The following is a 55,719-nucleotide window of genomic DNA, read 5'->3' as shown; positions in this document are numbered from 1 at the left end:
AGGCGTCCGCCGCCGCGCTGTGAAGATGAATTTTTTTCAACACCCGTGAAATTTTCTCGTTTGCCGGCGCCAGTGAGGTATGACATTGTTTTTGGACATTTAGACATCCAGAAGTCTAAAGCTTAAAATGATGAATTATCACTGCTGGCAATTATCGCCGGCAGACTGAGGAGATTTTCATGCAACGACACCATGCCCCGTACCGCGCCGATGTAGTCGGCAGTTTCTTACGCCCGGATGCCATCAAACAGGCTCGCCTGAAGTTCGCCAGCGGCGAAATTGACGCCGGACAGCTTCGCGCGGTAGAGGATGATGCCATCCGCCACGTTGTTGAGCAGCAGTGTGCGTGCGGCCTGCATGTGGTCACCGACGGTGAATTTCGTCGTGCCTGGTGGCACTTCGACTTCTTCGACGGTTTGCAGGGTGTTGAGCGTTACGATTCGCAGCAGGGCATTCAGTTCAACGGGGTACAAACCAAAGCCCACGGCGTGCGCGTGACCGGCAAGCTGGGCTTTGGCGACCATCCGATGCTTGAAGATTTCCGCTACCTGAAAAGCATCAGCGGCAATGCTCAGCCGAAGATGACCATTCCCAGCCCAAGCGTGCTCCATTTCCGCGGCGGGCGCAAAGACATCGATGCGACGGTGTACCCGGATCTAAATGACTATTTCGACGATCTGGCGACCACCTGGCGCGACGCCATCCGCGCATTTTACGACGCGGGCTGCCGTTACCTGCAGCTGGACGACACCGTCTGGGCCTATCTGTGTTCGGACGACCAGCGCCGTCAGATCCGCGAGCGCGGCGATGATGCCAATGAGCTGGCACGCATCTATGCCCGCGTCCTGAACAAGGCGCTGGAAGGCAAGCCGGAAGATCTGACCATCGGCCTGCACGTATGCCGCGGTAACTTCCGTTCAACCTGGATTTCCGAAGGCGGCTATGAGCCCGTGGCGGAAGTGCTGTTCGGGACGGTCAACGTTGACGCGTTCTTCCTTGAATACGATAACGACCGCAGCGGGGATTTCGCGCCATTGCGCTTCATTCGCCCGGGCAAGCAGCAGGTGGTGCTCGGCCTTATCACCACGAAAAACGGTGAGCTGGAGAACCCGGAGGGGATTAAAGCCCGTCTGGAAGAGGCGGCGAAATACGTGGCAAAAGAGCAAATATGCCTCAGCCCGCAGTGCGGCTTTGCCTCTACCGAAGAGGGCAACAGCCTGAGTGAATCCCAGCAGTGGGACAAAGTCCGTCTGGTCACGCAGATCGCCAGCGAAGTCTGGTAAAGCCTCTTCCACAGCGCTGCATTATAAAAGTGCAGCGCTGTGCCATTCTGAGTCGTTCTCTTTACATCCTGCGTTCCCCCTCCTGAAATAGCGCTTCCTTCATTCTGGCATCCTTTTTGCTCCTGCTTCGCTGACACATTTTTTTCCGCGTCCACGCCGTAACGGACGTTTTCGCACAGCGTTCTTTTTCAGGAGTGAAAATATGCAGCGTCGTACCTTATTAAAAGCCTTTGCGTTATCCGCGTCCGTCGTGGCGATGGGAATGAGTTTTGGCGTGCAGGCGGCCGAGACCATCAAAGTGGGGATCATGCATTCTCTTTCCGGCACCATGGCCATCTCCGAAACGCCGCTGAAAGACGTCGCGCTGATGACCATCGACGAGATCAACGCGAAAGGCGGCGTGCTGGGTAAAAAACTGGAGCCTGTGGTGGTGGATCCCGCCTCAAACTGGCCGCTGTTTGCCGAGAAGGCGCGCCAGCTGTTAAGTCAGGATAAAGTGGCGGTGGTATTCGGCTGCTGGACGTCGGTATCGCGCAAATCCGTGCTGCCGGTCTTCGAGGAGCTGAACGGTCTGCTGTTCTATCCGGTGCAGTATGAAGGCGAAGAGATGTCGCCAAACGTCTTCTATACCGGCGCGGCGCCGAACCAGCAGGCCATCCCGGCGGTGGAATACCTGATGAGTGAAGACGGCGGCGCGGCGAAGCGCTTCTTCCTGCTGGGCACGGACTATGTTTACCCGCGCACCACCAACAAGATCCTGCGCGCGTTCCTGCATTCGAAAGGGGTGGAGGATAAGGACATCGAGGAGGTTTACACCCCATTTGGTCACAGCGACTACCAGACCATCGTCGCCAACATCAAGAAATTCTCTGCGGGGGGTAAAACCGCCGTGGTGTCGACCATCAACGGCGATTCCAACGTTCCGTTCTACAAAGAGCTGGCTAACCAGGGTCTGAAGGCGACCGACGTGCCGGTGGTGGCGTTCTCCGTGGGAGAAGAAGAGCTGCGCGGGATCGACACCAAACCGCTGGTTGGCAACCTCGCGGCGTGGAACTACTTTGAATCCGTGGATAACCCGACCAACCAGGCCTTCGTGGCGGATTACAAAGCCTATGCCAAAGCGCACAAGCTACCGAATGCCGATACCGTGGTGACCAACGACCCGATGGAAGCGACTTACGTGGGGATTCATATGTGGGCGCAGGCGGTGGAAAAAGCGGGTACTACCGACGTGGATAAAGTGCGTGCGGCGATGGCCGGCCAGTCCTTTAAGGCGCCGTCAGGCTTCACGCTCACCATGGATGCCACCAACCACCATCTGCATAAGCCGGTCATGATCGGCGAAATCGAAGGCAACGGTCAGTTCAACGTGGTGTGGCAGACGGAACAGCCGGTGCGCGCCCAGCCGTGGAGCCCGTTCATCGCCGGAAACGATAAAAAGCCCGACCAGCCGATGAAAACCGCCAGCAACTAAGCCATCACCAGGGAGAAACGTCATGAACGCCATGCGCATGTTCATCGCTCTTGTATGGCTTTCCGGACTGCTGCCAGGGATGGCGCAGGCATCGGATGCCGATCGTTTTGTTGCCGCCAGCCGCAGCCAGCAGGCGGAGTTGCTGACGCAGTGGGCCGAAGCACCGGACGCCGCGAGGCTGCCGCTGCTGCAGGCACTGCAAAAAGAAAATCTCTTTACCGACAGCCAAAAGCACGCCTTTGCGCAGCGCAGCGGTCAAATGGTGTCGCTCGGTGACGCTAAGTCGATCGAAGGGGCAGCCAAAGCCGTTCGTTTGACCAACCGGCTGCGCGTGCTGGCCGCCACGGCCATCGCTACGCATCAGCTTGTGAGTGACAGTGTCACCGAAAGGCGGGCGGCAGCTCGTCAGCTTCAGCGGGATGCCCAGCCCGGAATGCTCGCTTTTCTGGAAAAGCGGGTAAACGATGAAACGGACGCGGTGGCACGTCAGGCGCTATTACTGGCGGTGGCGAATCTCCAGCTCTCCAGCCCGCAGGCAGAGGTGCGCCGCAAGGCCGTCGAATTATTAGGGCAGTCCGACGATCCGGACGTTGAGTCCAGACTTACCCCGTTTACCCAGGCACAGACAGAGCCGGATGCCGGGGTGCGCGCCGCCGCACAGGAGAGTATTAGCCAGATCCAGCATCGACTGATGTGGGGCGAGCTGCTGGGCCAGGCGTTTATGGGGCTCTCCCTGGGGTCGGTGCTGCTGCTGGCGGCGCTGGGGCTTGCTATCACCTACGGCCTGCTGGGCGTCATCAATATGGCGCACGGCGAGATGCTGATGCTGGGGGCGTATGCCACCTGGATGGTGCAGCAGGCGATGGCCGGGCTTGCGCCGCAGTGGCTGGCGCTCTATCCCGTTATCGCGCTTCCGGTCGCGTTCTGCCTGACGGCGGGCATCGGAATGGTGCTGGAGCGCACCGTGATCCGCCATTTGTACGGTCGCCCGCTGGAAACGCTGCTGGCAACGTGGGGGATCAGCCTGATGCTCATCCAGCTGGTGCGCATGACGTTTGGCGCCCAGAACCTGGAGGTGGCCAACCCGGCATGGCTGTCCGGCGGGGTGCAGGTTTTTGCCAACCTGACGCTGCCGTGGAACCGCATCGTGGTGCTGGGCTTCGTGCTGCTGGTGCTGTTCTTTACCTGGCTCATTCTGAATAAAACCCGTCTGGGGCTGAACGTGCGCGCGGTGACGCAGAACCGCAGCATGGCCGCCTGCTGCGGGGTACCGACAGGTCGCGTCGATATGCTGGCGTTTGGGCTTGGATCAGGGATTGCCGGGTTAGGCGGCGTGGCGCTATCGCAGCTCGGTAACGTCGGGCCGGAGCTGGGCCAGGGCTACATTATTGATTCCTTCCTCGTGGTCGTTCTCGGTGGCGTAGGGCAGCTGGCAGGCAGCGTGGCCGCGGCGTTTGGTCTGGGTATTTTCAATAAAATTCTTGAACCGCAGATGGGGGCGGTCCTGGGCAAGATCGTGATTCTGGTGGCGATCGTGCTGTTTATTCAGAAACGCCCTCAGGGGCTGTTTGCGCTGAAAGGGAGGGTGATTGACTGATGAGCCAGCCGCTGACCTTAACGCTGGCGCGCAAAGCGCCGCGCACAACGCAACTTGCAGGCAGCCTGCTGGTGGTGTGTCTGATGATATTACCGTTTTTCGCCTTACTGCCTGCGACGCATCCGCTGGCGCTGTCGACCTGGATGCTGACGCTGATTGGCAAGATCCTCTGCTATGCCATCGTTGCGGTGGCGCTGGATCTGGTGTGGGGCTACGCCGGGATGCTCTCTCTTGGGCACGGTATCTTCTTCGCCCTGGGCGGCTACGCGATGGGCATGTACCTGATGCGCCAGGCCGCGGGTGAAGGTCTTCCCGCGTTTATGTCGTTTCTCTCCTGGAGCGAACTGCCGTGGTTCTGGTGGGGAACCCAGCATTTTGCCTGGGCGCTGGTGCTGATTGTGATGGTACCGGGCCTGCTGGCGCTGGTGTTCGGCTGGTTCGCCTTCCGCTCAAAGATCAAAGGGGTCTATTTCTCGATTATGACCCAGGCGCTGACCTATGCCGGCATGCTGCTGTTCTTTCGCAACGAAACCGGTTTTGGCGGCAATAACGGCTTTACCGGCTTCACCACGCTGCTCGGGTTTTCGGTGACGGAAACGACCACCCGTATCGCGCTGTTTCTGGCGACCGTGCTGTTGCTGATTCTGGCGTTGGGCACCGGATTTGCCCTGGCGAAGAGCAAGTTTGGGCGCATCCTGACCGCCGTTCGCGACGCCGAAAACCGCCTGACGTTTTGCGGCTACGATCCGCGCGGGTTCAAGCTGCTGGTATGGACGCTTTCTGCCGTGCTGTGCGGCCTGGCGGGGGCGCTGTACGTCCCGCAGGTGGGCATTATCAACCCTGGCGAAATGTCGCCGACCAACTCGATTGAAGCCGCGATCTGGGTGGCGCTGGGCGGGCGCGGCACGCTGGTCGGGCCGGTGATTGGCGCGGCGCTGGTAAACGGCGCCAAGAGCTTCTTCACCGTCGCGATGCCGGAATACTGGCAGCTGTTCCTGGGGCTGATTTTCATCGCCGTCACGCTGTTTTTACCGCGCGGCGTCTACGGTCTGTTTCGAAAGGGAGAGAAATAATGCAGCCAGCCGAAGGGTTATTTACCCGCCAGTTGCCGGGCGATCGTTACCGTGAACAGACCGACCCGGTGCTGCAGCTTGAGGCCATTAACGTCAATTTTGACGGGTTTCAGGCCCTGACCGATCTCTCGCTGAATATCGGCGTGGGCGAGCTGCGCTGCGTGATTGGCCCTAACGGCGCCGGTAAAACCACGCTGATGGACGTCATCACCGGCAAAACGCGGCCAAAGAGCGGCAGGGCGATTTACGATCAGTCGATCGACCTGACCGCGCTGGAGCCTGCGGCCATTGCCCGCCAGGGGATCGGGCGTAAATTCCAGAAGCCCACCGTTTTTGAAGCGCTGACGGTGTGGGAAAACCTGGAGATCGCCATGAAAACCGATAAATCCGTCTGGGCGAGCCTGCGGGCAAAACTCAACGGTGAACAGCGCGACCGAATCGATGAGATGCTGGTTTTGCTGCGCCTTAGCAGCGAGCGCGACCGCCGCGCCGGGCTACTTTCGCACGGACAAAAACAGTTTCTGGAGATCGGTATGCTGCTGGTTCAGGACCCGCACCTGCTGCTGCTGGATGAACCGGCCGCCGGGATGACCGACGCGGAAACCGAATACACCGCCGAGCTGTTCAAAACGCTGGCGGGTAAACATTCCCTGATGGTGGTGGAGCACGATATGGGCTTTGTTGAGACCATCGCCGACCACGTCACGGTGCTGCATCAGGGACGCGTGCTGGCGGAAGGTTCGCTTCGTGAGGTGCAGGCCAACGAGCAGGTGATTGAGGTCTATCTGGGGCGCTAAGGAGCGATGATGTTACAGGTTAACGAACTGAATCAGTACTACGGCGGCAGCCATATCCTGCGCGGCGTGAGTTTTGAGGCCGTCACCGGAGAAGTCACCTGCCTGCTGGGGCGCAACGGCGTCGGGAAAACCACGCTGCTGAAGTGTCTGATGGGGCTGATCCCGGCGAAAACCGGGGAGGTCATCTGGCAGGGTAAAAAGATCACCCACAGCAGGCCGCACCAGCGGGTGCAGTCTGGCGTGGCTTACGTCCCGCAGGGCCGCGAGATTTTCCCGCGCCTGACCGTGGAGGAGAACCTTCTGCTGGGGATGTCGCGATTTTCCGCCCGCGAGGCGAAGCAGGTCCCGGATGAGATCTGGCAGCTGTTCCCGGTGCTTAAAGAGATGAAGCATCGCCGCGGGGGCGATCTCTCCGGTGGACAGCAGCAGCAGCTGGCGATTGGCCGCGCCCTGGCGAGCCGTCCGCAGCTGCTGATTCTGGACGAACCGACCGAAGGCATACAGCCGTCGGTGATTAAAGAGATTGGACAGGTGATCCGCACCCTTGCAAGCCGAGGCGACATGGCGATCCTGCTTGTCGAACAGTTTTACGACTTTGCCGCCGAGCTGGCCGACAGCTACCTGCTGATGTCCCGCGGCACCATTATCCAGCGCGGGCGAGGCGAAAACATGGAGCAGGAGGGCGTGCGCGGCCTGGTTGCGATTTGAAATGTTATATTATAGCATTCTCATTCTTATAAAACGGAATGAGGGCGTTACTTTGGCTGCACATATTGGAAAATTTGCCATGACTCTGGGGGCGCTGCTGGTCAGCGGCCAGCTGTTTGCTCACTCGCACGGCCATCAGATGACCGAAGCGGAACAGCGGGCGGCAAACGGCGTGTTTGAGGATAAGGACGTCAAGGACAGAGCGCTGTCAGACTGGGACGGGACCTGGCAGTCGGTCTATCCATTCCTGCTGGACGGTTCGCTGGATCCGGTGTTTAAACAGAAAGCGCAGAAAGACAAAAGCAAAACCTTTGACGACGTAAAAGCGTACTACCGCACGGGCTATGCGACGGACGTGGATGCTATCGGCATCGAAAACAACGTGATGGAATTTCATAAGGGCAAAGCGGTCAGCCGCTGTCAGTATGATTACAGCGGCTACAAAATACTGACCTACGCATCGGGAAAAAAAGGCGTTCGCTATCTGTTTGAGTGTAAGGACGCCGGCAGCAAGGCACCGAAGTTTGTTCAGTTCAGCGACCACACCATCGCCCCGAAGTCCTCTTCGCATTTCCACATTTTCATGGGCAACACCTCCCACGAGGCGCTGCTGAAAGAGATGGATAACTGGCCGACCTATTATCCGAATGAGATGTACAAAGAGCAGGTGGTAGAAGAAATGCTGCACCACTGATGCGTTATTGCCGGGTGGCGGCTACGCCTCACCCGGCCTGGAAGCGCTACGCCACGTTGGGCGTTTCACACCACGCCTTCACGCTCATCCCACGCAAAATCATCAGCCACGCAATGACGATGGCTACCATCATGATGACAAATAACGACCAGTGCGGCAGGTTGGTCAGAATAATACCGGTGATCATCGGGTTTGCCGCCGCGCCGAGCCAGCCCAGCGCCTGAGCGGAGAAATAGCTCGCCTTCATCCCCGGCGGGGCAATGTTGTCGATCAGCATATATTCGCCCGGTGCATAGATAATCTCACCCAGGGTAAATATGGCGGCAGCGATGCCCCAGTAAACCAGGTTTTCTCCAGAGACCATAAATCCCCCCAGCCCCACGATAAAAAACAGGGTGGCGAAGGTCATCAGCGGGCGAATATTGCTGGCAGAGATCTTGCGGCCCAGCGCGTACTGCAGCGTCACCACCACGGCGGCGTTGACGGGCAGTACCACGGCAACGACCTTCTGCGCAAAATCGCTATCGGCATGGGCGGCCAGAACATACTGCGAAATGCAGCTGGCGAACGATCCGCCCACGTATGACGCGAGCAGGCCAGAGAGCGTATACCAGAACAGCGCGCGGTCTTTAAGCAGCACCGACGGCTGCCAGGGCATCTTCTCCTCTGCGGTATCCAGCGCAACGCTTTTCTGCACGAAGAAATGGATGAATCCGAGCGGCAGCGCGGCGCAGAAGGCCGCCAGCCAGAACGGCAGCTGCAGGCTGTACATCACCAGCAGGGTGCCAATCGGCGGCCCGATCGTCCAGCCAATGTTCAGGAAGCTGTAGTTAAGCGAGAAGACGCGCGCTTTCTGGCTCGTGGTGAGCACGTCGGAGAACCAGGCCTTCAGCACCGTCGAAAAGACGGAATAGGCGCAGTTGATCAGCGCAAAGAACAGTACCACCAGCGTGACGTTATCGACCAGCGGGATCGCGACAAATCCGGCGATGAAGGCCACGATCGCGATCAGCATGTAGCGCTTTTTATCAAACTTATCGGCAAGAATGCCAAATCCCAGGCTGAACACTACGCCGATGGTCAGCGCAATCGTCAGGGCATAACCAATATTCTCAACGCTCATGCTGTAGACGCGCGTGAGATAAATGGTCATAAACGGCAGCGTTGCCCCCCGACCAATGGTTAATAACAATGACGATGCCAGCAGCGCTGCGGTTGAGCGCCTGAGAGATGGTTTCATATTCCTGCCCGACAGTTGCTTATGCTTTTTATGTTGTGTCCTAAAAGGAGTATCACGACATAAGGGGCTTGTATAGCACCTGATTTATCCCTAAGTGCTTCAGCTGCCTGCCAGAATTAATGATCTTCTCGCCGCCCGCTTTTTTCTGTTACCTTGAACTGTTAACAAATAATTAATAATTCAGGGGCAGGGTATGACGCGTAAAGACGGACTGCTGGCGTTGCTGGTGGTCGTAGTATGGGGGCTGAATTTTGTGGTCATCAAGCTGGGGTTACACAACATGCCGCCGCTGATGCTGGCCGGTTTGCGTTTTCTGCTGGTCGCATTCCCGGCCATCTTCTTTGTGGCGCGTCCAAAGATCCCCTTTAAACTGCTGCTGGGCTACGGTCTGACCATCAGCTTCGGCCAGTTCGCGTTTCTCTTCTGCGCCATCAAGTTCGGTATGCCGGCCGGTCTGGCCTCGCTGGTGTTGCAGGCGCAGGCGTTCTTTACCATTATTCTCGGCGCCTTCGTATTTAGTGAACGTCTGCAGGGCAAACAGCTGGCGGGCATTACGCTGGCGGTGTTTGGCGTTCTGGTGCTCATTGAAGCCAGCCTGAATGGTCAGCATGTGGCACTGCTCGGCTTTATGCTGACGCTGGCGGCGGGGCTGAGCTGGGCCTGCGGGAATATCTTCAACAAGCTGATTATGCAGCACGAGGCGCGTCCGGCGGTGATGTCTCTGGTGGTCTGGAGCGCGCTGATCCCGATAATCCCGTTTCTGGCGGCGTCGTTTATTCTGGATGGTCCGGATGTGATGCTGAACAGTCTGGTCGAAATCGATCTGACCACAATCCTTTCTCTTGTCTATCTGGCCTTTGTCGCCACCATTGTGGGCTACGGGATCTGGGGATCGCTGCTGGGGCGCTATGAAACCTGGCGTGTTGCACCGTTATCCCTGCTGGTGCCGGTGGTGGGACTGGCCAGCGCAGCGATTTTGCTGGGTGAAACGCTAAGCGCGCTGCAGCTGTTTGGCGCCGTGCTGATCATGGCCGGGCTGTACATTAACGTGTTTGGTCTGCGGGTTCGTCGGGCGACGCGGGTAAGAAAGGCATAAAAAAAGCCCCGCGTCTGCGGGGCAAAAACGAATCAGAGGCCGTGCTGATTATAATAAGGCACGCCTAATTCGTCGGATTTGTCGCTACCAGCACCCATATGATTGAAATCATAAGGCGACTGGTCATGTGCGGACGGCAAAATTATCGTATCAGGATTATTTTGCTGCGTTGCACGAGGGGTTTGCTCCGCGAAGGTCTGGCTGGAGAACAGCACCAGCAAGGCGAGGGCGGCGGAGGCGGTAACTTTCATGATTTCCTCGGTTACGTCTTTACAGGCGATGATTAACTACAGTGTTTTAACGGATACAGGTAGCGGGATTCGCCCGGCACGCTGGTGATTCGGTACTTATGAGGCGGCACGTCAAAATAGTTCTTGAACGTACGCGTCAGGGTTTGCTGCGATTCAAATCCGTAACGTTCCGCCAGATAAAGGATCGGCTCATTGCTTTCTTTCAGTTTCTGGGCAATTTCCGTCAGCTTGCGGCTGCGAATGTATTGACCTAATGAATGACCGGTCTCTTTTTTGAACATCCGTTGCAGGTGCCATTTGGAGTAACCTGAACGCTCTGACACTTTTTCAAGGGAGAGCGGCGATTCCAGGTTATCTTCGATCCAGTCCAAAATGCTATGAATGGTGATAGCGTCAGTATTGCGTCTGGACATCGTCATACCTCTTTTTCTGTTTACGGCAGTATTTTTTTGAGCAAAAGCTCAAGGGTTGCCACTTCATCTGCCGTTAAGTTTTTTGTTAGTTCCTGATGCAGTGTTTGTCCTACTAATTGATGACATTGCTCGCACATGGCCGCGCCATCGCTGGTTAGCTTCACCAGTACGCCGCGTTTGTCATTCGGGTTAGGGCTTCGTTCTATCCATCCTTTGCAGACGAGACGATCGAGCATGCGGGTTAACGCGCCCAGATCGACAGAGAGCACCTTTTTCAGCTCAACCGGTGTAATACACACTTCGCAGCGAATGGAACACAGCACTTTGAACTGTGTTGCGGTGATATCCAGCGGTGACAGATAGTCATTGAGCAGGCGATCTTTTTTCTGATTTACCATATGAATAAGACGACCCAGCGGAACAACGTCGTTAAAGATATCACTGGTGCTTTTCACAATGGTTGCCCTGGCAAGTAGTTAGTCACGGCAGATATTATTGCTCAGGCAAGTATAAGTCAACTGAATGAGTCAGCCGATGCCACGAATTGCTAAAACGTTTCATGAACTTTTTTTGAGGTCTTTCAAATCATATAGATAACTGTGAGTTATCTTTCCAGGACGGAAATAATCGTTGCGTTGCGCCCATGGCTCAATGTCACACTTTCACCCTATAATTGCTGTGTTAAATATGGATAAGGACGACAACGCACTATGTTGGATTTAATAAAAGCAATCAGCCTTGGGCTGGTGGTCTTGCTGCCGTTGGCTAACCCGTTAACGACGGTGGCGCTGTTCCTCGGGCTGGCAGGGAATATGAACAGCGCCGAGCGCAACCATCAGTCGATGATGGCCTCGGTGTATGTGTTTGCCATCATGATGGTGGCTTACTATGCCGGACAGGTGGTGATGAACACCTTCGGGATTTCCATCCCCGGCCTGCGTATCGCCGGGGGGCTGATTGTGGCCTTTATCGGTTTCCGCATGCTGTTCCCGGCGCAAAAAGCGCATGAGTCGCCGGAAGCGGCCAGCAAATCGGAAGAGCTGGAAACCGAACCGAGTGCGAATATCGCCTTTGTGCCGATTGCCATGCCGAGCACGGCGGGGCCGGGCACCATCGCGATGATCATCAGCTCCGCATCAACGGTGCGTGACAGCGCAACCTTCCCGGACTGGGTGCTGACGGTTGCGCCACCGCTGATTTTTGCGATTATCGGGGTTATCGTGTGGGCGTCGCTGCGCAGTTCTGGCGCCATTATGCGCTGGGTAGGCAAGGGCGGTATCGAGGCGATTTCCCGGCTGATGGGCTTCTTACTGGTCTGTATGGGCGTGCAGTTTATTATTAACGGCGTGCTGGAAATTATTAAGACCTATCATTGATGTGATTGCCGGGTAAGGCGAAGCCGCCACCCGGCAAGAAGGCTCACCCGTGCTGACCCTGCTCCTCCAGCGCCACCGGCCATTTACGGAAGATGAGCACCGACCAGATCAGCGCCACCAGGGCCGGAATAGCCCCCAGGTAGCCAATGGCCGACATCGACACGTGCAGGATGACCTGATTTCCCACCAGCGCCCCCGCGCCAATGCCCAGATTGAAAATCCCCGAGAACAGCGACATGGCGACGTCCGTCGCATCCGGCGCCAGGGCCAGCACTTTCACCTGCATACCCAGGCCAATAATAATGATCGCCACGCCCCAGAACAGGCTGAGGATCGCCAGATGGCTTTCACTGCCTGCGGCAGGCATCAGCAGCAGCAGACAGCCCAGCAGCAGGCCGATGGCGCTGCTCACCAGCAAGGAGGCGTGCCGGTTACCCAGCTTGCCAAACAGCACACTGCCGATAATGCCCGCGCCGCCGAGGATCAGCAGTAAGACGGTGGCAAAGCTGGCGCTAAAGCCCGCCACCACCTGAACAAAGGGTTCAATGTAGCTGTACGCCGTGTAATGGGCCGTCACCACAATAACGGTAAGCAGGTAGATACCCAGCAGCGCCGGGCGACGCATCAGCAGCGGCAGGCTTTTCAGCGAGCCGGAATGTTCGCTCGGGAGCGCGGGGAGCAGCTTAATCAGGCATACCAGCGTAACCAGCGCGCCCATACCAATGGCGAAGAACGTCGTACGCCAGCCGAAGTATTGCCCTACGATGCGGCCAATCGGCAGACCCAGCACCATCGCCAGTGCGGTACCGGTGGCAATCAGGCTCAGCGCCTGCGCGCGTTTACCCGCTGGCGCGAGTCGAATCGCCAGCGACGCGGTGATCGACCAGAACACCGCATGGGCAAAGGCAATGCCGATTCGGCTAATGACCAGCACCGTAAAATTCCATGCCATAAACGACAGCACGTGGCTCGCGATGAACAAGACAAACAGACCGATCAGCAGCCTGCGCCGCTCCATCTGGCTGGTCAAAAGCATAAACGGCAAGGACATCAGCGCCACTACCCAGGCGTAGATGGTCAACATAATGCCCACCTGCGCCGTTTCCATCTGGAAACTTTCAGCGATGTCAGACAACAGCCCAACCGGAACAAATTCTGTGGTGTTAAAAATAAACGCGGCAATGGCCAGCGTGACCACGCGTAGCCACGCAACCCTGCGGGAAACTGTGTTCGTTGTCATAGGGATGTCGGAGATTCGTTGCTGAAAAGAAGAGGAGACGATCTTAAAACGTTGAACGGCGAAAACTCAACCATTATGTGATGCAGATCTCAATATTTACCTTATGAAAGCGGTAGCCGGGAACGCCGTTTTCATTGAATATAAAAGAACAACACAATAAAAACAGGCGGTAAGACAATGCAGGAGATTGATTTTTATCTGGTCGATGCGTTCAGCGATACCACGTTTGGCGGTAATCCGGCCGCCGTGTGCCCGCTCAAGGAATGGTTACCCGATGAGACCTTGCTGAAAATGGCGCAGCAGCATAATCAGTCGGAGACGGCTTTTTTCGTCTGCAGTAGAGGGGGCATTGAGCTACGCTGGTTTACCACGCTTACCGAAGTCAATCTCTGCGGCCACGCTACGCTTGCGGCCGCGCACGTGCTGTTTACCGAGCTGGATTACCCGGATTCGCGGATCCACTTTGATACCGCCTCTGGCCGCCTGACGGTCAGCCGGGAGGGGGAGTGGATGACGCTGGATTTCCCGGCATGTCCAACCCATGAAGAGACACCCCCGCCGGAGATGCTCTCGGCGCTGGGTATCAGCCGCTACGTTGAAGCCCGTAAAGGGCGCGCCTGGCTGATCGTTCTGGAGAATCGCCAGCAGGTTGAAGCGCTTGCGCCACGCTTCTCGGCGATGACGCCAGGCGAGCATAAGGTGAGCGTTACGGCGCGCGGTGAGGGGGAATATGATTTTGTCAGCCGCTTTTTCTCACCGGGCGTTTCCGTCCCGGAAGACCCGGTTACCGGCTCCGCGCACACCATGCTGATCCCTTACTGGAGCGAAAAGCTGGGCAAAACCACGATGTTTGCCCGTCAGGTTTCAGCGCGCGGCGGCGATGTACGCTGCGAGCTGAAAGGTTCGCGCGTGCTGATGAGCGGGCAGGCCACGCTTTATCTGAAAGGCACAGTTTTTCTGCGCTAAAAACCCATAACAAGAGAGGAAGAGACAATGCAGGAAATTGATTTTTATCTGGTGGATGCCTTCAGCGACAAAACCTTTGGCGGCAACGCGGCAGCGGTCTGTCCTCTGGAAGAGTGGCTGCCGGACGAGACGCTGCTCAAAATGGCGCAGCAGCATAACCAGTCTGAGACCGCCTTTTTCGTGCGCACCGACGGTGGGTTTGAGCTGCGCTGGTTTACCACGCTGGATGAAATTAACCTCTGCGGTCACGCTACGCTTGCCGCATCGCACGTCATTTTCGAATACCTTGATTACCCGCATACCGAAATCACCTTCACCACGCGCTTTGTCGGCGAGCTGACCGTCAAACGCAGCGGCGACTGGCTGACGCTGAACTTCCCCGCGTGGTCGACGGAGGTTGTGGAAAATCCTCCCGAGGTGCTGTTTAGCGCGCTCGGCATCACGGCGGCAAAAGATGTGCGCGTCGGACGCGATTACATGGTGGTGCTGGAGAGCCAGCAGCAGGTTGAAGCGTTAACGCCGGATATTGGGGCCATGCTTCCGCTGGATAAAATGGTCTGCGTGACGGCCCCGGGAGAAGAGTATGACTTCGTCAGCCGCTTCTTCTGTCCGGGCGAAGGGGTGCCGGAAGATCCGGTCACCGGATCCGCCCACAGCATGTTGATCCCTTACTGGAGCGAAAAGCTGGGCAAAACGTCACTCAATGCCCGCCAGGTGTCATACCGTGGCGGGGATCTGCGCTGCGAGCTGAAGGGCGACCGCGTGCTGATCGGCGGTCAGGCCACCCTGTATCTGAAAGGGCGTGTTTTCCTGCGCTAGCCGAGTGAGGCGCCGCCGCATATCACCATCTCCTGACCGGTGATAGCGGCGGCTTCATTGCTAAGTAAGAAATTCACCAGTCCCGCCACCTCCTCTGGGGCGATCAGACGTCCGATTGGCGGACACTTCGGCGGCGAGGTTTCTCTCCCCGGTGCGCTGAGCATCGGCGTTTGGGTAGCCCCTGGCGCGACCACGTTAGCGGTGATCCCGCGCGGGGCCAGCTCCGCCGCCCAGCTTCTGACCATCCCTACCATTGCTGCTTTGGTGGAAACGTACTGCGATCGTCCTGCTGCACCGCGAGAGGTTCTGCTGCCAATCGCCACAAACCGTCCACCTGCGGCCATTGTGGGCGCAAAATGGTTAAACAACGCCTCACAGGCCCGGACGTGGAGTTGCCACAGTGAGGTGCTCACATCGCTTTCGAGCTGGCCCAGGGGCGCAGCGGCCATCATCCCTGCAGCATGGATCACTGCCTGGGGCGTCGCGATGGTTTGCAGGGCGCTGCACAGCGCAGCAGGATCGCTGATATCCACGCGCAGGCCCGTGAAGCCAGGGGCATTCAGCATCACTGCCCGGCGGCTGAGCCCGGTGACCTGCCAGCCTTCCGCCAGTAAACGCTTGACGATGGCTTCACCAATTCCGGAGCTGGCCCCGGTGACGACGGCGTGACGCATGTCAGACCTCCAGCATCGCTCGGGGAATTTTAAATACCGCTTTGCGAACGGTCAGCGGCGCCTCTGCGGCGCACAGCGCCTGGTGGGGTTCTCCCGGACAAAAGACCGCAAAGTCTCCTGCGGCAAGACGGATCCTCACGCTGTGTTCAGCAGGTGAAGTAATAAAGAGATCCGGTTTACGCTCTTCGTCCTCCGGCTTGCCAGTGGGGCGTGCGCCAGCATAAATATGTTCTTCTCCTGCCAGTACAACCTGAATATCGGCCCACTGGCGATGGTACTCCGTATGCCGATCTGCACGTGGCTGCGTCTGCGCCGGACCAATCTGGCAAAACCAGGTTGCATTTTCCGGCTGCCAGCACCCGTCATCGCGTTCGCTGAGCGCCTGCAGCGTGCAGTCCGGACGGGATAGCAGGGCGTACAACGTCGACGGAAGCCCTGCCAGCGGCAGGGCGTTGAGATGACCGATAATCATATGGACTCCTTAACCCATTCCGGGGTCACCCGCACATATTTGATGGCCTGGCGGAAGTAGGTGTACGCGATATGAAGGGCGCCATCGGGCCCCTGTTTGATGCTGGGATAGGAGAATTCGCGGTTCAGCTTTTCCAGAGAGTTGTTGGTCATGCAGTAACCATCCCCCTCGTCCAGATGACGCTGCCACGGCCAGCTTTTTCCGCCGTCAGGCGAAATGGCGACGGTCATCGGCGCCCGCGGTGCGCCCCAGAAGGCCGCCCGACCGTGGGTAACAACCGGCTCCTTGCGGTCATCACCATCGTCAATTTCATCGTATAACGAGGCGCGACGTTCCCGCGCCCCGTCGGCGCTCATGGGGTTAAAGACCAGCGCGAGTTCACCGCCCGCAAGCGTGGTCACCTGGATAGAGGAGTTATTATTAGGGAGCTCCGTGGGCTCCGGTACGGACCAGCTTTCGCCATTATCCGTTGACTGGCTGTAATAGATATTGTCTGCCCAGCGGCTGCGGAACAGGGCGACCAGTGTGCCGTTGAGCAGGCGGGTAATATTCATATGTACGCAGCCGAGGCTTTCCGGTACTTCAACATCGCGCCACGTTTTGCCGCCGTCTCCGGATATTTTTACCGCGCTGATATCGTCGTTTCCGACCCATTTCTCACCTGGTTGGGTACGGCAATAAAACACCGGGAGCAGCCAGTTACCGTTATCCACCACGACAATCGGCTGGCGGATAAACGTGCCCGGTTTATCGAGCAGGGTAGCGATCTCCCCCCAGGTTTTCCCCAGATCCCGGGACTGGCGATAGCGAACGATAGCCGTATCCTGATTACCTGAGATCTGCGCGGTCCACAGCAGCCACAGGACGTTGTCCGGGGCCAGGAACAGAACCGGGTTCTGTTCGGAACGTGTGGCATCGTCCGACAGTTTTACCGCATCACTCCACTGCTGGCTGCCCGGTGCCAGGCGTGACCCCCACACGGAGATATCGGCAATGCCTTCCTGAGTGCCGCCAAACCAGACGCACATCAGCGAGCCATCCGGCAGCGGCAGCAGATTCGCCGCGTGGTTTTGTGGGCAAGAGGAGGGCAGCATGGCGGTTTGCACGTGCGCATCCTGTTGTGGTCGAACAATCCCGTCGCGGGTTACGGTTACAGACATATCAGACTCCATTATTTTGAGCGGGGGTTGGCGCTTTACCCTGCGCTTTTCCCGGAATGAGGCGATCGATCGCCATGATGACGGCAGGGGTCAGCAAGGCAATGTACATATTGTTGATGCCGAAAGGGTCGCCCAGCAGATACCAGACGGAGGTGACGACGCAGGCGCCAATCAGGCCCGCATTGGCACCGCGGGTGCTGCGGAAGAACGGCGCGTAAAACGCAATAACGGCCACCACGGAAATCGACAGGCGAATGGCGCGGGTAAAGAACGAGAGCTTCAGGACTTCAGGTACCAGCAGAACAAAAATCAGCGGCAGGAAACCAATCAGCAGGGAGATCCAGCGGGTGGCCTTAAACTCCTGATCGGGCGTTGGGTTGCGCATCGGCACGTAAAAGTCTTTTACCACCAGAGAGGCGATAGCCAGCGCCACCGTACTGACGCTGACGAAAATAGACGCCACCAGAGAAGTGGTGACCAGGCCGGCCAGCCACGGGTTCATGTCCTGCAGGAAAATCGGCATTGCATACAGGCTGTTAATTTCCGGGTGCAGGTATTTTGCCGCCACCCCAATCACCGCAATGGCCAGCGCAATCGGCAGGCAGAAGAAGAAGGCGACCCAGGTAGAGCGTTTGGCCGATTTCACGTCTTTGGTGGAGGAGATTGCCTGGATTACAAACTGGGTACAGAAGATAGAGCCAATGGTGCCGATGAGCCAGGCGAAAATGGTCGACGCACCGATGTTACCGTCCCAGGTCCAGTAGAAGGCCGGCATGTTTTCAATCATTGGCGTAAAGCCGCCGGTTTTGGAGAGCGCAAAGCCCATGATAGCGAGGATACCAAAGTATTTCAGCGCGCTGTGCAGTACGGTCACCCAGGCTACCCCCTTCATGCCGCCAAAGGCGAAGTAGAAGGTACTGACGATGGCCGTAATGAAGGCGGCAACGGGCAGGTTGACTTTCAGTACGGTGGAAATAGCCGCTGCGCCGCTGACGTAATTCCCCACGTTAACCAGCAGCAGGGCGTAAATCATGATGATAGAGATAATGTTTTTGGTGCTGTTACCGTATTTTTCAGCAATCGCACCAGAGATAGTGATTTTCCCGGTGTTGTAGATGCGTTTTACCAGCAACAGGCCAAAGAGCGGGAAGCCAATCGCGGCCCCGATGACCGACCATGACGCGGCAAAGCCGTCTTCAAACGCCGCCTGTGCGGTGCCGATGGTGGATTTAGCGCCGATATACTCGGACATCAGCAGGATCCCGACAATAAACGCCGGCATCGCGCGGGAGCCTTCCATAAAATCGCCGGAATTTTTACTGCGGATCCGGAAGGTCAGCCAGGTGGTGAAAAGGATGTAAGCAATAACAATGCCCACAATGATTAGGGTATCTTCAGCGGTAAAATTATTCATCTTTGCCTCTCTTGAGGGCGAGTGAATCCTGGGCACCTCAGGTACCCGGTATTCTTATTGACGAAACCAACGCCGTTTAGTTAAGTGACGTTGTCACTATTCGGCGTATCTGTTGGCACTGCTGCTCGCTAAATGCCACGGCATATCGACTCTCACCGACGTCTTCCCCCATGATCTGCAGTGCTTTTTTGACTGCGGCAGGGGAAAACGCCACGTTGTACAGCTCGGTGCGCAGTTGGGTGACGCTCTCCTGCGCAAGGCGGGAACCGTCAATATCCCCCGCGTTAAAGCGTGACCAGATAGCGTTGATGGCCGTCGGCGCCACGTTTGCCAGCCCGGAAATGCAGGCCGAACATCCGTCGACGAAGCCCTGGTGGATAAGCGAATCTGGGCCGTTGAGCACGTCGAATCCATCCATGTCCCTCACCGCATTAAGGAATCCACGCAGGCTTTCATAGCTCCCGGCACTGTCTTTAATACCGACGATGTTGGGATGTTCGGCCAGCGCGCGTGCGGTAGCGGGTTCAATGGTATTGCCGGTACGCGCTGGAATGTTGTACAGAAATACCGGTACGGCTAGCGCGTCGGCGATAGCGGTGTAGTGCGCGACCAGTTCAGACTGTTTCAGCGGAACGAAGTAAGGGGTAATGACGGAAACGGCATCGACGCCCAGCGAGGCGATCTGTTTCCCCAGACGGATGGTTTCGCGGGTCGAAATTTCCCCAATGTGCGCCACGACCGGTGCGCGCCCGGCCACCGTCTCCACGCAGGTGCGGGTGACGGCGATTTTTTCTTCTTCGTTAAGCACGAAGAACTCGCCGTTTGTGCCGCCGCAGAAGATGCCGTTGCCAGCACTGAGTTGACGATCGATCTGTCGTTTCAGGCCCGACAGGCTCAGCGCGCCTTCCGTGTCAAAGGGGGTTACAACGGCCGTTAGCACGCCCCTGATGTTGTTACGCATTACACACTCCTTGGCTATTAATGTTGGGGAAACAGTGTCCGGTAAATCGCCTGCACCTCGTCGTGATTAACCTGACAGGGTGCATTGTTCATGAGCCGCTTAACGTTAAGGGCCGCATCACTGAGGGAGGCGATATCTTCACGCGGTACGCCCAGTGTCTCCAGGTTATCCGGCAGGTTGAGTCTGCGAACCAGCGCGGCAAAGTACTCCACCAGAGCGTGGGATTTTTCTTCGTCTGACAGCGACGTATCCGCGCCGGGCACCAAATCCCAGACTTGCGCAAATTTCGTCACGCAGTGGGGACGAACCACGCGCATGCAGGGCGCCAGCAGAATCGCGTTGGCCACCCCGTGAGGCAGGTGATATTTGCCGCCGAGCGGGTAGGACAGGGCGTGAACCAGGTGCGTGCCAGCATGTGCAATGGCGACCCCGCCGTAGTAAGACGCCCACAGCATCTCCAGTTTCGCCAGCAGATTGCCCGGTTCGGCGCAGGCCGTTTCAATGTTGTTGAGCAGCTTAGACAGGCCCATCAGCGCGGCGTTATCGCTAACCGGATTAGCGGCCGTTGAGGTGAAACACTCAATCAGATGGCACAGGGCATCAATCCCGGTGGATGAGGCAATGTGTGCGGGCATGCTGGTCGTCAGCTCCGGCAGCAGGGCGACGTAATCGGGCAGCAGGACGGGGGAGATGATGCCCACTTTCGTGCTTTGCTCCGGTATGGCCAGAATGGCATTCGGCGTCGCTTCCGATCCGGTTCCTGCAGTGGCCGGGATCAGCAGTGACGCGATGCGTGCCACCGGTTTTATGCCCGCGAGCAGGTTGTCCAGCCCCGGAGAAAGCGGGTGACAAAGTACTGAAAGCAGTTTGGCTACATCCAGTACGCTACCACCGCCGAGCCCGACGACCAGCCCAAACGTTCCCTTTAACGTCGAGAGCAGCTGGTTCACGTCGTGATGGGTGGGCTCAGGCGGGACATTGTCGATAATTGTGACGCCGCGCTGCTCCTCTTCGAGGATCGCGCGGATCTGCTTTGCTGCCTCCAGACGCGCAATATTGCCGTCCGTCACCAGCAGGATCTGCGTTTTATCAGTAAGTAATGGCCTGATGGCGGCGATGGCATTCGCCCCGCTAATCAGGGTGCTGTTGATCGTAACCACGCTTTTCTCCTGTCTCTGTATCCATGATTGATTTCGCTCAAGCAAGACGCTTCATGGTCATCGTGTGGCTAAATTTATAATTTATTCGCAAACTGATTAACTTGATCTTGCTCACATATAATCAATCATGATTGAATATAATCATTAACGGGAAAGATTAACCCGAAGTGGGGATGAAAGTGAGCAATGTGAACAGAGTGGTCGTGGTCGTCGCCGATGACTTTACCGGCGCAAATGATGCCGGTGTCAGCCTGGCGCTGTGTGGCAAAAAAGTCAGCGTGGCGTTTCATACACCGTTTACCCAGGCGAGCGATGTGCTGATCGTTAACACCGACTCCCGGGCGCTGAAGGCATCGGAGGCGGCCGAAAGGGTGGCCGCACTCGGGGCTGAAATCGCGGATGCCCGCTGGCTCATTAAAAAGATGGATTCCACGCTGCGCGGCAACGCAGGAGCCGAATCTCAAGTTCTTAAGGCATTAAGCGGCAGGCGGCAGGTGATCGTGGCGCCGGCATACCCGTCAGCAGGGCGAATCACGCGGTACGGCAGGTGTCTGGTAAACGGCGTTCCGGTGAATGAAACCGAATTTGCCAGCGATCCCAAAACGCCCGTCCCGTCTGCCGCTATTGCTGACCTGTTTACCGGGGTGAGCGCTAAAAGCGTGACCGTGAAAATGCTCACTGCCGAACTTGCCCGAGGAACGGAATGGCTCATCGTGGATGCGCACACCGATGAGGAGATGGACGCCATTATCGATGCCGCGTTGGCCTGCTCACAGACGCCGCTGCTGGTGGGCTCTGCTGGACTATGCGATGCGCTGGCCCGTCATCTGGCCCCGGTCCGGCGTAAACAACTGCTGGCCGTCGTCGGCTCGATGAGTGAGATCGCGCAACGACAGATTGCGCTGGCGGTAAGCCAGGCGGACGTCTCGTCGGTACTCATTGATGTGAATGACGCGCTGCGCGGAGACACGTCCGGGTATCTCGAACAGATTGCGCAGGTACTTCAGTCTGGCCATCACTGCATTGTGCATACCTGTGCGGGCCACGAGGCCCGGCATCAGGTCGAGCAACTCTGCCAGCAGCATCGTGTCACTCGCGCAGGCCTGGGCGAAAAAATCTGTACGTTTTTAGGCGAACTGACCCGACAGGTGCTTGCGGCGCAGACGCCTGACGCGCTGTACGTCTCCGGTGGCGACGTGGCGATGGCTGTCGCGAGGGCACTGGACGCTCGGGGGTTTGAGATTACCGGGTGCGTCGCACAGTGCGTGCCAGTCGGAAAATTTCTGGGTTGTGGCTGGCAGCAGCCGGTAATGACCAAAGCAGGGGGCTTCGGAAACGAAGAGACGCTGCTTGAGGTGTTGCATTTTATCGAGGAGAGACTGAGTGACTAAAATTATTGCTGTAACCATGGGTGACCCGGCTGGCATTGGCCCGGAAATCATCATCAAATCCCTCACCGAGGGTGAGTTGTCAGGGGCGCCTGTGGTGGTTGTGGGCTGCGCCAGAACGCTGCAGCGGGTGCTTGAGAAAGGAATCACCGGGCAGGCGGATATCCGCACTATCGAAACGGTCAGCGGCGCGCGCTTTGCCGCTGGCGTGATTAACGTGCTTGATGAACCGCTGGCCGATCCTGATGCACTGAAGCCGGGTATCGTTCAGGCTGAGGCCGGGGATCTGGCTTATCGCTGCGTGAAGCGTGCTACCGAACTGGCGATGGCGGGTGAGGTGAAGGCGATTGCAACGGCTCCCCTGAATAAAGAGGCGCTGCACCTGGCCGGGCATCTCTATCCGGGTCATACCGAGCTGCTGGCGCATCTGACCGACAGCAAAGATTACGCCATGGTGCTGTATACGGACAAACTGAAGGTGATTCACATCACGACCCACATTGCGTTGCGCAAATTCCTTGATACGCTCAATCAGGATCGGGTAAAAACCGTGATTGGGATTGCGGATAGATTCCTGAAACGCGTCGGCTTTCAACAACCGCGCATTGCGGTTGCCGGCGTTAACCCGCATGCGGGTGAAAACGGCCTGTTTGGCGATGAAGAGATCAAGATTGTCGGCCCGGCTATCGACGCGATGAAAGCGCAGGGGGTAAACGTCACCGGACCGTGTCCACCGGATACGGTATTTATGCAATGCCACGAAGGAATGTATGACATGGTCGTTGCGATGTATCACGATCAGGGGCATATTCCGCTAAAATTACTCGGCTTTTATGACGGGGTGAATATCACCGCCGGCTTGCCGTTTATCCGTACCTCTGCGGACCACGGTACCGCATTCGATATTGCCTGGACCGGCAAAGCGAAGTCTGAGAGCATGACGGTGTCTATCCAGTTGGCTATGCAAATTACACGGGAATGATATGAAGGGATATAACCGGTTAGAGCAGATAATGGATTACCTGAAAGGGCACAATCTGGTGACGGTGGATCAGCTGGTGGCAATTACCGATGCTTCTCCGGCGACGATCCGCAGGGATTTGATAAAGCTCGATCAGGAAGGTGTCATTAGCCGCACCCATGGCGGTGTTACCCTTAACCGGTTTATTCCTTCCCAGCCCACAACGCATGAAAAAATGCAGCGCAGTCTGGCAGAAAAACACGCCATCGCCAGCGCGGCGGCAAGCTTTGTTAAAGCGGGCGACGCCATTGTTCTTGATGCTGGCACCACGATGATTGAACTCGCTCGCCAACTTACGCATCTGCCGCTTCGCGTCATCACCAGCGACTTGCACATCGCGCTGTTTCTCTCGGAATTCCGTCAGATTGAAGTGACGATAATTGGCGGGCGTATTGATGATTCGAGTCAGTCCTGCATCGGTGAGCACGGGCGTCGCTTGCTGCAGAACGTGTGGCCAGACGTGGCTTTCGTTAGCTGTAACGGATGGGATATCACCCGCGGCATTACCTCACCAACGGAAGAGAAGGCTGCCTTAAAGCGGGATCTGATTGCCAATGCAAAACGTCGCGTGCTGCTGGCGGACAGTTCCAAGTACGGAGCCTGGTCGTTGTTTAACGTGGCGCATCTTAATACCCTGACGGATATCGTCACGGACAGCAGGCTGGACGAAGCGACACAGGCCGGGTTGAGGGCGTTAGATGTCCAGTTGACGCTGGCGTCATGACATAAGTTAATACTATGAAGCACCCTGGCAGGCCTGCGCTATGTTGAAATTTAGCCTCATAAAAAAGCAAGGAGCCTGCCATGTATTCCATTACCTCTGAATCTGCACGTCACCCGGACATTCTTAGCCTGATCGCGGCGCTTGACCGCTATCAGAGCGAACTCTATCCCGCTGAAAGTAATCATCTGCTCGATCTGGCTGCGCTGCCGGAAGCCTCGCTGATCCTGATGATCATTCGCGACCAGCAGCTTCAGGCCGTTGGCTGTGGCGCTATCGTGCTCAACGGCGACGGTACGGGCGAGATGAAGCGGGTCTATATTGACCCGGCCCATCGCGGGCAGCATCTGGGTGAAACGCTGCTGGCCGCCCTGGAAGATGAGGCCCTGAGCCGTCATTGCCACACGGTAAGGCTGGAGACGGGCATCAAACAGCGCGCCGCGGTTCGACTGTACGAGCAGTGCGGGTACGATTTGCGTCCGGCGTTTGCCCCGTACGCTGACGATCCGCTCAGCCTGTTTATGGAGAAGGCGCTGGTTGAAGACGTTCGTTTAGCAGCGCTATAAAGGCTTCCAGCTGGCGGGTCATCGCCCCGCGCCGCCACACCAGCCAGGTAGTGAGCCAGCGCCAGTTTTCCGCCAGCGGCCAGGCTTCAACCTGATGATGTCCCGGCATACTCTCCAGCATCGAGCGCGGCATCAGCGCGATACCCGCGCCCGCAATGACGCAGGCGAGCATGCCGTGATAGGACTCCATCTCATGAATGCGGCCGGGCGTGGCTCTGTCCGCATGAAACCAGCTTTCCAGATGTCGACGGTACGAGCAGTTTGCGCGAAAGGCGTAAACGTCGCTGCCGCTGACCTGCGTGGCGCGGGCGACCTCCGCGTGACCGGCAGGCGTGACCAGCATCATCTCTTCCCGGTAGACCGGCATGCCCTCCAGCTCCGGGTGCGACAGCGGCCCGTCGACAAAGGCGGCGCTGAGGGTTCCCTCCAGTACGCCATCAATCATCGTCCCGGATGGCCCGGTCGAAAGGGCAAACTGAATGCGCGGATAGCGCTGGTTAAACTGTGCCAGCGTTTCCGGAATGCGCACGGCGGCGGTACTTTCCAGCGCGCCGAGGGTAAATAACCCCTGCGGCTCATCCCCCGCGACAACCATGCGCGCTTCATCCACCAGGGCGAGGATCTGCCTGCTGTAGCGCAGGAAGTTATGCCCGGCCGGGGATAAACGCAAACGCTGGTTCTCACGAATAAACAGCTCAACGCCAAGATCGGCTTCCAGCTGGCGGATGCGGGTCGTCAGGTTGGACGGCACGCGATGCACCTTCTGCGCCGCCTGGGTGATGCTGCCCGTCAGCGCGACGGCGTTAAACATTTCAAGCTGGGTTAAGTCCATAGCATTCTCGTTTCGTGAATAAGGTGGTTAGTATTATTCATTTTTAAGAAATAGCAGACTGAGCCACAATCAATCAACCGAAATGCGTGGAGAACATCATGAAATATTCATCTGCTACACATGCCCTGTCCGTTAACCCGGCAACGGGGGAAACCCTCGGTGCCTTCGCATGGGCGACGTCGGAAGAGGTTGAACGCGCGATTTATCAGTCAGACGCGGGGTATCGCCAGTGGCGACGCGAAAGCGTGTCCCATCGGGCGCAGAAGCTGCGGGATCTCGGCGCCGCGCTGCGAAAACGCGCGGAAGAGATGGCGCAGACCATCTCCCGTGAAATGGGCAAACCCATCCTGCAGGCGCGGGCGGAAATGGCAAAATCCGCCGGTCTGTGCGACTGGTATGCCGAGCATGGCCCGGCGATGCTGCGTGCGGAACCCACGCAGGTGGAAAACCAGAACGCGGTTATTGAATACCGTCCGCTGGGGCCGATTCTCGCGGTAATGCCCTGGAACTTCCCGCTCTGGCAGGTGCTGCGCGGCGCGGTGCCGATCCTGCTGGCAGGTAACAGCTATCTGCTTAAGCATGCGCCAAACGTGCTCGGCTCTGCGGATCTTATTGGGCAGATCTTTGCGGATGCCGGTGTCCCTGAAGGCGTATTCGGCTGGGTGAACGCCACCAATGACGGCGTAAGCCAGGCGATTAACGATCGCCGTATTGCGGCGGTGACCGTCACCGGCAGCGTGCGTGCCGGTGCGGCCATTGGCGCGCAGGCAGGAGCCGCGCTGAAAAAATGCGTTCTTGAGCTGGGCGGTTCCGACCCGTTTATCGTTCTCAACGATGCCGACCTGGATCTTGCCGTGAAGGCGGCGGTGGCGGGTCGCTATCAGAATACCGGACAGGTATGCGCGGCGGCCAAACGCTTCATTGTGGAAGAAGGGATTGCGGATACCTTTACTCGCCGCTTCGTTGACGCCGTCGCCGCGTTAAAGATGGGCGCACCGGAAGAAGAAGAGAACTACCTGGGTCCGATGGCGCGTTTTGACCTGCGCGATGAGCTGCATCAGCAGGTGCAGGCCACCCTGGCCGAAGGGGCAACGCTGCTGCTGGGCGGAGAGAAAATCAGCGGAGAGGGCAATTACTACGCGCCAACCGTGCTGACCAACGTCACCCCGTCGATGACGGCGTTCCGCCAGGAACTGTTTGGTCCGGTCGCGGCCGTTACGGTAGCAACAGACGCGGAGCACGCCCTTACGCTTGCCAACGACAGCGACTTTGGCCTGTCCGCTACCGTCTTCACCGCTGACGCAGCGCTGGCGGATAAATTCTCCCGCGAACTGGAGTGCGGCGGGGTGTTTATCAACGGCTTTAGCGCCAGCGACGCGCGCGTGGCCTTCGGCGGCGTGAAGAAAAGCGGCTTTGGCCGCGAGCTTTCCCACTTTGGTTTGCACGAGTTCTGCAACGTGCAGACTGTGTGGAAGGATCGCGTGTAATTTATCGCCCGCCTGTGATTTCGGCCCTCATCACGAGGGCCGTTGTCATTTATCTGCAATGGTTCTGTCATTTTCATTTCGTAGACTCGCACGCGTCTAACGGCTTGTTAATGAAGATAATTATGAACCTAACGCAAATTTTTCGCCGTATTGCGCAGCGTCTCACCCCTCGTCACTTTGGCCTGCTGACGGGTATCTTTTGCATTATTGGCCTTTTCTCCGCGCTGCAGCTCTCCTCCTCATTCCTGCTTAACGCTTCCCTGAACGACGCCCAGCGCAACGAGCAGCAAAACCTTCTCGCCTGGCAGCAGCAGAGCAAGCTGGATCTGGCCCGTGTTTCCCTGCTGGCGGCAAGCGACCTGCTTAACCGGTCCGGCGTCTGGTTTATGCAGGATAAAGAGACCGGCTCCGACGGAAGCTGGCACAGCCTGATGGATGATGCGCAAAAGGCGCTGGCGGTTTCTCAGCAGGCGTGGAAGGCCTGGCTGGCGCTGAATCCGCCGAAAGATGACGCCCTGGTGAACAGCTATCAGCTTTTTTACGGCGCGATCAACGAGCAGGCTGAAGGTTTGATTAAGACCAACACCATCGACGCGTTTTTTGCCGTACCGGCTCAGGCGTTTCAGTCTGATTTTAACGACAACTATGCGCGCTATCAGCAGGCAAGCGAGAAGCAGGCCATGCAGGGGCGTCAGAGCTTAATGGCGCAGCTCTCCGGCCTGCAAACGTTGTTCCTGTTTGCGCCGGTGCTGTTGCTTGCCATCGCGGCTGTCGTCTGGTTCGGCATGTCCAGATGGGTGATTACGCCGCTGCGTCGGTTGATAGCGCATATTAACCGGCTGGCGGCAGGGGATCTCTCCGGCACCCCGCCGAACGTCATGCGCTTTAACCGGGAGATAGGTCAGCTTAGCGACAGCATTGCGACTATGCAGCACGGTCTGCAGCAGCTGGTGACGCAGGTGAGCCATGCCACCGCCACGATGGTGGAGAACATTGACTCCCTTGCGCAGGGTAACCAGAAGCTGTATCAGCAGTCAGCGCGCCAGGCAAAAGAGCTTGAGGATGTGACGGCGCATATTGCGGCGCTGGAAAGCCATGTGGAAGGGAATACCGGCTATGCCAGGCTCGCCAGCTCGCGGGCCGATGAGGCGCGTCAGGCGGCCGTGGGCGGCGACCGAATGATGTCTACCGTGAATGCGTCTATGCAGGCGATCGTCGACCGATCTTCTGAGATGCGCGGGATCGTGGCGATGATCGACAGCGTGGCGTTTCAGACCAACATTCTGGCGCTGAATGCGGCCATCGAGGCGGCCCATGCCGGAAACCAGGGGCGCGGCTTTGCCGTCGTCGCCAGGGAAGTCGGGCTTTTGGCCAGAAAAAGCAGCCACTCGACGCAGACCATTCAGGAGCTGATCAACCGTTCGCTGCAGGGTATTGAAGACGGTTCCCGTGCCGTTAACCTGATGGAAGAGAATCTGCAGCAGGTCACCGGTCTGGTGGGCAATTTAAGCAGTTTGCTTAATGAGATCTCAACCGCCACGCTCAGCCAGGGAGACAGTATTCACCAGATGACGCGCCAGCTTCAGGCGCTGAATCAGGTCTCCCGTCAGACGGACCTGCTGGTCTCAGACGCCTCGGATGCCTCTGAGCGGCTGCAAAAGCAATCCGATCTTTTATTGCAGGCCGTTTCGCGTTTTCGTCTTAGCGCCTGACGCAATACATAAGCCTCTGTTATACTCGCAGCCCGTTTTAGCCTGAGGGCAAGGAGCAAAGTGTGGCTGCGGTCATCCATAATGAGATGTTGGACGAGATTCTGGCGCAGGTTCGTCCGTTAATTGGAAAGGGGAAGGTTGCCGACTATATTCCGGCCCTTGCCTCGGTGAGCGGGAATAAGCTGGGGATTGCTATCTGTACCATCGACGGACAGCGATACCAGGCAGGCGATGCGACTGAGCGTTTCTCCATTCAGTCCATTTCGAAAGTGCTGAGTCTGGTTGCGGCGATGCGCCAGTATGAAGAAGAAGAGATCTGGCAGCGTGTCGGTAAAGATCCTTCCGGCCAGCCTTTTAACTCGCTGCTTCAGCTCGAGATTGAACAGGGTAAACCGCGAAATCCCTTTATCAATGCCGGGGCGCTGGTGGTCTGCGATATGCTGCAAAGCCGCCTCAGCGCACCGCGTCAGCGAATGCTGGAGATTGTTCGCCAGCTCTCTGGCGTTGACGATATTGCCTATGATGCGGTGGTGGCACGCTCGGAGTTTGAACACTCCGCCCGTAACGCGGCTATCGCATGGCTGATGAAATCCTTCGGTAATTTCCACAACGACGTGGCGACCGTGCTGCAAAATTACTTCCATTACTGCGCCCTGAAAATGAGCTGCGTTGAGCTGGCCCAGACGTTCCTGTTCCTTGCACACCAGGGGCACGCGCCGCATCTCGATCAGGAGGTGGTTTCTCCGCTTCAGGCCCGGCAGGTTAACGCGCTGATGGCCACCAGCGGGATGTATCAAAACGCCGGTGAGTTTGCCTGGCGCGTTGGGCTTCCGGCTAAATCAGGCGTTGGCGGCGGGGTCGTAGCGATTGTGCCGCATGAAATGGCAATAGCCGTCTGGAGCCCGGAACTGGATGAAACGGGAAATTCCCTTGCCGGCGTGGCGGTTCTGGAGAAACTGACCCAGCGCCTGGGACGTTCCGTATACTGATGTCCGATCTGGATCCTCTCTTTTCCCGCCTGGCGCGATCGACATTTCGCTCGCGCTTTCGCTTAGGCGATAAGGAAAGACAGTACTGCTGGGACAAAGGCCCCGAAACCATTGATCGGCACGCCGCGGATTTTGTCGAAAAGCGCCTTGCGCCCGCGCATCCCGCCAACGACGGTAAACAGACGCCCATGCGCGGTCACCCGGTATTTATCGCCCAGCATGCCACCGCAACCTGTTGCCGGGGCTGTCTGGCAAAATGGCATAACATTCCACAGGGCGTAACGCTCAGGGCGCAGCAACAAAATTATATCGTCAGCGTCATCCACCACTGGCTGGTGCTGCAGATGAACGCCTAAATTTGACGAGTTATACTCCCGTGGTATTTGTGTTATAGATGCATCCCAAGTTAGTCCCGATCATGCTGACGACCGCAATAATTGCCATAAGCTTTCATATGGAATGATATTTAATGCGTTCTGCTCTTACCGCTTTCAGGCCGTTCCAGGTTGACACGCCGCTGCGAAATGCAGCGACGATCTTCATCCTTACAACCTTATTCTATTTTGTGGGCGCGGAATTACGGCTCGTTGAGGCCCTTTCTCTGTTCTGGCCGCTGAACGGCGTCATGGCAGGGATCTTCGCCCGCTATGTTTACCTGAATCGCCTGCATTACTATGCGGTATGTTATGTCGCGATGCTGTTGTACGACGCGGTAACGACCAACTGGGGTATGGCCTCCGTAGTGATCAACCTGTCAAACATGATCTTTATCGTCGTCGTCGCCGTGCTGGTTCAGCGCGACAAGCGGCTGATGAAGAAAACCCCCGATCCGCTTAACGCATTACGCCTGTTTAACTACTGTCTGATTGCCGCGCTGCTTTGCGCCTTGCTCGGCGCGGTAGGGTCGGTCGGGATTGACAGTCATACCTTCTGGCCGCTGTTTGCCGACTGGTTTAGCGAGCAGTTCTCAACCGGCGTGCTTGTTGTGCCCTGTATGCTCACGTTACGCATGCCCGGGCGTGAGCTCAGGCTACGTCTGGAGCAGCTGCTGCCGGTGATTGCGCTGATCGTCTCGGTGATCGCGTCGGTGGTGATTGGCGGAGCGGGGAGCCTCTCGTTTCCTCTGCCTGCGCTTATCTGGTGTGCGGTTCGTTACTCGTTGCCTGCGACCTGTCTGCTGACGTTTATCACGGGCGCCACTGAAATTATTCTGGTCGCCAACTCGATTATTAATATTGCCGTGGCGACGCCGTTTACGACGCCAATGATGTTTTCAGCCCGGCTGGGGATCGCCACGATGGCGATCTGTCCGGTGATGGTTTCCGTCAGCATGGCGGCGATTAATTCCCTGATCCGCCAGGTTTCACTGAGGGCGGATTATGACTTTTTAACGCACGTCTACTCGCGTTCCGGGCTTTATGAGGCGTTAAAGCATGAAGAGACGCACCGGCATACGCGTTTTCTGACCGTCATGCTGCTGGATATTGATTATTTCAAGAGCATTAATGATAACTACGGCCACGAGTGCGGAGATCGCGTGCTGGCGTCGTTTGCCCGACAGGTTCAGCAGGTCGTCGGTGAAGACGGCATGGTGGCGCGCATGGGCGGGGAAGAGTTCGCCGTGGTGGTCAATTCAGGCGACGCGCAGCATGGTTTTGAACTGGCTGAACGTATCCGATCCACCGTTGCCAGTCATCCTTTTACATGGCGTCACCAGACGCTCTATCTGACGGTCAGCATTGGCCTCGGCAGCGGAAAGGCTGAGTCCTGGCAGCTGACCGAGGTCTTCAACAAGCTCATGGCCGAAGCGGACGATCATCTCTATCGTTCCAAAAAAGCGGGTCGAAACCGTACCAGCGCCCGGGTGGCGGACGAGCAGATTGCCGCGCCCTCCGGGAGTGAAACATAGCTGCGTTAATCGTCATAAGGCATTGACGTGAATAGTAAGCGGCTTAACAGGACGTCAGAACACTGACAATGTCTCTGTTTAAGCTACGCTTTTAGTAACGCTTTACGTCAGGAGACATTATGAAAGCACCTGCAACCCCTGAAAATGAAACAGACAGACTCAACTCGCTACGAGAATCAGGTCTGCTTGAGATCGACAGCTCCCCGGCGTTTGACCGCTTAACGCGTCTGGCAAAACGCTTCTTCCAGGTGCCGCTAGCGATGGTCAATCTCATTGATGAGCATTCGCTGATCGTTAAGTCGGCCGACGGTCAGGCACCCGGAAGCGTTCCGCGTAATATCTCATTTTGCGGGCATACGATCCTCACCGAAGCGCCGCTGGTGGTGGGGGATATGCTTCAGGACGATCGCTTTGCGGATAACCCGCTGGTGGCCGGTGAGCCTCGCGTGCGGTTTTACGCGGGCTTCCCGCTGCGCCTGCGCGACGGCGCAAGCGTTGGCTCGCTATGCCTGATTGATTATGCTCCCCGCGAGTTTTCTGCCGCCGACCTCGCCGTGCTGGGGGATCTTGGCGCGCTGGCAGAGGATGAATTTGCTGCCATCAGCGCGGCGACCACGGATGAATTAACCGGGTTATTCAACCGTCGGGGCTTTAATCAGCTCGTGCGGTTCACGCTTTCCGTTGCCCGACGTCGCGCTGAGCCGCTCACGCTCGGCTGGCTGGATTTGGATCGCTTTAAGGAAATTAACGATCGCTTCGGGCATGAAGAGGGGGATAAGGCGCTGAAAGCGATGGCGCAGCTGATGCGCGCCTCTTTCCGTGAGGCGGATCTGCTGGTGCGTTTTGGCGGGGACGAGTTCGCCGTGCTGTTCGCGGATACGGATGAGCAGGGCGCCTGGATTGCCATGCAGTATCTTGCCGAGCAGGTAGAAAACTATAACGCCCGCAAGCTACATCCCTGGTCTCTCCATTTCTCGTGGGGGCTCAGTGAATTCGATCATAACGGCAACGACCTGCAGCAGTGGTTAAAAGATGCCGATGAAAAGATGTATGCCATGAAACAGCAGCGCCAGCGCGCCCGGTAACATAACAAAAGCGTATGTCCGATCCGTTTGCGTTAAGAAGATGTTAAATGCAGAGTGACGGTATTCAACGTAAGGAAAAACAATGAATACCTCACTGCAAATTAAAAACCTAACCCGAGACGACATTCTCACCCATCTTGATGCGCTGGCCGCGATCCTCGAAAACTGTGTGAGCGGCGGGGCATCCGTCAGCTTTATGCTTCCCTTTAGTCTGGATAAGGCTCGTTCGTTCTGGCGCGGCATCGCTGAAAGCGTAGGGCGCAACGAGCGCCTCGTCCTGGCCAGTATCGACCCGCAGGACGGCGTCATCGGAACGGTGCAGCTGATCGTCGACCAGCCGGAAAACCAGCCGCATCGCGCCGATGTGGCGAAGCTGCTGGTTCACGAGAAAGCGCGCCGGAAAGGTGCCGCGATGGCCTTGATGGAAGCGCTTGAAGCGGAGGCGCGGGCCAGAGATATTTCCGTTCTGGTGCTCGATACCTCCACCGGCAGCGGCGCCGAGACGTTCTACCAGCGCGCCGGCTGGCAAAAGGTGGGGGAGATCCCGCGCTATGCCCTGATGCCGGACGGCGCCATGACGGCCACCTCCGTGTTCTATAAGTTCTTATGATTATTTTGTACAACTACACCGTGGATTGATCAAAACAGGGTTTCTGGTCGTTAAGTTTTGATAAGTTATCGTACCAATCTTATCAGGCTGTATGACTAATCATAAAAGGAACCCTCTTGTGAACACGCTCAACCGTCGTGATTTTCCCGGTGCTCAATACCCGGAACGCATTATTCAGTTTGGTGAAGGCAACTTCCTGCGTGCGTTTGTCGACTGGCAAATTGACCTGCTAAATGAACATACCGATCTTAACGCCGGTGTGGTTATCGTTCGTCCTATTCAGAGCGACTTCCCGCCGTCGCTGAACACTCAGGATGGTCTCTATACCACTATCATTCGCGGCCTGAACGGGCAGGGTGAAGCGGTGAGTGAGAGCCGTCTTATCCGCTCGGTTAACCGGGAGATCGACGTCTACGGCCAGTATGATGCGTTCCTGAAACTGGCGCACAATCCGGATATGCGTTTTGTTTTCTCAAACACCACCGAAGCGGGTATCAGCTACCACGCGGGGGACAGATTCGACGATGCCCCTGCGGTAAGCTACCCGGCGAAGCTGACGCGGCTGCTGTTTGAGCGCTTTAGCCACTTCAACGGTGCAGCGGATAAAGGCTGGATCATCATTCCGTGCGAGTTGATTGACTACAACGGCGCTGCGCTGCATGAACTTGTCCTGCGCTATGCGCGGGAGTGGGCCCTGCCTGCGGCCTTTATTCAGTGGCTAAATGACGCCAACAGCTTCTGCTCTACGCTGGTCGACCGTATCGTGACCGGTTACCCGCGCGACGAAGCGGCCACTATGGAAGCCGAGCTGGGCTATCACGATGGGTTCCTGGACACGGCTGAACATTTCTATCTGTTCGTTATCCAGGGGCCGGCATCCCTTGCACAGGAACTCCGTCTGGATAAGTATCCGTTAAACGTGCTGATTGTCGACGACATCAGGCCCTACAAAGAGCGCAAAGTCGCTATTCTGAACGGCGCACATACGGCGCTGGTGCCGGTGGCATTCCAGGCAGGGATTGATACGGTAGGCGAGGCGATGAATGATGCAGAGATCTGCGCGTTCGTCGAAAAAGCGATTTATCAGGAGATTATTCCTGTCCTCGATCTGCCGCGTGACGAGCTGGAATCTTTCGCCAGCGCGGTAACTGGGCGTTTTCGCAACCCTTACATCAGACACCAGCTGCTCTCCATTGCGCTTAACGGCATGACGAAATACCGCACCCGCATCCTGCCGCAGCTGCTGGCAGGTCAGAAGGCAAGCGGACAACTGCCCGCGCGTCTGACGTTCGCGCTGGCTGCATTGATAGCGTTTTATCGCGGGGAGCGTAACGGGGAGAACTATCCGGTGCAGGATGATGCATTCTGGCTGGAACGTTATCAACAGCTGTGGGCACAGCATCGCGACCAGCAGTTGAGCACCCGTGAGCTGGTGCAATCTGTGCTGAGCCTGAGCGAGCACTGGGAACAGGATCTCACGCAGGTCTCCGGACTTGTCGACCAGGTCACACTGGATCTTGACGCCATTCTCCTGAAGGAAATGCGTGCAGCGGTGAAACCCCTGTGCTAATGACGTCACCCGGCTTCGGCCGGGTTTAATTACATCTTAATTTAGTTACAACATACTATTTGCTCTTTTTTTAAAACCACATGCAGCACCGTGCGGTTATCGCTAAACAGGTCATAAAATTCAATGTTCCGTTAACATGCTTGCAACCGTGAGGGGGATCACGTTTAATAGTCACGCTCTTTTCCTGCTTGAAACTCACTATGATTGTTCGTCCTAAACAGCACTGGCTACAACTGATTTTTGTCTGGCACGGTTCGGTACTGCCTAAGATCTATACCCGATTGCTGCTCAACTTCCTGCTTTCTATCGCCGTTATCCTGATGCTGCCGTGGTATACCTCGCTGGGCATCAAATTTACCGTGGCGCCATTCAGCATTCTCGGCGTGGCGATCGCAATCTTTCTCGGTTTCAGAAACAACGCCTGTTATTCACGCTACGTTGAGGCTCGCCTGCTGTGGGGGCAGCTGATGATAGCGGCACGCTCGCTGTTTCGCGAGGTAAAAAACACCTTGCCTGACGATAAGCATCTGGGGGAATTTGTTCGCCTGCAGATAGCTTTTGCCAACTGTCTGCGTATGACCCTGCGCCGGGAGCTGAACGCCGAACAGCTCTCTCGCTACCTTGCTCCGGATGATTTACGTCAGGTGATGAGCGCCAATTCGCCGGCAAACCGTATTTTACTGATCATGGGGGAGTGGCTGGCCGTGCGGCGACGAAACGGCCAGCTTTCAGACATCCTGTTCCATAGCCTGAACAACCGTCTGAACGATATGTCCATCGTCCTTTCTGGATGCGAGCGTATTGCGACAACGCCGGTACCGTTTGCCTACACGCTGATTCTGCACCGCACGGTGTATCTGTTCTGCATCATGCTGCCGTTCGCGCTGGTTGTAGATCTGCACTACATGACGCCCTTTGTCTCGGCCCTGATTTCCTACACCTTTATCTCGCTGGACACCCTGGCGGAAGAGCTGGAAGACCCGTTCGGCACAGAAGATAACGATCTGCCCCTGGACGCCATCTGCAACATGATGGAACGCGATCTGCTGCAGATGAACGATGAAGAGAACATTCCGGAAAGGCTGATGCCGGATAAGCATTATCAGCTGACCTGACGGGCGTTCCACTCGTCGCGGGTGATTTCCCACAGTTCAGAATCCAGCATGCCGCTGACGTAGGCTTTTTGTTCCGTTCTGATAAGCCGCATGCCGCTACTGTCTGAAATACGCCGGGAGCGGCTATTGGCGGCGGCTTTCGGCGCGCGCAATACGGGTTTGTTTAGGGTATTAAACCAGAAATCCGTCGCGACAATGCTGGCCTCGCGCATGTATCCCTGGCCCTGAAACTCCGGGGCCAACCAGAATCCACGGTTGTTATCTTCGACGTCATACAAACAGATAATACCCATCAACTCATCCGGCACCTCGCGACGGCGGATGCTCCAGAACCAGGCGATCCCTTTTGCCATATCCGGCAGCGCCACGTTGTTGACATAGTTCTCTGCGCCGTTGTCCGGGTAGGGCCAGGGCACAGAAGAGACCATATAGCGGACAATCTCCCAGCGCGGATAAAGCTTTTGTATCTGGGCCGCATCTTCGGCAACCAGAGGCTTTAGCAGTAAGCGTTCTGTCATGAGCGTCGGTATCGTCATCCGCTGATCTCCATATTTAAGCGTTATGCTTTTGTTTGCGTTCTGGTATTTTCATCTTAACGGCACTCTATCCCAGTAAGCTCTTTTCCCATACTACTAAGAATTGCAGAGGTCATCATGGCATTAAGACGGGCAAACCCGCAGGAAGCCGAAATACTCTGGAATATTCGCAATCAGGCGATTCGTCACGGCTGTAAAACCAGCTACGGCGCCGACGTCATTGCGCGCTGGACGCCGGATCTCATGCCAGAACGCTATCGGCAGATGGTCATTGGATACCCTTTTTACGTGGTGGAAGATGAAAAGGGTGATATTGCGGCAACCGGCTATCTGGATCTGGATACCCACTGTCTGGAGGCGATATTCACCTTGCCCGCTGCATCCGGTAAAGGCATGGCGACCCGGATTATCGAGGCGCTAAAAAATGAGGCCCGCAGCAGGGGGATAGCCCGCCTGAGGCTGGATGCAACGCCTAACGCCCAGTCGTTTTATCAGAAACTGGGGTTTGTGACGCTGAGCGAAACCTATCATCACTCGCGTATGGCGGGGGCTGATTTACGCTGTTTCGAAATGGCGATCGATTTGTAATGTGAGGAACACATGGCTGTCACGGTAAGACCTCTATGCGAAGACGATTACTCCCAATGGCGACCGCTTTGGGATGGCTATACCCATTTTTATGATTGCTACCTCGAGGAATCCGTCACCGCATCGACATGGGAAAGGGCGCTCTCAGCGCATTCCCGGATGTTCTGCCGGGTGGTCGAGAAGGACCAAAAGGTCATTGGTTTCGCGATGTGCATTCTGCATGAAGGAACCTGGTCAACGGCCCCCGTCTGCTATCTGGAAGATCTGTTTGTTGATGCCGACGAACGCGGGGCGGGAGCCGGTAAGGCGCTCATTGATGCTCTGATTGAGGAAGGCAAGCGCGAAGGGTGGTCAAAACTGTACTGGGTCACCCGTGAGAACAACCCGGCGCGTAAACTCTATGACAAATACGGTCAAGCTGACGATTACGTCCGCTATCGCCTCTCCCTTTAAGGCGACAACGCCTGTGTTTGTATCACACTGTATCTGCGTCCCGGATACATACACAGGCTTGCAATAAACCCGCTTTCGCACATATCCGCTATACATTGCCGTGTTGTTATATCCCCGTGAATTCTACTCAACCGGAGATACCAACATGTTTAGCAAATTCGCATACTCAACTCTCGCACTGACCGTTTCTCTTGGCACCGTGATGTCCTGTCAGGCTGAAGTCACCGGTACAAACTTCGCGGCAGCCTTTGATCATCCACAGCAAATTAACGCCGGCGATCTGAATGTCGGTTATGTCGACATCGGCCCGAAAAATGGCCAGCCGGTTATTTTACTGCACGGCTGGCCGTACGATATTCACAGCTACGCCGACGTTGCGCCCGCGCTGGCGGCAAAAGGCTATCGGGTGATTGTGCCTTCTCTGCGCGGCTACGGCACCACGCGCTTCCTGTCAGCCAAAACGCCGCGCAACGGCCAGCCTTCAGCCATGGCGAAAGATATTGTGAACCTGATGGATGCCCTGAATATTAAGCAGGCGGTATTTGCAGGATATGACTGGGGCGCTCGTACGGCGGATATCGTTGCGGCGCTGTGGCCAGAGCGCGTTAAGTCACTGGTGTCGGTGAGCGGGTATCTCATCAGCAGCCAGCAGATTGGCAAACAGCCGCTGCCGCCAAAAGCGGAGCAGCAGTGGTGGTATCAGTTCTATTTCGCCACCGCGCGCGGTGCTGAGGGCTATGCCAAAAACACGCGTGACTTCGCGCGCTTAATCTGGTCTCAGGCCTCGCCTGACTGGAAATTTAGCGATGCTGTTTTTAACGCCAGCGCCAAATCCCTCGATAACCCGGATCACGTCGCCGTGACGCTCAGCAACTATCGCTGGCGTTTAGGGCTGGAAAAAGGCGAGCGCAAATACGACAGCTACGAGCAAAAACTCGCTACGCTGCCGAATATAACCGTTCCAACGATTACCATCGAAGGCGGAAACAACGGTGCGCCGCATCCGGCACCTCAGGCCTACGCGGGTAAATTTACCGGTAAATATGAGCACCGCACCTTCGGGGCAAACGTGGGGCACAATCCGCCTCAGGAAGATCCGCAGGATTTCGTCAAGGCCGTCGTTGACGCGGACAAGCTCTGAAATGTGCTATTTTCAGTACGTTAACCTTCGGTCTGGAGATTTCGGTGGAGCATATTGATCATATCCTTGTCGTCGATGACGACAGGGATATTCGTGAACTAATTGTCGATTATCTCGGTAAGTCTGGCTATCGCGCGACGGGCGCGGCCAACGGTAAAGAGATGCGCGTCGTGCTGGATAAACAGCATATCGACCTGGTGGTGCTGGATGTCATGATGCCCGGCGACGACGGCCTTACGCTGTGTCGAGAGCTACGCGTCGGGAAATATAAAGATCTGCCCATCCTGATGCTGACGGCCCGCAATGAGGAGACGGACAGGATCCTGGGTCTGGAGATGGGCGCGGATGACTACGTGGTGAAGCCGTTTGTCGCCCGCGAACTGCTGGCGCGTATCAAAGCGATTTTACGACGTTTTCGCACGATGCCGCCCAATCTGCAGGTGACAGAAGCCGGGCGGCTGGTGATGTTCGGTGAATGGCAGCTTGATACCGTCGCCCGCCACTTAATCGATCCGGAAGGGGTGATCGTCGCGCTCAGCGGGGCGGAGTATCGCCTGCTGCGCGTTTTCCTTGACCATCCTCAGCGGGTGCTGACCCGCGATCAGCTGCTCAACCTCACGCAGGGTCGCGACGCCGAGCTGTTTGAACGTTCTATCGACCTGCTGGTTAGCCGGGTCCGTCAGCGCCTGAACGAAGATGCCCGCACGCCCGCCTATATCAAGACCGTGCGCAGCGAAGGCTACGTTTTTACGATGCCGGTCACCATCAAAGAGGCTAACGAATGAGGTTCTGGCCACGCTCGCTGCTTGCCCGCTTGCTGCTCGTCGTGCTGTCCGGCCTGCTGCTGGCCAACGCCCTGAGCCTGACGCTGGTCATGATTGAACGAATGCACAGCGCCAGAACGGTGATGCTCGGTAATCTGGAAAACGACGTCGCAACCAGCGTCGCCATTTTAGACCGCTTACCGGCCAGCGAACGCGCGGCCTGGCTTCCGCGCCTCCAACGGGGTAACTATCGCTATATTCTGGGACCGGGAGAGCCCGGCAACGCGCCGACGGATAGGCGTTCGCAGGACGCCATCCGAACCTTAAAAGCGACGCTCGCGACACAGTACCCGCTCAGCTTCACCGCCGTCCCTGGTGCCGTTTCACACATCCAGGCGCATCTGACGCTGCGCGACGGCGCGCCGCTGACCATTGACCTGATCCCGCGCATGCCGCCGGTCGCCAGCTGGTTGCCCGTAGTGCTGATCCTGCAGCTGCTGCTGCTGGCTGCGTGCGCCTGGATTGCCGTGCGGCAGGTGGTGCGGCCTTTTTCACAATTTACCCGCGCGGTGGATTCGCTGGATCCGGCGGCCAGCACGCCAATGACGGAGAAAGGTCCGCTTGAGGTGCAGCGTGCAGCGCATGCCTTCAACGCAATGCAGGCACGCATTCAGTCTTATCTCAGGGAGCGCGCGCAGATCCTGGCCTCCATTTCTCACGATCTCCAGACCCCGATTACCCGCATGAAGCTCCGTGTCGAAATGGCAGGGGAACCAGAACTTCGCGACAAGCTTCTGAACGACCTTGATAACATGACGCGTCTGGTGCGGGAGGGGATTGCGTATGCCCGGTCATCAGAATCGCTGGAAGAGACCCCGCTGAAGCTGGAGCTAAACGCCTGGGTCAACAGCATCGCCTGCGATTATCAGGACATCGGTAAAAACGTGCAGTTTCAGGCAAGCGATGCCCGCCTGCCAATCGTTACGCGTCCCCAGGCGCTCCGCCGGGTGATGACTAACCTGCTGGATAACGCGCTCAAATTCGGCGAACGCGCTGTAATAGCCATCGATGATTCGTCTGACCGGGAGGTGGTTATCCACATCACGGACGACGGGCCGGGGATCCCTGAAGCCGAGCTTGAGGCGGTTTTACAGCCGTTCTACCGGGTGGAAACATCGCGCAACCGCGATACCGGCGGAACAGGACTCGGACTGGCGATTGCCGCGCAGCTCACCGCTCAGCTTGAAGGAAAGCTCAACCTGACGAACCGGGCCGGAGGCGGACTGGATGTCTCCATTACGCTACCGCGCCGTTAATTGTACGGCTTTGTATCTCCCGGCCTGGGTGATACAGAGTCAGACAAAACCTGCTTTTTTACACATATCCTGAACACATCCGCACGATGAAATAGCCTCACTGCAGCGTCGCAGGACTTGTATTGTGAGGTGTCTATGTTTCTGGTAATCGCTTTTCTGGGCGGGATGATAAGCCTGCTCAGCCCATGTACTCTCCCGGTTATTCCGCTCCTGTTCGCCGGTTTTCAGGGACAGCGACGACATATTCTGGCCCTGCTCGCGGGGATGATCGTGATGTTCACCCTGGTGGCGATGGCCGTCACCGTCGCCAGCGAGTGGATCGCAGAGGCAACCATCGTCGGGCGCTGGATCGCTCTAGTCATTCTGGCCACGGCCGCGCTGGCCTTAATTTTTCCGTCATTCGCCCAGCGTATTGCGGGTCCGGCCGTCAGCGCGGGAAATGTCCTGAACACCCGAAGCGGGCAAACGCGCGGTATGGTATCGGCTTTTCTGGCCGGGCTCGCGGTGGGGCTGCTCTGGTCTCCCTGCGCCGGTCCCATACTGGGCGCCATTTTCAGCATTAATATCGCGGGCCATTCGGCCATTACGACGGGCGCGCTGCTGGCGGCCTACGGCATCGGATGCGCGCTGATGCTGAGCCTGCTCGTTTTCGGCGGCCGCACGCTGATTGCGCCGTTAAGAGCAAAATCGGCGCTGATGGAAAGGCTGCGGCAGGGGGCTGGCGTGGCGATGCTGGCGGCAGTCGTATTTAACGCGACAGGAATGACTTCGCTTCTGAAAGGAGCAAATGGCGTTGCGGATCGTCTGGAGACAACACTTTTGACGCTGGCGAAACCCACAGCCGCGCCGGTGAAGCTCCGGCCGGTCGTGATGACAGAGCCCAGCAGCCAGCTGCCTTCGTTAAGCGGGGGAACAGGGTGGATAAACGGTGACCCTGTCACGTCTGAATCTCTGCGAGGGAAGGTGGTATTAATTGATTTCTGGACGTGGGATTGCATTAACTGCCAGCATACGCTTCCCCATGTGAAAGACTGGGCCACGAAGTATCAGTCTCAGGGGCTGGTCGTGATTGGGGTTCACACGCCGGAATATCCCTGGGAAAAGCCGCTTTCGTCGGTAAAAACCGCGGTGGAGAAATGGCAGCTGCCGTATCGGGTGGTGACGGATAACAACTATAAAATCTGGAACGCTTTCGGGAACCAGTACTGGCCAGCGCATTACTATTTCGATGCCAAAGGCCAGCTACGCTATACCGCCTTTGGCGAAGGAGATTATGCGCAGCAGGAAAAGATCATTCAGCAGCTGCTGAAAGAAGCCAGGTCATAACCCGTCAGGGCTGGCGTTGCGCCACGATAAATAGCCGCGGAAAAGCGAGCAGTATCTGCCCATTTTCCTGGAGCGGATACTGCTCTTCCAGCAGTTCATGGTAGCGTTTCAGGAAACGTTTCTGCTCGCTCTCGTTCAGTTCCTGGAGCCACGGACGCAAGCCGGTGGCACTTACCCAGTCAATAATGGCCTGGTGCGAGCTCATTTTATGGAAATAGGTTGTCCGCCAGATATCCACGTCACAGCCCGCCTCCGACAAGATGTCGTAATAGGCATGCACACCCGGGAGAGGTTCACGGCCGCGGTCAGGGTAGTCTTGCTCCAGCGCCACTTCACGCATCGCTACGTGAGTGGGTTCAAGCCAGTTGTCAGGCATCTGGATCGCTAATACGCCGTTAAGCGTGAGCAAAGAAACGAGATGAGGAAGGAGATCGTAGTGGTCAGGAACCCACTGCAGCGAAGCGTTGGCATAAATCAGGCTCAGCGGCTGGCCAGGCTTGTACTGGCGGATATCGGTCTCTACAAAATGGCAGCCAGGCAATGCGGCTCTTGCTTCCTCGAGCATTGCAGGGGAGTTGTCGACCCCGGTAATGTGCGCCGAAGGCCAGCGATGCTTCAACAGCGCGGTGCTGTTTCCCGGCCCGCAGCCTAAATCAGCGATGGTGGAGACCTCATCCAGAGGAATTCTGGCGAGCAGTTCTGCGGCAGGACGCGTTCTTTCCGCGCCGTATTGCAGGTAAAGAGAAGGATTCCAGTCGGCCATTTTGGTTCTCCGTTTAGCATGCTTCTGCAAGAGTAGCACAGCAGTAAGAACAGAGATAATAGGGAAAAAATAAGAAAAAGGGAATATTACCCCTTAAATTCTTAAGGGGCAATACTTTAATTGTAATTATTTTATAATTATCGTTTTTTAATATTTTATCGGCTAAGTGCTTCTTACGCTCTGTACCCGAAACTATAAATATTAGATAATCATGAATGGATATATCCCTGGTGTTTCGTAGGTCTTTGACCTCCTGGCCACTGAGTTTCACGAGGACTTAGTGGCCGGGTACTTTTCAAGTATAAGGAATACCATGCACAATGAAAGCTGTCCTAAAAGACAGGGGATAATAGTTTCAGGTGTTATTATCAGGAATAAGAGCAATGAATTCTGTTATTGAGTTTTTTTTGCATGATTACGATGATTTACCGTCAGCATTAGCCCGCGAACTCTTCCGACTCAGGAGAAAAACCTTTCGGGACCGACTCGACTGGAAAGTTGAATGCGTTGAAGATATGGAAAAGGATCAATTTGACAACCCAAACACGACATACTTGTTGGGTATGTATGAGGGAGAGTTGATATGCGGCGCGCGATTCATTAACTCGACGCATCCGACAATGATAAGTGAAATTTTTCACAATTATTTTGCCGAAACCATTATTTTACCGACAGATGTTCCCTGTTGTGAAATTAGCCGTTTATTTTTAGATAAAGAAAGACGAGACTCCTCAAGTCTGCAGGGCGTGCCCGCCAGTAAGGCATTGTTTCTTGCGATGAATATTTATTGCATTAAGAATAAGTATCATGGAATGTACGCAGTAGTCAGTCGTGGTATGTATGCCATTTTTCGCCATGCAAACTGGAAAGTTGAAGTTATTCAACGCGGCTTGTCTGAAAAAGGGGAGGTTATTTACTATATATTTATGCCTGCCAGTATCAACATTATTGAAGACATTATTAGCAAAGATAAATCCAGTCACTGGCTTCGCGAAATGCTGGAGCATTTACGCCACTTATAACCAGTGGCTGAGGCTCAGTCGTCCAGTAATCGTAGTTCTGTTCCAAGTTTAATTGCGTGTCTGGCATTATTCACACCGAGTTTTTTCATTACATTCCCCATATGGAATTTAACGGTGCGTTCAGCAATAGACAAAATAACAGAAATTTCTGCGTAGGTTTTCCCGGCGCTGACCCATTTAAGGATTTGTCTCTCACGTGGCGACAGAAAAACATTCTTTTTCTGTTGATGCTGGCTATAGAGATTGAGTGTCTTCTGATGCAGTTGAACAAGGAAGCTTAGAAATTGTGGCCGATATTTTTCTATATCAATACCAGAATGCTTAGGACTGATGACGGATAAGACGACAAGATTATTCAGATAGTCATGCAGAGGGAACGTCTGCCCCTGGTAGATATCATACTGGACGCTTTCGTTGAAAATGCGCGTCAGGTTATAACCATCAGACAGGATGACATCACTTTCCCAGAAAAAATCTTCAACACAGCGCAAAGCCCGAATGATAACAGGGTCAATGAACTGATATTTCCTGTCGAGGTAGATATCAAACCACTCGGGGCTGTTATTGATTATCCGCATCTGTGAAGGATCTTTCTTGTTCATAATGGCGTAGGCGAAGACGATCCCTTTGAAATCCTCAAAAAACGCGTCCAGCTCACTCTGAATTAGCGTATTGATCGCTATGTCGTTGTAATATGTATCCTTCACGTGAGTTGCTTGCCTCCTGTTCGAGTGGAGGAGCAAGTATAATATGCTTCGTTATCTGTAGCGAGTCGCATTTTAATCCAGCCAACAGATAAGACAGGCTACCTCAACTGGTAGCCTGGCCAACGTGTGGCATTTCTAATGGTAAATGCAGATGACTCGGCGAATTTTAGAAGATTTTGTCAAATCCCGAAATAGTTCACTAAATATAGTAGGCTGCAAAATTTAGGAGGTTTTCCGCTTTACATTTGAGTAATGAACAAGCGTACCGACCCAGATTCAAATTCAGGATTTTAGCCCGCGGTCTACATAATGCCTTTAAGAGCAATATGATAAAGCAGCATGATGGTTTTACCGTCGGCAATCTTGCCTGTTTCAATGCCGCGTAATGCCTCTTCGAGTGTCATTTCCAGCACGTCGATATCTTCTCCCTCAGCCTTGATCCCGCCGCCTGCGCCGGTTCTGTCTTGCGGCTGGTACTCGGCAAGATAAAAATAAAGTTTTTCGGTGACGGAGCCCGGGCTCATATAGGCTTCAAAGATTTTCTGCACGCTCGAAACCTGAAACCCTGTCTCTTCTTCCGCCTCTGCTTTTATGCGGCTTTCGGGATCCATGTTGTCCAGCAGTCCCGCCGCGGCTTCGATTAAATCGTCCTCATGGCCGTTGATAAAGACAGGGAAGCGGAACTGGCGGGTCAGGATCACCGTTTTTTTCTCACGGTTGTAGAGAAGAATAGTCGCGCCGTTGCCACGGTCGTAGACCTCTCGTTGCTGTCGTTGCCATTCGCCGTCACGGCGCTGCAGGTCGAAGGTGTACTTTTTAAGGTTGTACCAGTTATCTGACAGGGTTTCACTGTCAATGATGCGCACATCTGCACGTTTTGATTGCACGTTTGTTCCTCCTTACGTAGAGTAATTATCATAAACAGCATTATCGTGCATTTTCAAGATAAAACATGCAATATCAGGAATTCATGATGCTTACCAGTCAGCGAAAACAATTGATCCTCGAAAAGCTCGGCACCGAAGGCCAGGTCCAGTCAAAAGCGCTCAGCATGTTCTTTGATGTCTCTGAAGACACCATCAGGCGTGATTTGCGCGAGCTGGCGGCAGAAGGGCGTTTGCAGCGCGTTCACGGCGGCGCGCTGCCGTCATCTTCTGCTATTGCTCCCTTTGCCGAACGGCAATCCGTGAAAATGGATGCGAAAAAACGGGTAGCCCGCAAAGGCGCGCAGCTGATTTCATCAGGCCAGGTGGTGATCGTTGACGGTGGCACGACTACTTCGGAGCTGATTACGTTTTTCCCTCCTGATCTGCGCATCACGGTGGTTACGCACAGTCCGAGCATCGCCCTGGGGCTTGTGGATCATCCGTCCATCGAGGTGATTCTGATTGGCGGTCGCTTGTATAAGCACTCGATTGTTGCGGTCGGCGCAGCGGCCATCGAAGGCATCGAAAATATTCATGCAGATCTGTTCTTTATGGGCGTGACCGGGATCCATCCTGAGGCGGGGCTGACAACCGGCGATTTCGAAGAAGCGTGCATCAAACGTGCATTTTCCGGCAGAGCCGCCGAGACGGTTGTGCTGGCTTCTCCGGAAAAGATCAACACAGCCTCTTCGTTTGTGATTGGCGATGTGTCATCGGTGAATACCATCGTCGTGGAAGACAATACCGATAAGGAGTGGATCCGCGCGGTATCGGAAAAGGGAGTCTCCGTCGTGTTGACCTCAGAGAGTGACACTCTCTGATAGCCAGCCTGTGCTCACAGGCTGGCTGGCGGACTGCCTTAAGCCTCAGGAATGTTCTCAAGTGCGGTATAAACCTTCAGGCCATATTTGCGGGCAACCTCAATGTCCATATCGGCACCTTTAGACGGACCGGCAATACGATAAATGGCATCACATTTAGCTATTAGCCGGTGAGCAACGGGGTACAGCATCGCTTCACTGATTTCATCACCAACCGCTTTCGATCCTGCGGCTTTTGCCAACGGCAAAGCCAGCCATTCGCCAATGACCGGGATGTGACCCCGCTGGTAAACGGCTAGTGCTGCGCTTTCGAGACGCGCCAGATTCTCATCAATACGTGCCTGAACGCCTTCGGTTCCGCTGCGATAGGGGCCGGCAATTAAAATTAGTTGTTGTGCCATAGGTACCTCTGTCAGTGTTATTGCATGAAGTTGCACGTTTACTACCGATACCATACGGGATTGTGGCCGCGTTATGAAACAATTTCGTGCATTATCGTGCAAAAAGATGCATGACAGATCATTTAATCGCTTCTGAGAGAAGGGCTGAGCTACAGACTTTCCGGCGCATGGCACACCGCCTCGATATTATGGCCATCAGGCGAAATGACAAACGCGGCATAGTAATTTTCACCGTATGACCTCAACCCCGGCCCGCCGTTATCACGTCCGCCGGCGCGCAGGGCGGCATGGTAAAATGCATCGACCTGCTGGCGCGTGTCGGCCACAAACGCCAGATGCAGAGGAGCAGGTTTATCATTTGTCTGAAAAAGACAAAGCGAAACGTCGCCTGAACTCATTTCGACACCGTAGTCTGGCGTGCCTTCATCAATGAGTTCTACACCAAGCGGCTTAAGCGCATGGAGGAAGAAGGTTTTACTTTTTTCATAATCACTGACGCCGAATTTCACATGATCGAACATGGTTCCTTCCTTTATGAGATGGAGAGATAACCAGTATAGAAGGAGAGTGGGGCGAACATACGAAAGAACGTGTCAATGAGACAGTCATCAATTTATGCAGTCTTTTCCGATGCCGAAGCGGACAAATGGCATATTTAAAACGTCAGGGTTTGAGCTGGAAAAATAGACCAATCCGGTTCTGTTGTCCCGTGGGTTGTATTTTTTCAACATCTCAAGCTCAATGCCGGTGCTCATAAATGTTTTTCCGTTTTTATCAAACAGGAAGAAACACATCTTATTATCTTTGCCCGGCTCAATACTTTTACCCGACGCGTTATCAAGCGTAACTTTATAGCTGACCATATATTTTGCTTCGCCCGTTGTACTGTCCCATTGGCTTCCCTGAGACTCTTTTTGAGCGAAAATGGTTATCCCGTTGAGCTTGTCGTCATGGCTCTCTTTCTGAGCGGCCAGAGCCGTCCCGGCGGCGGACACCGCTAACGCAAGACAAATTCCTTTAGTCAGGAGACTTCGCATTTTTCTTCCTCTTCATTTTTTACATTGATTCACTTAGCTATAACGCCGAACGCTTTCGTCCAACGAACGTCCAGCGCAGGTAGTCGTAAAGCCAGTTAAACAGCATCGTATAGGGCAGGAAAAACAGCACCAGACCAATCTCAACAAAAAATGCCTCAGCCACGGTCAGGTTCAGCATAACCATTGCCACAGGGATTAAGGAGATGATAAGTCCCGTTTCAAAACCAACCGCATGGATTGCGCGAACGAGAAATGTGCGCTGAAACTGATGTTTTTTCTGCAGGGAGTCAAAGAGCTTATTAAAAATAAAATTCCAGACCGTGGCGGTAAGGGCGGATATCACGGACAACGAGCCTGACTGGAGTACCGACACGTTCATCAGCCAGGCGAGAGACAGCGCGATGATAACGTTGGCCGTCACTTCAAAAATGACAGCATGGAAAACTCTCTCTTTAACACTCTTATTTAATTCAATTTCCATTTGCTTACGGCAGCGTTTTTCAAAAGCTGAAGTATATCAGATGTCTTTCAACCTTTTCTAAACGTGCAGGTTATGTTAAATACACCCCAGGCCTGCTAATGTAGAACGCACGGCCTCGGTAAGGGGGGTCTGCGGTTCATGACCTAAAAAGGCGATCAGTTTTGAATTATCCATCTCTATTGCCTGCTCCCAGAGATAGCGTATCTCCCTGAGGGTTTACAGGCTTATATCAACAGGGCAAAACGGTAAGTCATGCACTGTGAGACGATCAGCGTGATGATAGCAGCACGTGAGAAGACACACTCAGAGGTCATTAGCATTCAGGCCAACGCCCAACGATGCCCATAAAATGCCAGATTCCTTCTGTTCTCATATTTGTCAAAGCTAAGTAGAGATGTCCGGGGTGGGGCAAAGTTCAAATGTCCTTTGATAATATTGAATTCCTGGATAAAAATCGCATCTTAACCTCTTCGTTTGAGTACCTTGTTGGGTTGACCCCGTATTCGCTTTATTTGTAGTATTGGGCTGCTTTGAAGTGTTTCATGTTCAAACGCGACGTGTTCTGTAAGTTCTTCCTGACAACAGAGCCGACAATATATACACATCCGCTATGGAGAATCTGACAACCGCTATGCGTATTACGCCACCCTGAGTTTTTCCTTCCTCTGTCGTACTGAGCAAGCCTCAGCACGCACTCAATAACATCCCGTCTGCGGATGTGCTTTACCGTACGTAAAAATGTAGCCCTCCAGGGCTGACTGTATCTAAAAACTGAGAAATTACTATGTTGCTGTCCTCGACGCGTAAGGACTGGCTGGGTAACGTCCGTGGTGACGTTCTGGCCGGTATTGTTGTCGCGCTCGCACTCATTCCAGAAGCGATCGCCTTTTCCATTATCGCCGGTGTTGATCCCCAGGTGGGCCTCTACTCGGCGTTCTGTATTCCTCTCGTTATGGCCTTCTTTGGCGGACGTCCGGCGATGATTTCGTCCTCCACCGGTGCAATGGCTCTCCTGATGGTGACGCTGGTGAAAGATCATGGCTTACAGTATTTACTGGCTGCCTCCATACTGACCGGGGTATTCCAGCTGATAGCCGGATATCTGAAGCTTGGCGGGCTGATGCGTTTTGTTTCACGCTCAGTGGTCACGGGGTTTGTTAATGCACTGGCAATACTGATTTTTATGGCCCAGTTGCCTGAGCTGACCAATGTGACATGGCATGTTTATGCCATGACTGCGGCAGGGCTGGGGATCATCTATCTCTTCCCTTATATCAACAAAACCATTCCTTCACCGCTTGTGTGCATCGTGGTGCTGACTGGGATTGCCATGTGGCTGCATCTGGATGTGCGAACCGTCGGGGATATGGGGAAACTTCCCGACAGTCTGCCGGTCTTCCTGCTCCCGGACGTGCCTTTAAATCTTCAGACGCTGCTCATCATCCTGCCATATTCTGCGGGGCTTGCGGTGGTTGGCCTGCTTGAGTCGATGATGACCGCCACTATCGTGGATGACATGACCGACACGCCAAGCGACAAAAACAGGGAGTGCAAAGCTCAGGGCATCGCGAACATCTGCACATCCTTTATCGGAGGAATGGCAGGCTGCGCGATGATTGGGCAATCTGTTATCAACGTAAAATCCGGTGGACGCGGACGACTTTCAACCCTCACGGCGGGCGTGGTGCTGCTTTGCCTGATTGTGTTCCTGCGCAACTGGGTCTCCCAAATTCCGATGGCAGCGCTGGTCGCGGTGATGATTATGGTTTCCATCGGGACATTCTCCTGGCGCTCCATTGCCAACCTGCGGACACACCCCCTTTCAACCAGCGTGGTCATGCTTGCCACCGTCGCGGTTGTGGTGGCAACACATAATCTGGCCTTCGGTGTGCTGACCGGTGTACTGATTGCTTCGCTCAATTTTGCCACTAAAGTATCCCGGTTCATGCGTGTAACCTCAGTTCTGGAGGGGACGAGCCGGACGTATACCGTCACCGGCCAGGTATTCTTTGCATCAGCAGACCGCTTTACGAGCCACTTTGATTTCCGTGAAGCGATTGAGAATGTGGTGATAGACGTTTCACATGCCCATTTCTGGGACATCACGTCCGTCAGCGCCCTGGATAAGGTGGTCATTAAGTTCCGTAGAGAGGGCGCCGGGGTTGAAATACGTGGGATGAATGAAGCCACCCGCACCATCGTTGACCGGTTTGGTGTTCACGATAAACCTGAAGAAGTCGAAAAACTGATGGGCGGTCATTAACAGACTGGAGGGAAAACTATGAATAATACTGTTACAGCCTGTGTGGACGGTTCACTTTCAACGCGGTCAGTGTGTGAATATGCGGCGTGGGCAGCCCGCACTTTGCAATCACAGCTAGCACTGTTGCACGTTATCGAAAAAGACAGCACCCCGGTAGTGTCAGACCTGACCGGCACTCTCGGCATAGACAGTCAGCAATTGCTGACCGATGAGCTGGTAGAAATTGAAGGGCAACGTAATCGCCTGCTGATGGCCCAGGGGAAAGCAATACTGGAAAGTTGTGCTGAACTGCTTCAAAAACAGGGAAGCCCGGATGTGCTTTTGATGCAAAAACACGGTACACCGGATGAAGTTCTGGCAGAGCTGAGCGACCTTCGTCTCATGGTGCTGGGGCGTCGGGGTAGCCAGCATCCGGTAGGCTCTCATCTGGAAAGCGTTATTCGTCTGCAAAAGAAACCCCTACTGGTTGTTCCGGAGAACTACTCAGTGCCTTCCAGAGTCATGCTGGCTTATGATGGCAGTGAAGAAAGCAGGAGTAACCTGGAACGTCTGACGATGAGTCCCTTACTCAGGGGGCTGGAGTGCCACCTTGTCATGGTAAACGGTAAGAAGGAAGAGCTGCTGACCGCACAGCAAATTTTACGTGACGCGGATATAGAAAACAGCACAACACATCTTACCGGGCAATCAGTCGGGGACGCGCTTATTCGTTACGCCGAGGAAAATGCTGTCGATCTGATAGTGATGGGGGCCTACGGTCATTCCAGGTTGCGGCAGTTCTTTATCGGTAGTCATACCTCCGAAATGCTGCAAAAGACGCAACAACCGCTTCTTATCCTCCGTTAGCACTGATTATCTTAAATAAAAAAGGGCGAGTTCTCTCGCCCTTCGTCACAAGAACACGTTTAGTTCAGCCGGTTACCTTTTTCATCAACTACCTTCTCACCGTCCTCTTTCGTGAACGCGCTTTTCTGCGCATCGGGAAGAATATCCAGCACGACTTCAGAAGGGCGGCATAGCCGGGTACCCAGCGGCGTTACCACGATAGGGCGATTGATCAGAACAGGGTGCTGCAACATAAAATCGATTAACTGCTCGTCAGTAAAGCGGTCTTCCGCCAGCCCTAACGCTTCAAAAGGTTCGACATTCTTACGCAGCAGCGCTCGTACCGTGATCCCCATATCCGCAATGAGTTTTACCAGCTCAGCTCGTGATGGTGGGGTTTCAAGATAATGAATAACGGTCGGCTCTGTACCGCTGTTGCGGATCATTTCAAGGGTATTGCGTGACGTGCCGCAGGCCGGGTTGTGATAAATGGTAATGTTGCTCATATCAGTATCTCATTACAAAGTGAAAGACAGACGAAGCGCCAGTGCTGCAAGCGTGACAAACAGCACGGGGATTGTCATGACAATGCCCACCCGGAAGTAATATCCCCAGGTAATTTTGATATTTTTCTGCGACAGAACGTGCAGCCACAGTAACGTTGCCAGACTGCCGATAGGGGTAATTTTTGGCCCCAGGTCGCTGCCGATGACGTTGGCGTAAATCATCGCTTCTTTGATAACACCGGTCGCTGTGCTGCCATCAATCGACAGCGCCCCGACCAGCACGGTCGGCATATTGTTCATCACTGATGACAGGAAGGCCGTCAGGAAGCCCGTACCCAGCGTTGCCGCCCACAATCCCTGCTCTGCCAGCTGATTCAGCAAGGAAGAGAGATAGTGGGTCAGACCGGCATTTCGTAAGCCGTAGACCACCAGGTACATCCCCAGCGAGAAGATAACGATTTGCCAGGGCGCACCACGCAGCACCTTACCGGTGTTAATGGCATGCCCTTTTTTCGCAACAGCAAACAGAAGCAATGCACCAGCGGCTGCGACCAAACTGACCGGTACGCCCAGCGGCTCCAGTCCGAAGAATCCCACCAGAAGCAACACCAGAACCAGCCAGCCGGTTTTAAAGGTATTCACATCACGTATAGCGTCTTTCGGTTCTTTCAACAGAGAAACGTCGTAAACGGCGGGAATGTCCTTACGGAAAAACAGATGCAGCATCACCAGCGTAGCCGCAATCGCGGCCAGGTTAACCGGGACCATCACGGCGGCATATTCTGAGAAACCAAGCTTAAAGAAATCCGCCGAGACGATATTCACCAGGTTTGAGACAATCAGTGGCAGGCTTGCCGTGTCAGCGATAAACCCTGCGGCCATGATAAACGCTAAGGTTGCTCCCCGGCTGAATCCCAGCGCCAGCAGCATCGCGATAACGATAGGTGTCAGGATCAGTGCCGCACCGTCGTTGGCAAACAGTGCCGCAACCATCGCACCAAGCAGGACGATCCAGGTGAAGAGCAGCCGCCCCCGGCCATTCCCCCAACGGGCAACGTGCAGCGCGGCCCATTCAAAGAAGCCGGATTCGTCGAGCAGAAGACTGATGATGATCACGGCGATAAAGGTGGCGGTCGCATTCCACACTATCTGCCAGACCACCGGAATATCCCCCAGATGAACGACGCCAGTCAGCAATGCCAGAATTGCGCCCAGTGAGGCACTCCAGCCAATCCCCAGCCCTCTGGGTTGCCAGATAACCAGGACGAGCGTGAATAAAAAGATAGCACCAGCCAGTAACATCAGAAACTCCATTCACATTTGTTTATTCGGATATATATATCGCCATCAGCAGGAGACAGATGCCACGCTACTGAGCTTGTTGCGTATGTTTTCTCGTTCACAGTTCCAGGCTGTATCAATAATACCCGCAGCCCATGCTGGCATGTGTGGCGACAGTCGGTAATGCACCCATTTTCCTTCGCGACGGTCGATGACCAGCTCGGCTTCACGTAAAAGGGCCATATGGCGAGAAATTTTTGGCTGAGACTCTGCGGTTGCCGCACAGATGTCACAGACGCACATTTCACCGGACTCCCTGAGAAGCATCACGATAGTTGAACGGGTCTCGTCGGCGAGCAGTTTAAAAAGCTGAACAGGCTGTAGCATGCTTAACCTCGTAAAAAAATAACAATACATATGGTATTTCATATGTGATAACTTTTAAAGCATAGCTTATGAAATGGAGATTTTTTATGACCGACTTACCAGCAATCGAACCGGCTTATTTTGATGATGCGCTTGCCAGCAAACTTACGGGCAACAACGAAACCATGCCGCGAATTCTCATCCTGTACGGTTCAGTACGAGAGCGGTCCTACAGTCGTTTTGCAGCGGAAGAGGCCGGGCGGTTGCTGGCAAAGATGGGGGCTGAGGTGAAAATATTTAACCCATCCGGTCTGCCGTTACCCGATGATGCGCCCGAAAGTCACCCCAAAGTGCTTGAACTCCGCGAGCTGGTCAGGTGGTGTGACGGAATGGTCTGGAGTTCTCCGGAAAGACATGGCGCCATGAGCTCGGTGATGAAGGCCCAGATTGACTGGATACCCCTGAGTGAAGGTGCTGTTCGTCCTTCCCAGGGTAAAACGCTGGCCGTCATGCAGGTTTGTGGTGGTTCACAGTCGTTTAACACGGTCAATCAGATGCGGATACTTGGCCGCTGGATGCGGATGTTCACCATCCCCAATCAGTCGTCAGTGCCAAAGGCATGGCAGGAATTTGATGATGAAGGGCGCATGAAACCCTCACCCTGGTATGACAGGATTGTCGACGTTACCGAAGAGTTGTTCAAAATGACGTTACTCCTGAAAGGGCACACAGCCTACCTGTCCGACCGCTACAGCGAAAGGAAAGAGAGTCATCAGGAGCTCGCGGCACGGGTCAATCAGGCCAAAATCTGACAGCCAGGCATGCCCGGATGGATTACCGGGCTTTAAATCGGTTTCTTCCCAAATATCTCTTCAGAGCGTGACTGAAGTTTCACCAGGGCATTGAACATATCGTCCTGATCCAGGGAACGCTGGGATTTCTTCGTCGTGGGAGCTTTACGCCTGCGAGAAGGGCCGTCTCCGGATGGTACGGATTGCGACCGGTTATTATCCCGCTCGGCCTGGACCAGCTGCGCCATTTCCAGGGCCCGCCCCAGACGTTTGTTATCCACAATGGCCCCCTGATCGATTTCAGAAAGCTTGTCATAGGTGGAGTAGGGAAGTGATACGCCATTAAGCCGGAGCTCTTTATGTCCATCCGGGTAATGCCAGACATCGATGTATTTACCAATCGCCCGACGACTGAATTCGCTGTCTTCAATCAGATAAAGGACTTTGTCGTATTGCACTGTGAGTGATTTCGACACTTTACGAGCTTCACGCCAGTTAAATACCATATCAAGATCGTCATCGACATCCAGTTCCCGATGAACATCAAACGCCTGGCGAGGCGCTTTTGCGAAACGACGGTTGTAATCGTTCATGAACTCTTCGGCAAATGCGTTCGCAGCTTCCATGGAACTGATGCCCTGGAGCCTGAGCTCCTTGACCAGTCGGTCCTGAAGCGTCAGGTGCGCCCGTTCAACGCGGCCTTTGGCAGCACTGGTTTCTGCACAAATGGTCTGAATGTTCAGTTCATGCATCGCACGGCCAAACTGGGTATCGCCGTCGCCGCCGGTTGCATTTTTATTGTTGATCCTGAATACGCTGGCTTTGTCGCTGTACAGCGCAAGCGGTTTGCCATGTTTTTCAATATAGCCCCGGGTCGCTTCAAAATAGGTGAAAGTAGACTCAGATTTCACGAAAAGAAGCTGCATTAAACGACTGGTTGCGTCATCAACGTAAACCAGTGCCGTACACTTAGGTCCCCGATTTTCAAACCAGTGGTGGTCGCAGCCGTCGATTTGTATGAGTTCACCGGCACAGGCACGGCGGTAACGAGGTTGCTGAATTTTTGGCGCACGTTGCTTACGTGGGACCCACAGACTGGCCTGAGTCATCAGCTTACGGACGGTTTCTTTGGAAAGATGAACACCGTGCACCTCAGACAGTTTTTCACAGGCCAGCGTCGGACCGAAATCGTTATAGCGTTCGCGAATAATGTTCAGCGCGTATGCGGCCAGTCCCTGAGGCAACTGGTTGTTACTGGATTTACCACGACGGCGGCTGGTCATGCCAATCGGACCATCTTCACGATAACGCGCAAGCAGACGACGGCACTGACGGTCGGAGATACCAAGCCGCTGAGCTGCCATTTGTGTTGTCAGACGCCGGTCGATGACATCCTGAATGATTTTGAGTCGGTTAACTTCATCCAATGTGAAAAACTCCGCTGCGAGAGCCGTCATGGTAATCCTTACTTGATTATACACGCCGGACATCTTAACTTAGCCATTATCGGACATTACAACTTTGCTACTACA

60 protein-coding genes (1 of these 60 only partly in view) are annotated in these 55,719 nt (G+C 55.3%); 36 read left to right on the top strand and 24 right to left on the bottom strand.

The features are described 5' to 3' along the window. The 8 genes from ADJ24_RS21860 to zinT form a co-directional block, all read left to right on the top strand. Positions 1-23: the final stretch of a rhodanese-like domain-containing protein gene (locus ADJ24_RS21860; RefSeq protein WP_023311764.1), read on the top strand. It extends 391 nt beyond the left edge of the window; the window shows 23 of its 414 coding nt (coding positions 392-414); its start codon lies beyond the left edge, outside the window; it ends in the stop codon at positions 21-23. Between the two features lie 156 nt (positions 24-179). Further along, on the top strand, positions 180-1,283 hold the full coding sequence (locus ADJ24_RS21855) for a cobalamin-independent methionine synthase II family protein (RefSeq protein WP_023311765.1): 1,104 nt from the start codon (positions 180-182) through the stop codon (positions 1,281-1,283). A 202-nt stretch (positions 1,284-1,485) separates the two neighbouring features. Then, positions 1,486-2,757, top strand: coding sequence for an urea ABC transporter substrate-binding protein (gene urtA / locus ADJ24_RS21850; RefSeq protein WP_023311766.1), 1,272 nt, complete (start codon positions 1,486-1,488; stop codon positions 2,755-2,757). A 22-nt stretch (positions 2,758-2,779) separates the two neighbouring features. Further along, the gene (gene urtB, locus ADJ24_RS21845) at positions 2,780-4,354 is read left to right on the top strand and encodes an urea ABC transporter permease subunit UrtB (RefSeq protein ID WP_023311767.1); all 1,575 of its coding nucleotides are present in this window, start codon (positions 2,780-2,782) and stop codon (positions 4,352-4,354) included. Then, positions 4,354-5,427, top strand: a complete 1,074-nt coding sequence (gene urtC, locus ADJ24_RS21840; protein WP_023311768.1) for an urea ABC transporter permease subunit UrtC — start codon at positions 4,354-4,356, stop codon at positions 5,425-5,427. The genes urtB and urtC overlap by 1 nt, the downstream gene beginning before the upstream one ends. Next, on the top strand, positions 5,427-6,224 hold the full coding sequence (urtD, locus tag ADJ24_RS21835; protein ID WP_023311769.1) for an urea ABC transporter ATP-binding protein UrtD: 798 nt from the start codon (positions 5,427-5,429) through the stop codon (positions 6,222-6,224). Before urtC ends, urtD begins: the two co-directional genes overlap by 1 nt. A gap of 9 nt (positions 6,225-6,233) precedes the next feature. After that, positions 6,234-6,932, top strand: coding sequence for an urea ABC transporter ATP-binding subunit UrtE (gene urtE, locus ADJ24_RS21830; protein ID WP_023311770.1), 699 nt, complete (start codon positions 6,234-6,236; stop codon positions 6,930-6,932). Between the two features lie 52 nt (positions 6,933-6,984). Next, entirely contained in the window at positions 6,985-7,626 is a 642-nt protein-coding gene (gene zinT / locus ADJ24_RS21825; RefSeq protein WP_023311771.1) for a metal-binding protein ZinT, read from the top strand. Positions 7,627-7,672: 46 nt separating this feature from the next. Here zinT and ydeE read toward each other — a convergent pair whose 3' ends face one another. Continuing rightward, on the bottom strand, positions 7,673-8,866 hold the full coding sequence (ydeE, locus tag ADJ24_RS21820; protein ID WP_048703722.1) for an efflux MFS transporter YdeE: 1,194 nt from the start codon (positions 8,864-8,866) through the stop codon (positions 7,673-7,675). A 193-nt stretch (positions 8,867-9,059) separates the two neighbouring features. Between ydeE and eamA the strand changes: the two genes are divergently transcribed. Continuing rightward, positions 9,060-9,962: an O-acetylserine/cysteine exporter gene (gene eamA, locus ADJ24_RS21815; protein WP_023311773.1), complete on the top strand. Its 903-nt coding sequence runs from the start codon at positions 9,060-9,062 to the stop codon at positions 9,960-9,962. Positions 9,963-9,994: 32 nt separating this feature from the next. On the opposite strand, the gene marB is transcribed toward eamA, so the two are convergent. Genes marB through marR form a run of 3 tightly spaced genes read right to left on the bottom strand, consistent with a single transcriptional unit; the run spans position 9,995 to position 11,081 of the window. After that, positions 9,995-10,213 carry a multiple antibiotic resistance protein MarB gene (marB, locus tag ADJ24_RS21810; protein ID WP_023311774.1) on the bottom strand — a complete coding sequence of 73 codons (219 nt, stop codon included), beginning with the start codon at positions 10,211-10,213 and terminating at the stop codon, positions 9,995-9,997. A gap of 32 nt (positions 10,214-10,245) precedes the next feature. After that, positions 10,246-10,626: an MDR efflux pump AcrAB transcriptional activator MarA gene (gene marA, locus ADJ24_RS21805; protein WP_008502237.1), complete on the bottom strand. Its 381-nt coding sequence runs from the start codon at positions 10,624-10,626 to the stop codon at positions 10,246-10,248. Between the two features lie 20 nt (positions 10,627-10,646). Continuing rightward, positions 10,647-11,081, bottom strand: coding sequence for a multiple antibiotic resistance transcriptional regulator MarR (marR, locus tag ADJ24_RS21800; RefSeq protein WP_008502236.1), 435 nt, complete (start codon positions 11,079-11,081; stop codon positions 10,647-10,649). A 255-nt stretch (positions 11,082-11,336) separates the two neighbouring features. Between marR and ADJ24_RS21795 the strand changes: the two genes are divergently transcribed. After that, a complete protein-coding gene (locus ADJ24_RS21795) occupies positions 11,337-12,002 on the top strand; it encodes a MarC family NAAT transporter (RefSeq protein WP_023311775.1) in 666 nt (221 codons plus the stop codon). Positions 12,003-12,045: 43 nt separating this feature from the next. Here the strand turns inward: ADJ24_RS21795 and ADJ24_RS21790 are convergent, their stop codons facing one another. Further along, the gene (locus ADJ24_RS21790; protein ID WP_023311776.1) at positions 12,046-13,242 is read right to left on the bottom strand and encodes a sugar transporter; all 1,197 of its coding nucleotides are present in this window, start codon (positions 13,240-13,242) and stop codon (positions 12,046-12,048) included. A gap of 177 nt (positions 13,243-13,419) precedes the next feature. Between ADJ24_RS21790 and ADJ24_RS21785 the strand changes: the two genes are divergently transcribed. Continuing rightward, a complete protein-coding gene (locus ADJ24_RS21785) occupies positions 13,420-14,208 on the top strand; it encodes a PhzF family phenazine biosynthesis protein (RefSeq protein WP_023311777.1) in 789 nt (262 codons plus the stop codon). A 27-nt stretch (positions 14,209-14,235) separates the two neighbouring features. Further along, positions 14,236-15,027, top strand: coding sequence for a PhzF family phenazine biosynthesis protein (locus ADJ24_RS21780; RefSeq protein WP_023311778.1), 792 nt, complete (start codon positions 14,236-14,238; stop codon positions 15,025-15,027). Here the strand turns inward: ADJ24_RS21780 and ADJ24_RS21775 are convergent. The 6 genes from ADJ24_RS21775 to ADJ24_RS21750 form a co-directional block, all read right to left on the bottom strand. After that, a complete protein-coding gene (locus ADJ24_RS21775) occupies positions 15,024-15,701 on the bottom strand; it encodes an SDR family NAD(P)-dependent oxidoreductase (protein WP_023311779.1) in 678 nt (225 codons plus the stop codon). The genes ADJ24_RS21780 and ADJ24_RS21775 overlap by 4 nt on opposite strands. 1 nt (position 15,702) lies before the next feature. After that, positions 15,703-16,173, bottom strand: a complete 471-nt coding sequence (locus ADJ24_RS21770) for a YhcH/YjgK/YiaL family protein (RefSeq protein ID WP_023311780.1) — start codon at positions 16,171-16,173, stop codon at positions 15,703-15,705. After that, positions 16,170-17,333, bottom strand: a complete 1,164-nt coding sequence (locus ADJ24_RS21765) for a sialidase family protein (RefSeq protein ID WP_023311781.1) — start codon at positions 17,331-17,333, stop codon at positions 16,170-16,172. Before ADJ24_RS21765 ends, ADJ24_RS21770 begins: the two co-directional genes overlap by 4 nt. Position 17,334: 1 nt before the next feature. Continuing rightward, positions 17,335-18,747 (bottom strand): sodium:solute symporter family protein, encoded by a 1,413-nt coding sequence (locus ADJ24_RS21760; protein ID WP_023311782.1) that lies wholly within the window; start codon positions 18,745-18,747, stop codon positions 17,335-17,337. A 76-nt stretch (positions 18,748-18,823) separates the two neighbouring features. After that, entirely contained in the window at positions 18,824-19,708 is an 885-nt protein-coding gene (locus ADJ24_RS21755; RefSeq protein ID WP_023311783.1) for a dihydrodipicolinate synthase family protein, read from the bottom strand. A 17-nt stretch (positions 19,709-19,725) separates the two neighbouring features. Beyond that, a complete protein-coding gene (locus tag ADJ24_RS21750) occupies positions 19,726-20,868 on the bottom strand; it encodes an iron-containing alcohol dehydrogenase (protein ID WP_023311784.1) in 1,143 nt (380 codons plus the stop codon). Positions 20,869-21,041: 173 nt separating this feature from the next. Here ADJ24_RS21750 and dtnK point away from each other — a divergent pair, with 173 nt between their 5' ends. From dtnK to ADJ24_RS21730, 4 genes are all read left to right on the top strand, one after another. Then, positions 21,042-22,259: a D-threonate kinase gene (gene dtnK / locus ADJ24_RS21745; protein WP_032668435.1), complete on the top strand. Its 1,218-nt coding sequence runs from the start codon at positions 21,042-21,044 to the stop codon at positions 22,257-22,259. Beyond that, on the top strand, positions 22,252-23,238 hold the full coding sequence (locus tag ADJ24_RS21740; RefSeq protein ID WP_023311786.1) for a D-threonate 4-phosphate dehydrogenase: 987 nt from the start codon (positions 22,252-22,254) through the stop codon (positions 23,236-23,238). The genes dtnK and ADJ24_RS21740 overlap by 8 nt, the downstream gene beginning before the upstream one ends. A 1-nt stretch (position 23,239) precedes the next feature. Continuing rightward, positions 23,240-24,001: a DeoR/GlpR family DNA-binding transcription regulator gene (locus tag ADJ24_RS21735; RefSeq protein ID WP_023311787.1), complete on the top strand. Its 762-nt coding sequence runs from the start codon at positions 23,240-23,242 to the stop codon at positions 23,999-24,001. Between the two features lie 80 nt (positions 24,002-24,081). Further along, positions 24,082-24,564, top strand: a complete 483-nt coding sequence (locus ADJ24_RS21730; RefSeq protein ID WP_023311788.1) for a GNAT family N-acetyltransferase — start codon at positions 24,082-24,084, stop codon at positions 24,562-24,564. Here the strand turns inward: ADJ24_RS21730 and ptrR are convergent. Continuing rightward, on the bottom strand, positions 24,518-25,396 hold the full coding sequence (ptrR, locus tag ADJ24_RS21725; RefSeq protein ID WP_023311789.1) for a putrescine utilization regulator PtrR: 879 nt from the start codon (positions 25,394-25,396) through the stop codon (positions 24,518-24,520). The two genes, ADJ24_RS21730 and ptrR, sit on opposite strands and share 47 nt — an antisense overlap. 98 nt (positions 25,397-25,494) lie before the next feature. On the opposite strand from ptrR, the gene sad reads away from it, so the two are divergent. The 9 genes from sad (at position 25,495) to ADJ24_RS21680 (ending at position 35,873) form a co-directional block, all read left to right on the top strand. After that, positions 25,495-26,883: a succinate-semialdehyde dehydrogenase gene (sad, locus tag ADJ24_RS21720; protein ID WP_023311790.1), complete on the top strand. Its 1,389-nt coding sequence runs from the start codon at positions 25,495-25,497 to the stop codon at positions 26,881-26,883. A 122-nt stretch (positions 26,884-27,005) separates the two neighbouring features. Further along, a complete protein-coding gene (locus ADJ24_RS21715; RefSeq protein ID WP_032668436.1) occupies positions 27,006-28,595 on the top strand; it encodes a methyl-accepting chemotaxis protein in 1,590 nt (529 codons plus the stop codon). Positions 28,596-28,657: 62 nt separating this feature from the next. Then, a complete protein-coding gene (glsB, locus tag ADJ24_RS21710; RefSeq protein ID WP_023311792.1) occupies positions 28,658-29,584 on the top strand; it encodes a glutaminase B in 927 nt (308 codons plus the stop codon). Continuing rightward, on the top strand, positions 29,584-29,940 hold the full coding sequence (locus tag ADJ24_RS21705; RefSeq protein WP_023311793.1) for a DUF4186 domain-containing protein: 357 nt from the start codon (positions 29,584-29,586) through the stop codon (positions 29,938-29,940). Before glsB ends, ADJ24_RS21705 begins: the two co-directional genes overlap by 1 nt. 113 nt (positions 29,941-30,053) lie before the next feature. Then, positions 30,054-31,493 (top strand): sensor domain-containing diguanylate cyclase, encoded by a 1,440-nt coding sequence (locus ADJ24_RS21700; protein WP_023311794.1) that lies wholly within the window; start codon positions 30,054-30,056, stop codon positions 31,491-31,493. Between the two features lie 119 nt (positions 31,494-31,612). Continuing rightward, entirely contained in the window at positions 31,613-32,578 is a 966-nt protein-coding gene (locus tag ADJ24_RS21695) for a sensor domain-containing diguanylate cyclase (protein WP_023311795.1), read from the top strand. A gap of 82 nt (positions 32,579-32,660) precedes the next feature. After that, positions 32,661-33,188, top strand: coding sequence for a GNAT family N-acetyltransferase (locus tag ADJ24_RS21690; RefSeq protein WP_023311796.1), 528 nt, complete (start codon positions 32,661-32,663; stop codon positions 33,186-33,188). Positions 33,189-33,306: 118 nt separating this feature from the next. Then, positions 33,307-34,758 carry a tagaturonate reductase gene (locus ADJ24_RS21685; RefSeq protein WP_023311797.1) on the top strand — a complete coding sequence of 484 codons (1,452 nt, stop codon included), beginning with the start codon at positions 33,307-33,309 and terminating at the stop codon, positions 34,756-34,758. A gap of 200 nt (positions 34,759-34,958) precedes the next feature. After that, positions 34,959-35,873 carry a bestrophin family protein gene (locus tag ADJ24_RS21680; RefSeq protein WP_023311798.1) on the top strand — a complete coding sequence of 305 codons (915 nt, stop codon included), beginning with the start codon at positions 34,959-34,961 and terminating at the stop codon, positions 35,871-35,873. Here the strand turns inward: ADJ24_RS21680 and ADJ24_RS21675 are convergent. Next, positions 35,861-36,409 (bottom strand): GNAT family N-acetyltransferase, encoded by a 549-nt coding sequence (locus ADJ24_RS21675; protein WP_023311799.1) that lies wholly within the window; start codon positions 36,407-36,409, stop codon positions 35,861-35,863. The genes ADJ24_RS21680 and ADJ24_RS21675 overlap by 13 nt on opposite strands. Before the next feature lie 117 nt (positions 36,410-36,526). Between ADJ24_RS21675 and ADJ24_RS21670 the strand changes: the two genes are divergently transcribed. The 6 genes from ADJ24_RS21670 (at position 36,527) to ADJ24_RS21645 (ending at position 41,997) form a co-directional block, all read left to right on the top strand. Continuing rightward, positions 36,527-36,997, top strand: coding sequence for a GNAT family N-acetyltransferase (locus ADJ24_RS21670; protein WP_023311800.1), 471 nt, complete (start codon positions 36,527-36,529; stop codon positions 36,995-36,997). Positions 36,998-37,009: 12 nt separating this feature from the next. Then, the gene (locus tag ADJ24_RS21665) at positions 37,010-37,450 is read left to right on the top strand and encodes a GNAT family N-acetyltransferase (protein WP_023311801.1); all 441 of its coding nucleotides are present in this window, start codon (positions 37,010-37,012) and stop codon (positions 37,448-37,450) included. Positions 37,451-37,595: 145 nt separating this feature from the next. After that, a complete protein-coding gene (locus tag ADJ24_RS21660; RefSeq protein ID WP_023311802.1) occupies positions 37,596-38,591 on the top strand; it encodes an alpha/beta fold hydrolase in 996 nt (331 codons plus the stop codon). A 44-nt stretch (positions 38,592-38,635) separates the two neighbouring features. Next, complete coding sequence (locus ADJ24_RS21655; RefSeq protein WP_023311803.1) at positions 38,636-39,376, top strand: response regulator; 741 nt, start codon at positions 38,636-38,638, stop codon at positions 39,374-39,376. Next, positions 39,373-40,671 (top strand): ATP-binding protein, encoded by a 1,299-nt coding sequence (locus tag ADJ24_RS21650; RefSeq protein WP_023311804.1) that lies wholly within the window; start codon positions 39,373-39,375, stop codon positions 40,669-40,671. Before ADJ24_RS21655 ends, ADJ24_RS21650 begins: the two co-directional genes overlap by 4 nt. Before the next feature lie 135 nt (positions 40,672-40,806). Further along, the gene (locus tag ADJ24_RS21645) at positions 40,807-41,997 is read left to right on the top strand and encodes a cytochrome c biogenesis protein/redoxin (RefSeq protein ID WP_023311805.1); all 1,191 of its coding nucleotides are present in this window, start codon (positions 40,807-40,809) and stop codon (positions 41,995-41,997) included. A gap of 4 nt (positions 41,998-42,001) precedes the next feature. Here the strand turns inward: ADJ24_RS21645 and tam are convergent, their stop codons facing one another. Further along, positions 42,002-42,760 (bottom strand): trans-aconitate 2-methyltransferase, encoded by a 759-nt coding sequence (gene tam, locus ADJ24_RS21640; RefSeq protein ID WP_023311806.1) that lies wholly within the window; start codon positions 42,758-42,760, stop codon positions 42,002-42,004. Between the two features lie 383 nt (positions 42,761-43,143). On the opposite strand from tam, the gene ADJ24_RS21635 reads away from it, so the two are divergent. After that, positions 43,144-43,782 (top strand): acyl-homoserine-lactone synthase, encoded by a 639-nt coding sequence (locus ADJ24_RS21635; RefSeq protein WP_023311807.1) that lies wholly within the window; start codon positions 43,144-43,146, stop codon positions 43,780-43,782. 14 nt (positions 43,783-43,796) lie between these two features. On the opposite strand, the gene ADJ24_RS21630 is transcribed toward ADJ24_RS21635, so the two are convergent. Next, complete coding sequence (locus ADJ24_RS21630) at positions 43,797-44,489, bottom strand: helix-turn-helix transcriptional regulator (protein ID WP_023311808.1); 693 nt, start codon at positions 44,487-44,489, stop codon at positions 43,797-43,799. Between the two features lie 302 nt (positions 44,490-44,791). Next, positions 44,792-45,376: an NUDIX domain-containing protein gene (locus tag ADJ24_RS21625; RefSeq protein WP_023311809.1), complete on the bottom strand. Its 585-nt coding sequence runs from the start codon at positions 45,374-45,376 to the stop codon at positions 44,792-44,794. 86 nt (positions 45,377-45,462) lie between these two features. Between ADJ24_RS21625 and ADJ24_RS21620 the strand changes: the two genes are divergently transcribed. Then, a complete protein-coding gene (locus ADJ24_RS21620; protein ID WP_023311810.1) occupies positions 45,463-46,236 on the top strand; it encodes a DeoR/GlpR family DNA-binding transcription regulator in 774 nt (257 codons plus the stop codon). A 38-nt stretch (positions 46,237-46,274) separates the two neighbouring features. Here ADJ24_RS21620 and ADJ24_RS21615 read toward each other — a convergent pair whose 3' ends face one another. The 4 genes from ADJ24_RS21615 to ADJ24_RS21600 form a co-directional block, all read right to left on the bottom strand. Further along, complete coding sequence (locus ADJ24_RS21615; protein WP_023311811.1) at positions 46,275-46,637, bottom strand: DUF4406 domain-containing protein; 363 nt, start codon at positions 46,635-46,637, stop codon at positions 46,275-46,277. Between the two features lie 149 nt (positions 46,638-46,786). Then, entirely contained in the window at positions 46,787-47,158 is a 372-nt protein-coding gene (locus tag ADJ24_RS21610) for a VOC family protein (protein ID WP_023311812.1), read from the bottom strand. An 87-nt stretch (positions 47,159-47,245) separates the two neighbouring features. Then, positions 47,246-47,674 (bottom strand): DUF4354 family protein, encoded by a 429-nt coding sequence (locus ADJ24_RS21605; protein WP_023311813.1) that lies wholly within the window; start codon positions 47,672-47,674, stop codon positions 47,246-47,248. Positions 47,675-47,711: 37 nt separating this feature from the next. Next, positions 47,712-48,155, bottom strand: coding sequence for a PACE efflux transporter (locus tag ADJ24_RS21600; RefSeq protein WP_023311814.1), 444 nt, complete (start codon positions 48,153-48,155; stop codon positions 47,712-47,714). 784 nt (positions 48,156-48,939) lie between these two features. On the opposite strand from ADJ24_RS21600, the gene ADJ24_RS21595 reads away from it, so the two are divergent. Beyond that, positions 48,940-50,418: a SulP family inorganic anion transporter gene (locus ADJ24_RS21595; protein ID WP_000927306.1), complete on the top strand. Its 1,479-nt coding sequence runs from the start codon at positions 48,940-48,942 to the stop codon at positions 50,416-50,418. A gap of 18 nt (positions 50,419-50,436) precedes the next feature. Then, positions 50,437-51,264: a universal stress protein gene (locus tag ADJ24_RS21590; RefSeq protein WP_001066652.1), complete on the top strand. Its 828-nt coding sequence runs from the start codon at positions 50,437-50,439 to the stop codon at positions 51,262-51,264. Positions 51,265-51,323: 59 nt separating this feature from the next. Here ADJ24_RS21590 and arsC read toward each other — a convergent pair whose 3' ends face one another. The 3 genes from arsC to ADJ24_RS21575 are packed head-to-tail and all read right to left on the bottom strand — an operon-like array spanning position 51,324 to position 53,417. Continuing rightward, positions 51,324-51,749 (bottom strand): glutaredoxin-dependent arsenate reductase, encoded by a 426-nt coding sequence (gene arsC / locus ADJ24_RS21585; RefSeq protein ID WP_000065802.1) that lies wholly within the window; start codon positions 51,747-51,749, stop codon positions 51,324-51,326. A 12-nt stretch (positions 51,750-51,761) separates the two neighbouring features. Then, positions 51,762-53,051, bottom strand: coding sequence for an arsenic transporter (locus ADJ24_RS21580; RefSeq protein WP_000922628.1), 1,290 nt, complete (start codon positions 53,049-53,051; stop codon positions 51,762-51,764). Between the two features lie 45 nt (positions 53,052-53,096). Beyond that, positions 53,097-53,417, bottom strand: coding sequence for a transcriptional regulator (locus ADJ24_RS21575; protein WP_000941305.1), 321 nt, complete (start codon positions 53,415-53,417; stop codon positions 53,097-53,099). Positions 53,418-53,503: 86 nt separating this feature from the next. Between ADJ24_RS21575 and arsH the strand changes: the two genes are divergently transcribed. Further along, positions 53,504-54,208, top strand: a complete 705-nt coding sequence (gene arsH / locus ADJ24_RS21570; protein WP_000130816.1) for an arsenical resistance protein ArsH — start codon at positions 53,504-53,506, stop codon at positions 54,206-54,208. A gap of 32 nt (positions 54,209-54,240) precedes the next feature. On the opposite strand, the gene ADJ24_RS21565 is transcribed toward arsH, so the two are convergent. Further along, positions 54,241-55,644, bottom strand: coding sequence for an ISNCY family transposase (locus ADJ24_RS21565; RefSeq protein ID WP_000125668.1), 1,404 nt, complete (start codon positions 55,642-55,644; stop codon positions 54,241-54,243). Between the last annotated feature and the right edge of the window lie 75 nt (positions 55,645-55,719).

This window comes from Enterobacter sp. 940_PEND (genome assembly GCF_001059415.1).
In the GTDB taxonomy this organism is placed as follows: Bacteria; Pseudomonadota; Gammaproteobacteria; order Enterobacterales; family Enterobacteriaceae; genus Enterobacter; species Enterobacter cloacae_M.
The sequence above is the reverse complement of the archived record's forward strand: the minus strand, read 5'-3'. Positions and strand labels throughout refer to the sequence as shown.

What these genes read in the sequence shown, in the direction of transcription:
- ADJ24_RS21665 (WP_023311801.1), top strand. Translation starts at nt 37,010, where the DNA reads ATGGCTGTCACGGTAAGACCTCTATGCGAAGACGATTACTCCCAATGG.
- ADJ24_RS21600 (WP_023311814.1), bottom strand. Translation starts at nt 48,155, where the DNA reads ATGGAAATTGAATTAAATAAGAGTGTTAAAGAGAGAGTTTTCCATGCT.
- ADJ24_RS21730 (WP_023311788.1), top strand. Translation starts at nt 24,082, where the DNA reads ATGTATTCCATTACCTCTGAATCTGCACGTCACCCGGACATTCTTAGC.
- ADJ24_RS21580 (WP_000922628.1), bottom strand. Translation starts at nt 53,051, where the DNA reads ATGTTACTGGCTGGTGCTATCTTTTTATTCACGCTCGTCCTGGTTATC.
- ADJ24_RS21765 (WP_023311781.1), bottom strand. Translation starts at nt 17,333, where the DNA reads ATGTCTGTAACCGTAACCCGCGACGGGATTGTTCGACCACAACAGGAT.
- ADJ24_RS21715 (WP_032668436.1), top strand. Translation starts at nt 27,006, where the DNA reads ATGAACCTAACGCAAATTTTTCGCCGTATTGCGCAGCGTCTCACCCCT.
- ADJ24_RS21565 (WP_000125668.1), bottom strand. Translation starts at nt 55,644, where the DNA reads ATGACGGCTCTCGCAGCGGAGTTTTTCACATTGGATGAAGTTAACCGA.
- ADJ24_RS21650 (WP_023311804.1), top strand. Translation starts at nt 39,373, where the DNA reads ATGAGGTTCTGGCCACGCTCGCTGCTTGCCCGCTTGCTGCTCGTCGTG.
- ptrR (WP_023311789.1), bottom strand. Translation starts at nt 25,396, where the DNA reads ATGGACTTAACCCAGCTTGAAATGTTTAACGCCGTCGCGCTGACGGGC.
- urtA (WP_023311766.1), top strand. Translation starts at nt 1,486, where the DNA reads ATGCAGCGTCGTACCTTATTAAAAGCCTTTGCGTTATCCGCGTCCGTC.
- ADJ24_RS21605 (WP_023311813.1), bottom strand. Translation starts at nt 47,674, where the DNA reads ATGCGAAGTCTCCTGACTAAAGGAATTTGTCTTGCGTTAGCGGTGTCC.
- ADJ24_RS21755 (WP_023311783.1), bottom strand. Translation starts at nt 19,708, where the DNA reads ATGCGTAACAACATCAGGGGCGTGCTAACGGCCGTTGTAACCCCCTTT.
- urtD (WP_023311769.1), top strand. Translation starts at nt 5,427, where the DNA reads ATGCAGCCAGCCGAAGGGTTATTTACCCGCCAGTTGCCGGGCGATCGT.
- urtC (WP_023311768.1), top strand. Translation starts at nt 4,354, where the DNA reads ATGAGCCAGCCGCTGACCTTAACGCTGGCGCGCAAAGCGCCGCGCACA.
- ADJ24_RS21735 (WP_023311787.1), top strand. Translation starts at nt 23,240, where the DNA reads ATGAAGGGATATAACCGGTTAGAGCAGATAATGGATTACCTGAAAGGG.
- ADJ24_RS21690 (WP_023311796.1), top strand. Translation starts at nt 32,661, where the DNA reads ATGAATACCTCACTGCAAATTAAAAACCTAACCCGAGACGACATTCTC.
- ADJ24_RS21785 (WP_023311777.1), top strand. Translation starts at nt 13,420, where the DNA reads ATGCAGGAGATTGATTTTTATCTGGTCGATGCGTTCAGCGATACCACG.
- ADJ24_RS21670 (WP_023311800.1), top strand. Translation starts at nt 36,527, where the DNA reads ATGGCATTAAGACGGGCAAACCCGCAGGAAGCCGAAATACTCTGGAAT.
- urtB (WP_023311767.1), top strand. Translation starts at nt 2,780, where the DNA reads ATGAACGCCATGCGCATGTTCATCGCTCTTGTATGGCTTTCCGGACTG.
- ADJ24_RS21680 (WP_023311798.1), top strand. Translation starts at nt 34,959, where the DNA reads ATGATTGTTCGTCCTAAACAGCACTGGCTACAACTGATTTTTGTCTGG.
- ADJ24_RS21700 (WP_023311794.1), top strand. Translation starts at nt 30,054, where the DNA reads ATGCGTTCTGCTCTTACCGCTTTCAGGCCGTTCCAGGTTGACACGCCG.
- ADJ24_RS21795 (WP_023311775.1), top strand. Translation starts at nt 11,337, where the DNA reads ATGTTGGATTTAATAAAAGCAATCAGCCTTGGGCTGGTGGTCTTGCTG.
- eamA (WP_023311773.1), top strand. Translation starts at nt 9,060, where the DNA reads ATGACGCGTAAAGACGGACTGCTGGCGTTGCTGGTGGTCGTAGTATGG.
- ADJ24_RS21790 (WP_023311776.1), bottom strand. Translation starts at nt 13,242, where the DNA reads ATGACAACGAACACAGTTTCCCGCAGGGTTGCGTGGCTACGCGTGGTC.
- tam (WP_023311806.1), bottom strand. Translation starts at nt 42,760, where the DNA reads ATGGCCGACTGGAATCCTTCTCTTTACCTGCAATACGGCGCGGAAAGA.
- ADJ24_RS21620 (WP_023311810.1), top strand. Translation starts at nt 45,463, where the DNA reads ATGCTTACCAGTCAGCGAAAACAATTGATCCTCGAAAAGCTCGGCACC.
- arsC (WP_000065802.1), bottom strand. Translation starts at nt 51,749, where the DNA reads ATGAGCAACATTACCATTTATCACAACCCGGCCTGCGGCACGTCACGC.
- ADJ24_RS21635 (WP_023311807.1), top strand. Translation starts at nt 43,144, where the DNA reads ATGAATTCTGTTATTGAGTTTTTTTTGCATGATTACGATGATTTACCG.
- urtE (WP_023311770.1), top strand. Translation starts at nt 6,234, where the DNA reads ATGTTACAGGTTAACGAACTGAATCAGTACTACGGCGGCAGCCATATC.
- ADJ24_RS21660 (WP_023311802.1), top strand. Translation starts at nt 37,596, where the DNA reads ATGTTTAGCAAATTCGCATACTCAACTCTCGCACTGACCGTTTCTCTT.
- ADJ24_RS21695 (WP_023311795.1), top strand. Translation starts at nt 31,613, where the DNA reads ATGAAAGCACCTGCAACCCCTGAAAATGAAACAGACAGACTCAACTCG.
- ADJ24_RS21575 (WP_000941305.1), bottom strand. Translation starts at nt 53,417, where the DNA reads ATGCTACAGCCTGTTCAGCTTTTTAAACTGCTCGCCGACGAGACCCGT.
- ADJ24_RS21705 (WP_023311793.1), top strand. Translation starts at nt 29,584, where the DNA reads ATGTCCGATCTGGATCCTCTCTTTTCCCGCCTGGCGCGATCGACATTT.
- ADJ24_RS21615 (WP_023311811.1), bottom strand. Translation starts at nt 46,637, where the DNA reads ATGGCACAACAACTAATTTTAATTGCCGGCCCCTATCGCAGCGGAACC.
- marB (WP_023311774.1), bottom strand. Translation starts at nt 10,213, where the DNA reads ATGAAAGTTACCGCCTCCGCCGCCCTCGCCTTGCTGGTGCTGTTCTCC.
- ADJ24_RS21645 (WP_023311805.1), top strand. Translation starts at nt 40,807, where the DNA reads ATGTTTCTGGTAATCGCTTTTCTGGGCGGGATGATAAGCCTGCTCAGC.
- ADJ24_RS21760 (WP_023311782.1), bottom strand. Translation starts at nt 18,747, where the DNA reads ATGAATAATTTTACCGCTGAAGATACCCTAATCATTGTGGGCATTGTT.
- ADJ24_RS21775 (WP_023311779.1), bottom strand. Translation starts at nt 15,701, where the DNA reads ATGCGTCACGCCGTCGTCACCGGGGCCAGCTCCGGAATTGGTGAAGCC.
- ADJ24_RS21855 (WP_023311765.1), top strand. Translation starts at nt 180, where the DNA reads ATGCAACGACACCATGCCCCGTACCGCGCCGATGTAGTCGGCAGTTTC.
- marA (WP_008502237.1), bottom strand. Translation starts at nt 10,626, where the DNA reads ATGTCCAGACGCAATACTGACGCTATCACCATTCATAGCATTTTGGAC.
- ydeE (WP_048703722.1), bottom strand. Translation starts at nt 8,866, where the DNA reads ATGAAACCATCTCTCAGGCGCTCAACCGCAGCGCTGCTGGCATCGTCA.
- ADJ24_RS21780 (WP_023311778.1), top strand. Translation starts at nt 14,236, where the DNA reads ATGCAGGAAATTGATTTTTATCTGGTGGATGCCTTCAGCGACAAAACC.
- arsH (WP_000130816.1), top strand. Translation starts at nt 53,504, where the DNA reads ATGACCGACTTACCAGCAATCGAACCGGCTTATTTTGATGATGCGCTT.
- ADJ24_RS21770 (WP_023311780.1), bottom strand. Translation starts at nt 16,173, where the DNA reads ATGATTATCGGTCATCTCAACGCCCTGCCGCTGGCAGGGCTTCCGTCG.
- ADJ24_RS21675 (WP_023311799.1), bottom strand. Translation starts at nt 36,409, where the DNA reads ATGACGATACCGACGCTCATGACAGAACGCTTACTGCTAAAGCCTCTG.
- sad (WP_023311790.1), top strand. Translation starts at nt 25,495, where the DNA reads ATGAAATATTCATCTGCTACACATGCCCTGTCCGTTAACCCGGCAACG.
- ADJ24_RS21610 (WP_023311812.1), bottom strand. Translation starts at nt 47,158, where the DNA reads ATGTTCGATCATGTGAAATTCGGCGTCAGTGATTATGAAAAAAGTAAA.
- ADJ24_RS21590 (WP_001066652.1), top strand. Translation starts at nt 50,437, where the DNA reads ATGAATAATACTGTTACAGCCTGTGTGGACGGTTCACTTTCAACGCGG.
- ADJ24_RS21595 (WP_000927306.1), top strand. Translation starts at nt 48,940, where the DNA reads ATGTTGCTGTCCTCGACGCGTAAGGACTGGCTGGGTAACGTCCGTGGT.
- dtnK (WP_032668435.1), top strand. Translation starts at nt 21,042, where the DNA reads ATGAAAGTGAGCAATGTGAACAGAGTGGTCGTGGTCGTCGCCGATGAC.